Annotated in this window: 62 protein-coding genes and 4 pseudogenes (1 of these 66 only partly in view); 40 read left to right on the forward strand and 26 right to left on the reverse strand. The window is 70.4% G+C overall.

Going from position 1 to position 54,105, the window contains the following annotated elements:
- Window positions 1-85 precede the first annotated feature (85 nt).
- A pseudogene (locus tag AB0J69_RS46650) lies at window positions 86-303 on the forward strand (integrase core domain-containing protein); the annotation flags it as partial.
- Window positions 304-363: 60 nt separating this feature from the next.
- Here the strand turns inward: AB0J69_RS46650 and AB0J69_RS46655 are convergent.
- The 5 genes from AB0J69_RS46655 to AB0J69_RS46675 all read right to left on the reverse strand — a co-directional run bounded on the left by AB0J69_RS46655 (window position 364) and on the right by AB0J69_RS46675 (window position 3,701).
- Window positions 364-1,095 carry a hypothetical protein gene (locus AB0J69_RS46655; protein ID WP_364132082.1) on the reverse strand — a complete coding sequence of 244 codons (732 nt, stop codon included), beginning with the start codon at window positions 1,093-1,095 and terminating at the stop codon, window positions 364-366.
- A 121-nt stretch (window positions 1,096-1,216) separates the two neighbouring features.
- Entirely contained in the window at window positions 1,217-1,435 is a 219-nt protein-coding gene (locus AB0J69_RS46660) for a hypothetical protein (RefSeq protein WP_364132083.1), read from the reverse strand.
- A gap of 393 nt (window positions 1,436-1,828) precedes the next feature.
- Window positions 1,829-2,203 carry a hypothetical protein gene (locus AB0J69_RS46665; protein ID WP_364132085.1) on the reverse strand — a complete coding sequence of 125 codons (375 nt, stop codon included), beginning with the start codon at window positions 2,201-2,203 and terminating at the stop codon, window positions 1,829-1,831.
- A gap of 79 nt (window positions 2,204-2,282) precedes the next feature.
- Window positions 2,283-2,537, reverse strand: a complete 255-nt coding sequence (locus tag AB0J69_RS46670) for a site-specific integrase (RefSeq protein WP_364132086.1) — start codon at window positions 2,535-2,537, stop codon at window positions 2,283-2,285.
- Window positions 2,538-2,552: 15 nt separating this feature from the next.
- Window positions 2,553-3,701, reverse strand: a complete 1,149-nt coding sequence (locus AB0J69_RS46675) for an amidohydrolase family protein (RefSeq protein WP_364132087.1) — start codon at window positions 3,699-3,701, stop codon at window positions 2,553-2,555.
- 169 nt (window positions 3,702-3,870) lie between these two features.
- Between AB0J69_RS46675 and AB0J69_RS46680 the strand changes: the two genes are divergently transcribed.
- Window positions 3,871-4,338, forward strand: coding sequence for a MarR family winged helix-turn-helix transcriptional regulator (locus AB0J69_RS46680; RefSeq protein WP_364132088.1), 468 nt, complete (start codon window positions 3,871-3,873; stop codon window positions 4,336-4,338).
- Window positions 4,339-4,792: 454 nt separating this feature from the next.
- Window positions 4,793-5,791, forward strand: coding sequence for a hydroxymethylbilane synthase (gene hemC, locus AB0J69_RS46685; protein WP_364132089.1), 999 nt, complete (start codon window positions 4,793-4,795; stop codon window positions 5,789-5,791).
- 497 nt (window positions 5,792-6,288) lie between these two features.
- On the opposite strand, the gene AB0J69_RS46690 is transcribed toward hemC, so the two are convergent.
- Entirely contained in the window at window positions 6,289-6,738 is a 450-nt protein-coding gene (locus AB0J69_RS46690) for an ester cyclase (RefSeq protein ID WP_364132090.1), read from the reverse strand.
- 440 nt (window positions 6,739-7,178) lie between these two features.
- On the opposite strand from AB0J69_RS46690, the gene AB0J69_RS46695 reads away from it, so the two are divergent.
- From AB0J69_RS46695 to AB0J69_RS46710, 4 genes are all read left to right on the forward strand, one after another.
- On the forward strand, window positions 7,179-8,240 hold the full coding sequence (locus tag AB0J69_RS46695) for a glycoside hydrolase family 19 protein (protein ID WP_364132092.1): 1,062 nt from the start codon (window positions 7,179-7,181) through the stop codon (window positions 8,238-8,240).
- 156 nt (window positions 8,241-8,396) lie between these two features.
- Complete coding sequence (gene asnB, locus AB0J69_RS46700) at window positions 8,397-10,235, forward strand: asparagine synthase (glutamine-hydrolyzing) (RefSeq protein ID WP_364132093.1); 1,839 nt, start codon at window positions 8,397-8,399, stop codon at window positions 10,233-10,235.
- 52 nt (window positions 10,236-10,287) lie between these two features.
- Window positions 10,288-10,914 carry a PAS domain-containing protein gene (locus tag AB0J69_RS46705; RefSeq protein ID WP_364132094.1) on the forward strand — a complete coding sequence of 209 codons (627 nt, stop codon included), beginning with the start codon at window positions 10,288-10,290 and terminating at the stop codon, window positions 10,912-10,914.
- Window positions 10,911-12,044 (forward strand): aminotransferase class I/II-fold pyridoxal phosphate-dependent enzyme, encoded by a 1,134-nt coding sequence (locus AB0J69_RS46710; RefSeq protein ID WP_364132096.1) that lies wholly within the window; start codon window positions 10,911-10,913, stop codon window positions 12,042-12,044. Before AB0J69_RS46705 ends, AB0J69_RS46710 begins: the two co-directional genes overlap by 4 nt.
- A gap of 29 nt (window positions 12,045-12,073) precedes the next feature.
- Here AB0J69_RS46710 and AB0J69_RS46715 read toward each other — a convergent pair whose 3' ends face one another.
- The 9 genes from AB0J69_RS46715 to AB0J69_RS46755 form a co-directional block, all read right to left on the reverse strand.
- Entirely contained in the window at window positions 12,074-12,919 is an 846-nt protein-coding gene (locus AB0J69_RS46715) for a metallophosphoesterase (protein ID WP_364132097.1), read from the reverse strand.
- A gap of 45 nt (window positions 12,920-12,964) precedes the next feature.
- Complete coding sequence (locus AB0J69_RS46720) at window positions 12,965-14,461, reverse strand: helix-turn-helix domain-containing protein (protein ID WP_364132098.1); 1,497 nt, start codon at window positions 14,459-14,461, stop codon at window positions 12,965-12,967.
- A gap of 56 nt (window positions 14,462-14,517) precedes the next feature.
- Entirely contained in the window at window positions 14,518-15,552 is a 1,035-nt protein-coding gene (locus AB0J69_RS46725) for a DUF917 domain-containing protein (protein WP_364132100.1), read from the reverse strand.
- Window positions 15,540-16,469 (reverse strand): hypothetical protein, encoded by a 930-nt coding sequence (locus tag AB0J69_RS46730; protein ID WP_364132101.1) that lies wholly within the window; start codon window positions 16,467-16,469, stop codon window positions 15,540-15,542. Before AB0J69_RS46730 ends, AB0J69_RS46725 begins: the two co-directional genes overlap by 13 nt.
- Window positions 16,466-17,773, reverse strand: a complete 1,308-nt coding sequence (locus AB0J69_RS46735) for an MFS transporter (RefSeq protein WP_364132103.1) — start codon at window positions 17,771-17,773, stop codon at window positions 16,466-16,468. Before AB0J69_RS46735 ends, AB0J69_RS46730 begins: the two co-directional genes overlap by 4 nt.
- A 259-nt stretch (window positions 17,774-18,032) precedes the next feature.
- On the reverse strand, window positions 18,033-19,013 hold the full coding sequence (locus AB0J69_RS46740; RefSeq protein ID WP_364132105.1) for an alpha/beta hydrolase: 981 nt from the start codon (window positions 19,011-19,013) through the stop codon (window positions 18,033-18,035).
- Between the two features lie 101 nt (window positions 19,014-19,114).
- Window positions 19,115-19,870 carry an ATP-binding cassette domain-containing protein gene (locus tag AB0J69_RS46745; protein WP_364132107.1) on the reverse strand — a complete coding sequence of 252 codons (756 nt, stop codon included), beginning with the start codon at window positions 19,868-19,870 and terminating at the stop codon, window positions 19,115-19,117.
- Window positions 19,867-20,898 (reverse strand): ABC transporter permease, encoded by a 1,032-nt coding sequence (locus tag AB0J69_RS46750; protein ID WP_364132108.1) that lies wholly within the window; start codon window positions 20,896-20,898, stop codon window positions 19,867-19,869. Before AB0J69_RS46750 ends, AB0J69_RS46745 begins: the two co-directional genes overlap by 4 nt.
- Window positions 20,895-21,884, reverse strand: a complete 990-nt coding sequence (locus AB0J69_RS46755; protein ID WP_364132109.1) for a sugar ABC transporter substrate-binding protein — start codon at window positions 21,882-21,884, stop codon at window positions 20,895-20,897. Before AB0J69_RS46755 ends, AB0J69_RS46750 begins: the two co-directional genes overlap by 4 nt.
- A gap of 130 nt (window positions 21,885-22,014) precedes the next feature.
- On the opposite strand from AB0J69_RS46755, the gene AB0J69_RS46760 reads away from it, so the two are divergent.
- Complete coding sequence (locus AB0J69_RS46760) at window positions 22,015-23,274, forward strand: phytase (protein ID WP_364132110.1); 1,260 nt, start codon at window positions 22,015-22,017, stop codon at window positions 23,272-23,274.
- A 180-nt stretch (window positions 23,275-23,454) separates the two neighbouring features.
- Here the strand turns inward: AB0J69_RS46760 and AB0J69_RS46765 are convergent, their stop codons facing one another.
- On the reverse strand, window positions 23,455-24,114 hold the full coding sequence (locus tag AB0J69_RS46765) for a hypothetical protein (protein ID WP_364132112.1): 660 nt from the start codon (window positions 24,112-24,114) through the stop codon (window positions 23,455-23,457).
- A 134-nt stretch (window positions 24,115-24,248) separates the two neighbouring features.
- Here AB0J69_RS46765 and AB0J69_RS46770 point away from each other — a divergent pair, with 134 nt between their 5' ends.
- Both AB0J69_RS46770 and AB0J69_RS46775 read left to right on the forward strand, forming a co-directional pair.
- Complete coding sequence (locus tag AB0J69_RS46770; protein ID WP_364132113.1) at window positions 24,249-24,458, forward strand: helix-turn-helix transcriptional regulator; 210 nt, start codon at window positions 24,249-24,251, stop codon at window positions 24,456-24,458.
- Between the two features lie 189 nt (window positions 24,459-24,647).
- Window positions 24,648-25,514 (forward strand): hypothetical protein, encoded by an 867-nt coding sequence (locus AB0J69_RS46775; RefSeq protein WP_364132115.1) that lies wholly within the window; start codon window positions 24,648-24,650, stop codon window positions 25,512-25,514.
- 414 nt (window positions 25,515-25,928) lie between these two features.
- Here AB0J69_RS46775 and AB0J69_RS46780 read toward each other — a convergent pair whose 3' ends face one another.
- The 3 genes from AB0J69_RS46780 to AB0J69_RS46790 form a co-directional block, all read right to left on the reverse strand.
- Window positions 25,929-28,166 carry an NACHT domain-containing protein gene (locus AB0J69_RS46780; protein WP_364132116.1) on the reverse strand — a complete coding sequence of 746 codons (2,238 nt, stop codon included), beginning with the start codon at window positions 28,164-28,166 and terminating at the stop codon, window positions 25,929-25,931.
- Between the two features lie 102 nt (window positions 28,167-28,268).
- On the reverse strand, window positions 28,269-28,460 hold the full coding sequence (locus AB0J69_RS46785) for a hypothetical protein (protein WP_364132118.1): 192 nt from the start codon (window positions 28,458-28,460) through the stop codon (window positions 28,269-28,271).
- A 37-nt stretch (window positions 28,461-28,497) separates the two neighbouring features.
- Entirely contained in the window at window positions 28,498-29,625 is a 1,128-nt protein-coding gene (locus tag AB0J69_RS46790) for an FAD-dependent monooxygenase (RefSeq protein WP_364132119.1), read from the reverse strand.
- Between the two features lie 100 nt (window positions 29,626-29,725).
- On the opposite strand from AB0J69_RS46790, the gene AB0J69_RS46795 reads away from it, so the two are divergent.
- Complete coding sequence (locus AB0J69_RS46795) at window positions 29,726-30,217, forward strand: TetR family transcriptional regulator (protein WP_364132120.1); 492 nt, start codon at window positions 29,726-29,728, stop codon at window positions 30,215-30,217.
- Between the two features lie 507 nt (window positions 30,218-30,724).
- On the opposite strand, the gene AB0J69_RS46800 is transcribed toward AB0J69_RS46795, so the two are convergent.
- The 3 genes from AB0J69_RS46800 to AB0J69_RS46810 all read right to left on the reverse strand — a co-directional run bounded on the left by AB0J69_RS46800 (window position 30,725) and on the right by AB0J69_RS46810 (window position 33,110).
- A complete protein-coding gene (locus tag AB0J69_RS46800; RefSeq protein WP_364132122.1) occupies window positions 30,725-31,276 on the reverse strand; it encodes a hypothetical protein in 552 nt (183 codons plus the stop codon).
- A gap of 219 nt (window positions 31,277-31,495) precedes the next feature.
- Window positions 31,496-31,618 (reverse strand): hypothetical protein, encoded by a 123-nt coding sequence (locus AB0J69_RS46805; RefSeq protein WP_364132123.1) that lies wholly within the window; start codon window positions 31,616-31,618, stop codon window positions 31,496-31,498.
- Between the two features lie 334 nt (window positions 31,619-31,952).
- The gene (locus tag AB0J69_RS46810; RefSeq protein ID WP_364132124.1) at window positions 31,953-33,110 is read right to left on the reverse strand and encodes an alpha/beta hydrolase; all 1,158 of its coding nucleotides are present in this window, start codon (window positions 33,108-33,110) and stop codon (window positions 31,953-31,955) included.
- Window positions 33,111-33,697: 587 nt separating this feature from the next.
- Here AB0J69_RS46810 and AB0J69_RS46815 point away from each other — a divergent pair.
- The 3 genes from AB0J69_RS46815 (at window position 33,698) to AB0J69_RS46825 (ending at window position 34,570) form a co-directional block, all read left to right on the forward strand.
- The gene (locus AB0J69_RS46815) at window positions 33,698-33,889 is read left to right on the forward strand and encodes a hypothetical protein (RefSeq protein ID WP_364132126.1); all 192 of its coding nucleotides are present in this window, start codon (window positions 33,698-33,700) and stop codon (window positions 33,887-33,889) included.
- Window positions 33,850-34,308: a hypothetical protein gene (locus tag AB0J69_RS46820; protein ID WP_364132127.1), complete on the forward strand. Its 459-nt coding sequence runs from the start codon at window positions 33,850-33,852 to the stop codon at window positions 34,306-34,308. Before AB0J69_RS46815 ends, AB0J69_RS46820 begins: the two co-directional genes overlap by 40 nt.
- Before the next feature lie 124 nt (window positions 34,309-34,432).
- Entirely contained in the window at window positions 34,433-34,570 is a 138-nt protein-coding gene (locus AB0J69_RS46825) for a hypothetical protein (protein ID WP_364132128.1), read from the forward strand.
- Window positions 34,571-34,602: 32 nt separating this feature from the next.
- Here the strand turns inward: AB0J69_RS46825 and AB0J69_RS46830 are convergent, their stop codons facing one another.
- A complete protein-coding gene (locus AB0J69_RS46830) occupies window positions 34,603-34,782 on the reverse strand; it encodes a hypothetical protein (protein WP_364132130.1) in 180 nt (59 codons plus the stop codon).
- Window positions 34,783-35,417: 635 nt separating this feature from the next.
- On the opposite strand from AB0J69_RS46830, the gene AB0J69_RS46835 reads away from it, so the two are divergent.
- The 13 genes and pseudogenes from AB0J69_RS46835 (at window position 35,418) to AB0J69_RS46895 (ending at window position 43,013) form a co-directional block, all read left to right on the forward strand.
- Entirely contained in the window at window positions 35,418-35,738 is a 321-nt protein-coding gene (locus tag AB0J69_RS46835) for a hypothetical protein (protein WP_364132131.1), read from the forward strand.
- Window positions 35,731-36,189: a hypothetical protein gene (locus tag AB0J69_RS46840; protein ID WP_364132133.1), complete on the forward strand. Its 459-nt coding sequence runs from the start codon at window positions 35,731-35,733 to the stop codon at window positions 36,187-36,189. Before AB0J69_RS46835 ends, AB0J69_RS46840 begins: the two co-directional genes overlap by 8 nt.
- An 86-nt stretch (window positions 36,190-36,275) precedes the next feature.
- Window positions 36,276-36,971 (forward strand): DUF6545 domain-containing protein, encoded by a 696-nt coding sequence (locus AB0J69_RS46845; protein ID WP_364132135.1) that lies wholly within the window; start codon window positions 36,276-36,278, stop codon window positions 36,969-36,971.
- Window positions 36,887-37,528 (forward strand): hypothetical protein, encoded by a 642-nt coding sequence (locus AB0J69_RS46850; protein ID WP_364132137.1) that lies wholly within the window; start codon window positions 36,887-36,889, stop codon window positions 37,526-37,528. Before AB0J69_RS46845 ends, AB0J69_RS46850 begins: the two co-directional genes overlap by 85 nt.
- Before the next feature lie 359 nt (window positions 37,529-37,887).
- Window positions 37,888-38,319 (forward strand): annotated as a pseudogene (locus tag AB0J69_RS46855) (cytochrome P450); the annotation flags it as partial.
- Window positions 38,320-38,429: 110 nt separating this feature from the next.
- Window positions 38,430-38,816, forward strand: a complete 387-nt coding sequence (locus AB0J69_RS46860; RefSeq protein ID WP_364132191.1) for a cytochrome P450 — start codon at window positions 38,430-38,432, stop codon at window positions 38,814-38,816.
- A 115-nt stretch (window positions 38,817-38,931) separates the two neighbouring features.
- Window positions 38,932-39,042: pseudogene (locus tag AB0J69_RS46865) on the forward strand (IS5/IS1182 family transposase); the annotation flags it as partial.
- A 121-nt stretch (window positions 39,043-39,163) separates the two neighbouring features.
- Window positions 39,164-39,430: a hypothetical protein gene (locus AB0J69_RS46870; protein WP_364132194.1), complete on the forward strand. Its 267-nt coding sequence runs from the start codon at window positions 39,164-39,166 to the stop codon at window positions 39,428-39,430.
- 269 nt (window positions 39,431-39,699) lie between these two features.
- Window positions 39,700-39,909, forward strand: a complete 210-nt coding sequence (locus tag AB0J69_RS46875; RefSeq protein ID WP_364132139.1) for a hypothetical protein — start codon at window positions 39,700-39,702, stop codon at window positions 39,907-39,909.
- A 510-nt stretch (window positions 39,910-40,419) separates the two neighbouring features.
- A complete protein-coding gene (locus AB0J69_RS46880; protein ID WP_364132141.1) occupies window positions 40,420-40,776 on the forward strand; it encodes a hypothetical protein in 357 nt (118 codons plus the stop codon).
- 461 nt (window positions 40,777-41,237) lie between these two features.
- Window positions 41,238-41,480 (forward strand): hypothetical protein, encoded by a 243-nt coding sequence (locus AB0J69_RS46885; protein WP_364132143.1) that lies wholly within the window; start codon window positions 41,238-41,240, stop codon window positions 41,478-41,480.
- A gap of 341 nt (window positions 41,481-41,821) precedes the next feature.
- The gene (locus AB0J69_RS46890; RefSeq protein ID WP_364132145.1) at window positions 41,822-42,124 is read left to right on the forward strand and encodes a hypothetical protein; all 303 of its coding nucleotides are present in this window, start codon (window positions 41,822-41,824) and stop codon (window positions 42,122-42,124) included.
- Window positions 42,125-42,266: 142 nt separating this feature from the next.
- On the forward strand, window positions 42,267-43,013 hold the full coding sequence (locus tag AB0J69_RS46895) for a hypothetical protein (RefSeq protein WP_364132147.1): 747 nt from the start codon (window positions 42,267-42,269) through the stop codon (window positions 43,011-43,013).
- 87 nt (window positions 43,014-43,100) lie between these two features.
- Here the strand turns inward: AB0J69_RS46895 and AB0J69_RS46900 are convergent, their stop codons facing one another.
- From AB0J69_RS46900 to AB0J69_RS46910, 3 genes are read right to left on the reverse strand one after another with little or no spacing between them, the layout of a single operon-like run.
- Window positions 43,101-43,562, reverse strand: coding sequence for a VOC family protein (locus AB0J69_RS46900; RefSeq protein ID WP_364132149.1), 462 nt, complete (start codon window positions 43,560-43,562; stop codon window positions 43,101-43,103).
- Window positions 43,559-44,077: an SRPBCC family protein gene (locus AB0J69_RS46905; RefSeq protein WP_364132151.1), complete on the reverse strand. Its 519-nt coding sequence runs from the start codon at window positions 44,075-44,077 to the stop codon at window positions 43,559-43,561. Before AB0J69_RS46905 ends, AB0J69_RS46900 begins: the two co-directional genes overlap by 4 nt.
- Complete coding sequence (locus AB0J69_RS46910) at window positions 44,074-44,409, reverse strand: metalloregulator ArsR/SmtB family transcription factor (RefSeq protein ID WP_364132153.1); 336 nt, start codon at window positions 44,407-44,409, stop codon at window positions 44,074-44,076. The genes AB0J69_RS46905 and AB0J69_RS46910 overlap by 4 nt, the downstream gene beginning before the upstream one ends.
- Window positions 44,410-44,497: 88 nt before the next feature.
- Here AB0J69_RS46910 and AB0J69_RS46915 point away from each other — a divergent pair, with 88 nt between their 5' ends.
- From AB0J69_RS46915 to AB0J69_RS46975, 13 genes and pseudogenes are all read left to right on the forward strand, one after another.
- Window positions 44,498-45,109 carry a dihydrofolate reductase family protein gene (locus AB0J69_RS46915; protein ID WP_364132155.1) on the forward strand — a complete coding sequence of 204 codons (612 nt, stop codon included), beginning with the start codon at window positions 44,498-44,500 and terminating at the stop codon, window positions 45,107-45,109.
- A gap of 205 nt (window positions 45,110-45,314) precedes the next feature.
- On the forward strand, window positions 45,315-46,586 hold the full coding sequence (locus tag AB0J69_RS46920; RefSeq protein ID WP_364132157.1) for a pentapeptide repeat-containing protein: 1,272 nt from the start codon (window positions 45,315-45,317) through the stop codon (window positions 46,584-46,586).
- Window positions 46,587-47,198: 612 nt separating this feature from the next.
- A complete protein-coding gene (locus AB0J69_RS46925; protein ID WP_364132159.1) occupies window positions 47,199-47,843 on the forward strand; it encodes a hypothetical protein in 645 nt (214 codons plus the stop codon).
- 134 nt (window positions 47,844-47,977) lie between these two features.
- Window positions 47,978-49,423 carry an MFS transporter gene (locus AB0J69_RS46930; RefSeq protein WP_364132161.1) on the forward strand — a complete coding sequence of 482 codons (1,446 nt, stop codon included), beginning with the start codon at window positions 47,978-47,980 and terminating at the stop codon, window positions 49,421-49,423.
- The gene (locus tag AB0J69_RS46935; RefSeq protein ID WP_364132163.1) at window positions 49,411-49,641 is read left to right on the forward strand and encodes a hypothetical protein; all 231 of its coding nucleotides are present in this window, start codon (window positions 49,411-49,413) and stop codon (window positions 49,639-49,641) included. The genes AB0J69_RS46930 and AB0J69_RS46935 overlap by 13 nt, the downstream gene beginning before the upstream one ends.
- Window positions 49,642-49,655: 14 nt before the next feature.
- Window positions 49,656-49,919, forward strand: coding sequence for a hypothetical protein (locus tag AB0J69_RS46940; RefSeq protein WP_364132165.1), 264 nt, complete (start codon window positions 49,656-49,658; stop codon window positions 49,917-49,919).
- 76 nt (window positions 49,920-49,995) lie between these two features.
- Entirely contained in the window at window positions 49,996-50,193 is a 198-nt protein-coding gene (locus AB0J69_RS46945; protein WP_364132167.1) for a hypothetical protein, read from the forward strand.
- Window positions 50,178-50,549 (forward strand): hypothetical protein, encoded by a 372-nt coding sequence (locus AB0J69_RS46950; protein ID WP_364132169.1) that lies wholly within the window; start codon window positions 50,178-50,180, stop codon window positions 50,547-50,549. Before AB0J69_RS46945 ends, AB0J69_RS46950 begins: the two co-directional genes overlap by 16 nt.
- The gene (locus AB0J69_RS46955; RefSeq protein WP_364132171.1) at window positions 50,546-51,313 is read left to right on the forward strand and encodes a hypothetical protein; all 768 of its coding nucleotides are present in this window, start codon (window positions 50,546-50,548) and stop codon (window positions 51,311-51,313) included. The genes AB0J69_RS46950 and AB0J69_RS46955 overlap by 4 nt, the downstream gene beginning before the upstream one ends.
- Window positions 51,310-52,584: an NAD(P)/FAD-dependent oxidoreductase gene (locus AB0J69_RS46960; RefSeq protein WP_364132173.1), complete on the forward strand. Its 1,275-nt coding sequence runs from the start codon at window positions 51,310-51,312 to the stop codon at window positions 52,582-52,584. Before AB0J69_RS46955 ends, AB0J69_RS46960 begins: the two co-directional genes overlap by 4 nt.
- A 1-nt stretch (window position 52,585) precedes the next feature.
- A complete protein-coding gene (locus tag AB0J69_RS46965) occupies window positions 52,586-53,392 on the forward strand; it encodes an aspartate/glutamate racemase family protein (protein WP_364132175.1) in 807 nt (268 codons plus the stop codon).
- Window positions 53,393-53,448: 56 nt separating this feature from the next.
- A pseudogene (locus AB0J69_RS46970) lies at window positions 53,449-53,631 on the forward strand (hypothetical protein); the annotation flags it as partial.
- Window positions 53,592-54,105: the 5' portion of a hypothetical protein gene (locus tag AB0J69_RS46975; RefSeq protein WP_364132177.1), read on the forward strand. It continues 17 nt past the right edge of the window; 514 of the gene's 531 nt are visible here — the first part of the coding sequence; the start codon lies at window positions 53,592-53,594; the stop codon falls past the right edge of the window. The pseudogene AB0J69_RS46970 and the gene AB0J69_RS46975, both read left to right, overlap by 40 nt.

Below are 54,105 nucleotides of genomic sequence, written 5' to 3' on the forward strand. Positions count from 1 at the left end.
GCCACGAAGAGCAACTCCGCCGACTTACTACCCGGGTCAGCTGAAAGCGTTAACCGGCCAACGCCCAGAACCAGCGTCATTAGCCGGATAATGCTGGGACAACGCAATGGCCGAATCGTTCTTCATCGCGCTCAAGAACGAGTGGCTGCACCGATTCGTCCTCACCACCCGAGCCAAGGCCAAACGGCAGGTCATCCGCTACATCGAAGGTTCCACAATCGCAGACGCCTGCACTCGGCGCTCGGCTACCGGCCGCCCATGGAAGTACTCAACGAGTCCCTTACAACCCAAACAGCCGCATAGGCTGCGACCACAAGACGGCTGTCCGGAATCTCCGTGGCCCCTCACCCTCAAACAGTCCGACTATCGGTAGTCGTTGAGCCAGTCGCCTGGAATCAGGTCGCGAATGTGGTCGAGGGCCTCCCCGGTGCGAGCGCGGGCCAGGAGGGCCACCCGTTCGTCGTCACGCAGAAGGACATCTGGACCGAAGAACCAGCGGATGCCGGGCTCCTCCCCGCCCATCGGATAGGCGGGGAAAGGCAGACGCGTGCAATTCTGCTCCAGCACTTCGATGCCGTCATCGCCGAAGTCGCTCAAAAAGTCGCAGAGCTCTTCGGGAACGTGCAGGGATTCCGAAAGGACGATCTCGACGAAGGCCAGGGAGAGCCGCTCCAGCCAGCCCTCCCACACCTCGGCATCCTTGTCGGCCAAGTCTGCCCGGATCACCACGGCAGGATCTTCGTGGGCGAGCTCCGTGAGGAGGATGCCCCAGGAGGCGGCACCCTGGTTCTCGTGCCGGAAGACCAGCGCTTCCTTGGCGGCGTCCAGATACAGCTCAGGCGGGCTGAGCAGGTCATCGTGGTTGCTGGTCAGATCCCGGCGGCGACCGAACAGAAGGTATGCCTCGCGCAGCGCCAGTGGCAGCGGGACGCCCAGCCTCTCCTCGGCTGCGGCAAGATCCGCCTCACCCCAGCCGTCGTCATCACCCAGACCATCTGTCCAGTTTGCGGCGAATCCCCGGATGAACTGCCAGGCACCGCCGCGGTCTTCAACACCTGCGGAGAGCGACTGGACCATATCGAACTCGTGCGTCATGCAGGAACGATATCGACTCCACGCGAGCGGGAGCCGAGGCCGTGACCCGGCACAAACGATGCCCGCCTCGCGGCCACTCCGCCGAGCAGCAGGCGCGGGCCGGGGCGAGCGCGTCCCCGATCTACGCCGCCGTCCACCGGCAGGAGAACCACCGGCTGCGCTGGGGCGACGCGAGCACCGCGAGGTCCTGCTCGGCGGCGCCGTGTCCGGAATCGAACCGCTCACGGTCCAGCTGGTCACCCGAGGAGATCCCGGGCCGTTGGACTTCGCCCGGGCCCTGCCCATAGACCTTCCCCTGACCTGAGGGACCCGAGATGAGCGTGACAGTCGCCGACGTCATGACCTTCATCAGCAAGGCCGACGAAGGCACCCTTGACCAACTCGTCCGCAATTCAACAGCGCCACGACGTCGTCGCGGCCGCACTCGAGGAGGGCGATGTCGTGGAGAGTCACGGCATCGAGTCCGCCTACCTAGCCCTCCGCTCCCGAACATCTCCCCAGCCGCCAGGTAGTGCGGTTCGTGATCGTTTCGGGGACGGTCAGGTGGAGGGTGGGTTCGGGTGCGCCGGGAGTGGGAGCCGGAAGGCGATCGCGGCGTGGACCCTGCTGGACAGCGGCTGGGAGCTGGTGGGGAACAAGACGAGTGCTGAAGTTCTTCAAGCAGGAGGGCCGGTTCCCGCGGCACGTGGGTGATCTGATGCCGTACGTGCAAAACGTCCTAACGTGATCGGGGTCAGCAAGTGATCTTCCTGCTGCTATTGGTGAAGCCACCAGCTTTCTCTGCGTATACCCAGACACGCCAGTCGTAGGTGCCGTCACCACATTTCGCCGGGAGTCCGACCTTCTTGTCGGGGTCCTTGGTCCACGTGTCCGAATTCATGGTCTGCCAGCCGTACCACCGCTTGCGCTGCACCTTCAGAGTCATCTGCCCGCAGTCGCCGACCCACGCGACCGTGCCTCTGACGTGAGCGCCGTCCTTGTAAGGAATGCCTGGGCTGACGCTGCACGCTGCTGCTTGCGTCGTGGCGGCGCCCGCCGGCTGGACTCCCGCGAGCAGTCCGGCGACTGTTAGGGCGGTGATTCCGACCGACATCCGCATGATCCTCATGTCCCTTTCGTTCCTTGGGCCGACGTGGAGGAACGATACGGACGAGCGGTATGTCCGCGGTATGTCAGGCGTGCTCGATTCAACGACCTCCGGCGGCCGGGGGGAGGCTGTCAACACACGATAATGCCTTGAGGTGCCGCGTCATTTGGCCGAGGTGTCGGCGGGCGGCGCGGATCTCGGCATCGGCGACCATGTCGTCCAGCAACGCGTACAGCTGGGTGGTTTCGGTGGAGGCGTGGCCCAGGCGGCGGCGTACGGCCTCGATGGAGACGCCGGCGTTGACGGGTTCGGTGGCGTGGGCGTGGCGCAGCTGGTGGATGTCGATCTCGGCCAAGGGGTGGTGCTGCGGTCATGCCGCCAGGCGGGTGCCCCGGCGCCAGACGGCACGGGTGTTGAGGGTGTCGCTGATGTTGCTGACCGGGTCGCCGTCGACCAGCAGAAGGTCGGCGCGGAGGCCCTCGGCGATGCGGCCCCGGTCGCTGAGGCGGAAGCGGCGGGCTGTGGTCGCTGTGGCCGCCCGCAGGGCCCGTGGGGGCGTGAGGCCGGCTGCCACAAGGTGTTGCAGTTCGTGGTGCAGGCTCGCTCCGTGGGCCAGGCCCCCGAAGAACGTCTCGGGCATGGAGACGTCGGTGCCGGCCAGCACGTCGATACCGGCGGCATCCAGGGCGCGCACGGTGTCGTACACGTCGTCGAGCTTGCCCTGCGGGTAACGGTTGTAGCTGGAGCGCAGGGTCTGGTCCCACTTGCTGTCGAGGCGTGCGGCGACCCGGGGGTCGTCGGCGAGCTCGCCGCCGGTGTTTCCCATCATCGAGGCATTGAGAGTGATGCAGGGAATGACGAACATGCCCGCATCCTTGATGAGGCTGATGATCTCGTCGGTGTGCGGCTGGTCCATGAACACGTGGGTGACGCCGTCGACGCCGGCTTCGGCGGCCATCCTGGTGGCCTCCACGGTCAGCGCGTGGGCCACGGTAAGGGCGCCGTACTTCTTGGCTTCGGCCACACCGGCGTTCACGGTGGCCTGGTCGAGCGTGGGCAGCCCGGGGTGTCCCTCCACGCTGCCATCGTCGATCATGAACTTGATGAAGTCGGATCCCCGGGCGAGGAGCTGGGGCACAAAGGCGGCCGCCTCCTCGGGAGTGGTGGAGAACGGCATCAGGGGCATCACCGGCGGGAGATCCCACTTCGGCCGGAAGCCTTCGGGCATCAGCTCGCTCGGGTGACCACCGGGCGGTGTGATGGCAAAGCCGGAAGAGCGCACGTCGGCCAGGGTGTCGTCGTCGGTGATGAGCCCCCGGTTCTCCCGGGTGTTCATCCCCTGCATCTCCAGTTCGGTCGTCACCCCGAACCGTAGGGCGAGCGCCAGCGAACCCGGGGCGGAGTGAACATGGGCGTCGATGAGTCCCGGCAGCAGTGTGGCGCCGGTGCCGTCGACGATCTCGCTGTCTTGAGGAGCGTCGCCACCGATGCGGGCGATCCTCCCGCCGTCGATGACCACGGTCCGCACGCCGACCGTCTTCTCTCCGTCGAAGATCTGCGCGTTGGTGATCGCGGTGAGCGCCATAGCAGTCCGCCTCGTTTCCTCGCTCGCTCAAGATTTACATACCTGATGCTATGCACTTGTCTAATGCTATGCAAATGCGCGAACCCGGTCTAGACTCGGTCACATGAGCAGCGCGTCCTTCTCTGAGCAGCCCTCCGACGACCTGGCGCTGGACCAGATCGGCCCGGCGCTGTCACGTCTGCGACGACGCGCACCGGCATCGAGCAAGGATCTCTCCCGCAACCTTGTCCTCAATGTGATCGCCGATGCGCCGGGCGAGACAACCGTCGGTGGCCTCGCTGCCGAGATGGGCGTCGCCCAGCCGGTGGCCAGCCGGACCGTCGCTGCCTGCATAGAGGACGGGCTGCTGCGCCGGACGGCCTCCCAGTCCGACGGACGCCGCACCGTGCTCGAACTCACCGAGCACGGCGAGGCTGAACGCAACCGCTTCGCCGCTGAACAGCGCAAAGCGTTCGAAGAGATCACTGCCGCCTGGTCGCCGGAGGAGCGGATCCAGTTCGCACGTCTGTTGGCTCGATACGGAGCCGACGCCACCGCATGGTCCAGGAAACAGGCCACAAGCCGTGGCTGAACGAGCGGCGCGCCGACACCGAGTCATGGCCAGGAGCCCAGGCATCGATCACACCAGCCGTTCGACCTGCGAGTTCAGGTTGGCGGCAACTCACTGGTCGTCTACGTTCCGAGCCTGCGCGAGCAGGTGGGCCACCACGTCGTCGGTGCCATCCTGGGCTTGGCGGGCCAGGTCCGCCCGCGTAGCGGTCCATGTGGTGTCAGGCATTTGAACGTGACCAGCTCGACGCCGTCGCCGCTGAATCGAACGCCAGGCCACGGAACGCGCTCAACTGGGACACCCGGGCCAAGCGCCTCGCGGAGCTCTCGGCAGCATGCGGCTGACCTGCATGTAGGCCCGGCGCCCGGGTCGGCATGTTCTCCCGATGCGCCCCGTCATCGCCCCAAGCACTACAGCTTGTAGTTTCTAAGCTCACCTCCGACACGGCTGAAACCATGACCAGGAAGCGCCCCACGTGAACCCTCTGACCGAAGTCGTCCTCACCCGATTCGGCGACGCCCCGCTACGGATCGGTACCCGTACCTCCACCATGGCCAGGATTCAGAGCGGCCATGTTGCTGAACTGATCACAAAGCTCGTTCCCGGCGTCTCCATCGAGATCGTGCCGACGCAGGTCAGCGCCGACCTGTGGCCTGGCGACCTGGCGGAGATCGGCGGCAAGGGCGCCTTCAGCAAGGAAATCGACCGCGCCTTGACCAGCGCACGGATCGACATCGCCGTTCATTGCATGAAAGACGTTCCCGGTGACGTCCCCCTCGCCGAAGGAACCGCGTTCGGCGCCTACCTGCCGCGCGACGACGTCCACGACGTCGTGGTCACCCGCGGCGATGTCCCCTTCGCGGATCTCCCGCCCGGGTCGCTCATCGGCACCAGCTCCGTACGCCGCCACGCCCAGCTCAGCATCCACCGGCCCGACCTCAGGGCCGAACGCATCCGGGGCAATGTCGACACGCGCCTGAACCACCTGGACAAAGAGGACGGCAAGTATGCCGCCCTCATCCTGGCTCGCACCAGCCTGATCCGCCTCGGCCTGCTCGACCGGCACCACGAGATACTGCCCCTGGAGTTCCACAGCGCCGAGGACGGCATCGTCTCCATGGTGCCGCCCGTGGGCGCAGGCGTCATCGGCCTACAGGCCCGCAACTCCGACACCCCCGTCTTGCGGCTCCTGGACCAGCTCAACCACCCGCTGACCGCGCGCCACATCCTGGCCGAGCGCACCATGCTGCACATGCTGTCCGGCCACTGCAACAGCCCCATCGCAGGGCACGCCTCCACCACCCCAGACGGACAGATGGGCCTGTTCGGGATGGTGTTCACCAGTGACGGCAGCGCCTTCGTCCGCTCCCACGCCTGGGGAGAGCACTCCGACCCGGCCGCTCTGGGAGCGTCCGTCGCCGCCGACCTGCTCCGCCAGGGCGCGCGTGACTTGATCACCGCCACCCGGAAATGACCTGCGGGGCTGACGTACGGCCCGATCTCGCGGGCAGCTCGCACAGCTGTGCTATCACCTCCCATCTCCTCGTGCTCGACGAGGTGGGCGCGCCGCCTACGACGGCCGAGGCACCGGCCACCATCCCGGGCTCCGCAGCGACCAGTGCATGTCGCGCATTCCGCCAAGACGACAGCGCCGCCCAGGTGGCCGCTCGTGCAGCCCGAGCAGCAGGCGGCGATGCCGGCTCGCCCGCACCATCAGGGACGGACTGCCCGAGCCCGACGCCGAGGTGGATGAGGGCCGCGATCGTGTCCCCCGCTGTGGCCAACCGGCCGGGACGCCGAGTGGCGGGTGTGACGGGCGTCCTGTCCAGGGCGGACCGGCCGGCCTCGGAAGGACGCTCAGCGGTGACCACCTCGCTTTCCCGGCTGTCGCCGGCAATCGATCACCTGTGTTACGACGACACCTCGAATGCGCCGACAAGGGCCGGACGAACACATCCGGTCGACGGGCCACTAGCGAGTTGAATCGCATACGTCGGGCAATCCGTACCCGAGCTGGCAGTACAGCTCCAGTTGGTCGAAGTACTCCCGATGTGTGGCGATCTTCCCGTGGGCGACGTGGGCCATGCAGGAACCGCGAATGGCGATGCGGCGGCCGGTCGCCTCCAGCTCGCTCCCGTTCGGCAGGAGGAAGGGTCCCTGATGCGTGCCGGTGAGCGTCCACTCGGTGACGGCAGGATCGTCACAGGGGATCTCCAACCAGGGCGTCTGCTGAAGGTCGGGGAAAGCCTTGAAGAGCTGCTCCCAGAACCAGGCGATCTGGTCATGTCCCTCCAGCACGCCGGAAGGCGCCACGAACACGGCCTCAGGCAGGTAATTGTCGAGGACGGCGGACACATCATGAGCGTTGATCGCCCGATACAGCCGATGCTTGATCTCCCAGCCAGTAACCATCCCAGCCATCCCTTCCCCCTAGGGCGACCTCCCTTCTACCCGCCCAGGAGCCGACAAGTACGGGTTGTTCTCGTTTTGACCTGGAGTTTTTGACCTGGAGTGCCTCGCCATTCAAGCCTGCGGTGCAGCTGGGCCCGCGTCGGCTGGATGGAGGCCGTCGCATCCGCCGCCGGCCTGGACCGGGGCCTGATCGCCGGCCAGGCCGCCCTCGCCGCCTCGCGCCCGGCATCCCGGACCGCCTGCCGAACGCTCCTCCCCCGGCCGGCGCCCCGGTCGGACGATCCGGCTCGCCACGAAACGACGGCAGCGCTCTCCCGACCCAACTGCGCGCACTGCCGGACCGGCACCCGGCCGGCGCCCCGAATCTGACTTTGGGCCTTGCGCGGTGGCAGCCGATCCGTTAATCCTTAGGAAACTTTCTTAAGCATTATGCGTCGAGGAGTGGTCACGTGCTGCGAAGAATCCTGGCCCCGCTGGTCGCGCTGTTACTCGCCACGGGGGTGCTCGCGGTGCTCCTGCCGGCCGCGGCGAACGCGGCCGCCTGCGCGACCGCGTGGAGCACCTCCGCCGTCTACACCGGCGGAGCGGTCGTGTCGCACAACGGGCACAACTGGTCCGCCCGGTGGTGGACCCAGAACGAGGCCCCCGGCAGCGCCGACGTCTGGGCCGATCAGGGGTCCTGCACCGGCGGCAGCGGCGGCGGGGGAACGGCCTGCTCCTACCCGAACTGGGTGGCCGGCCAGTGGTACGGCGTGGGCAGCATCGTCCGCTACACCGACGGCAACCACTACATCGCCGTACACGAGAACCCCGGGTACGACCCGGTCATCAGCCACTGGTACTGGGACCCGCACACCTGCTCCGGCGGTCCCACCGACCCGCCGGACCCGTCGGGGTTCGTCGTGACCCAGGCCCAGTTCAACCAGATGTTCCCGAGCCGGAACTCCTTCTACACCTACAGTGGCCTGGTCGCGGCCATGAGCGCCTACCCCGCCTTCGCCAGGACGGGCAGTGACACGATCAGGAAGCAGGAGGCCGCCGCCTTCCTCGCCAACGCCAACCACGAGACGGGCGGCCTGGTCCACATCGTCGAGCAGAACACCGCGAACTATCCCCACTACTGCGACCCGAACCAGCCCTACGGGTGCCCGGCCGGGCAGGCCGCCTACTACGGCCGCGGCCCCATCCAGCTGAGCTGGAACTTCAACTACAAGGCCGCCGGCGACGCGCTCGGCCTGCCCCTCCTGACGAACCCCTGGCTGGTGCAGCAGGACGCGGCCGTGGCCTGGAAGACCGCCCTGTGGTACTGGATGACCCAGAACGGCCCCGGCACCATGACGGCCCACAACGCGATGGTCAACAGCCGCGGCTTCGGCGAGACCATCCGCAGCATCAACGGCAGCCTGGAGTGCGGCGGTCGCAACCCCGCCCAGGTGCAGAGCCGGGTCAACGCCTACCAGCGCTTCACCCAGATCCTCGGGGTCTCCCCCGGCGGCAACCTCACCTGCTGACGGCCGGACACCCGGAACCCGCGCGCCCGCCCCTCTACGCCGGCGGGCGCGCGGCGTTCCGACCAGGAAAATCCCATCCCCCACGTTGAACGGGACATTATTCACTATCTACCCCAAACCGGGCACGTATACGAGCCTTGGGAATGGGGGCTTTACATGTGCGGCATCTGCGGATGGGTGGACTTCGAGCACGACCTGCGGCAGGAGCGGCGGATCGCGCAGGACATGACCGACACGATGGCGTGCCGTGGTCCCGACGACGAGGGGCTCTGGACGGCTCCCCACGCCGCCATCGGGCACCGCAGGCTCGCCATCATCGACCTCGAGGGCGGACGCCAGCCGATGGTGGCCGACGACGAGGGGCGCGAGCCCGCCGTCCTCACCTACAGCGGGGAGGTGTACAACTTCGGCGAGCTGCGCGCGGAACTCACCGCCCGTGGCCACCGCTTCCGCACCCGCAGCGACACCGAGGTCGTGCTGCGCGCCTACCTCGAATGGGGCGCGGACCTGGCCGAGCACCTCAACGGCATGTACGCCTTCGCCGTCTGGGACGCCCGGTCCGAGCAGCTGCTCCTCGTCCGCGACCGCATGGGCATCAAACCCCTGTACTACTACCCCACCCCCCACGGCGTGCTGTTCGGCTCGGAGCCCAAGGCCATCCTCGCCAACCCGCAGGCCCGCCGCGAGCTCGACGCCGACGGGCTGCGCGAGCTGATGTCGTTCATCAAGACGCCGGAGCACGCCATCTTCACCGGCATGTACGAGGTGCGCCCCGGCCAGGTCGTCACCGTCAGCCGCGACGGGATCCGCAAGCGCCGTTACTGGCAGCTGGACTCGCACGAGCACTCCGACGACGTCGGCGAGACCGTCAAGACCGTGCGCACGCTGCTCGACGACATCGTCGCCCGCCAGCTCATCAGCGACGTGCCCCTTTGTGCCCTGCTGTCCGGCGGCCTGGACTCCAGCGCGATCACCGCCCTGGCCGCCAGGCACCTGCGCGAGCAGCACCTGGGCACCGTACGCTCGTTCTCCGTCGACTTCGCCGGCTACACCGAGAACTTCAAGCCCGACCTCACCCGCTCGACGCCCGACACCCCCTACGTCCACGAGCTGGTCCGCCACGCCCGCACCGACCACACTGACATCGTGCTCGACTCGGGCGAGCTGATGAACCCCGGCGTGCGCTCGGCGGTGCTGCGGGCGCGCGACCTGCCGACCGGCATCGGCGATATGGACAGCTCGCTGTACCTGCTGTTCAAGGCCATCCGCGGCCACTCCACGGTGGCGCTGTCGGGAGAGTCGGCCGACGAGGTGTTCGGCGGCTACCGGTGGTTCCACGAGCGCGAGGCGGTCGAGGCCGACACCTTCCCGTGGCTCGCCATCCCCGGCGCCGCCCCGCACACCGGCGTGGAACGGCTGCTCAGGGACGACCTGGCGGACGAGCTGGACCTGCCGGGCTACAGCGAGGAGCGCTACCGCCAGGCCCTCGCCGAGGTGCCCCGGCTCCCGGGCGAGACGGGCCACGAGCGGCGCATGCGCGAGATCTCCTACCTGCACCTGACCCGCTTCGTCCAGCTCCTGCTCGACCGCAAGGACCGGATGAGCATGGCCGTGGGCCTGGAGGTACGGGTGCCGTTCTGCGACCACCGCCTGGTGGAGTACGTCTTCAACGTGCCCTGGGCGCTCAAGACGTTCGACGGCCGCGAGAAGAGCCTGCTCCGCGCGGCCGCGTCGGACCTGCTGCCCGCGGGCATCCTCCAGCGCGTCAAGAGCCCGTACCCGACCACCCAGGATCCCTCCTACGACCAGGCCCTGCACGAACAGGCCCGCGTCCTGCTCCAGCGGGAGGACTCACCCGCGGCCCGGCTGATCGACTGGGACAAGGCCCGCGCGACTGTCGACCAGCCACCCGCCCCGGGGAACCGGGCGGCTCTGGAGCGGTTCCTGCAGCTCGACGAGTGGATGCGGAACTACGGGGTCGAGCTCGCGCTCTGAACCGCACGCTCCGACTGGAGAAAATGTCCAACCTGGACATATCATCCGACGTGTGACGCAGACAGATCCACGCGTGCGGATGTGGTCGCCGGTGTGCGAGGCGATCGCGGCGCTGCTGGCGCCGCACGCCGAAGTGGTGCTGCACGACGCCGGGAACGACCGGGTGCTGGCCGTGTGGAACCCCATGTCCAGGCGCGGCGCCGGTGACCCGTCGCTGCTCGGCGAGCTGGAGCGGCTCGACCCGGCGGGCAACGACGTCTACGGCCCGTACGAGAGGCTGCTGTCCGACGGGCGGCGGCTGTCCTCGGTCAGCGCCGTGCTGCGCGACGACGGCGGCGAGCCGTCGGCCGTGCTCTGCGTGAACCTCGACCGCACCCCGATGGAGCAGGCGGCGGCGCTGCTGGCCGCGTTCGCCGCGCCGACCGCGCCGCGCCCCGAGGCGCTGTTCGAGCAGGACTGGACCGAGCGCGTCCACCAGATCGTCGGCGCCTACGTCCGCGAGCACGGGCGCGGGGTCGAGCGCCTGACCCGCGCCGACCGCCTCGCCGTGCTGGCCGAGCTCGACCAGGCCGGCGTCTTCGCCGTCCGCCGCGCCGTCCCCGTCGTCGCCGGCGCGCTGAAGACCTCCCGATCCACCCTGTACGCGCTGCTCGCCGAACTCAGAAGGAGCCGCCCATGAGCCGACTGCCCGACTTCCGGCTGGAGGTCTACTTCTCCCGCTGGGAGTTCACCGCCCGGCACCACCTGACCGCGTCCGACGCCCAGACCATGACCATGACCGAGCTGCTCTCCCTCGCCGCCCCCGAGGACATCCACGCCTGGGAGACCCTCTCCCTCGGCTACACCGAGACCTTCGGCGCCCTCGAGCTGCGCCAGGCCGTCGCCGACACCTACGACACGGTCGGCGCGGACGACGTGATCTGCTTCGCCGGCGCCGAAGAGGCCCTCTACCTGGCCATGCAGGTGCTGCTCGGCCCGGACGACCACGCCGTGGTGATCACCCCCAACTACCAGGCCGCCGAGACCGTGCCCCTGTCGCTGTGCGAGGTCACCGGCGTGGCCCTGGACCCCGAGCACGACTGGGCGCTCGACCTGGACGCCGTCGCCGCGGCCATCCGCCCGAACACCCGCGTGGTGTCGGTCAACTTCCCCAACAACCCCACCGGCACGCTCATCCCCGCCGCCGACCTCGCCCGCCTGGCCGCGATGTGCGACGAACGCGGCATCCACCTGTTCAGCGACGAGGTCTACCGCGGCCTCGAGCTCGACCCGGCCCGCACGCTCCCGCAGGCCGCCGACCTGTCACCCACCGCACTGTCGCTGAACGTCACCTCCAAGTCGCTCGGCCTGCCCGGACTGCGGGTCGGGTGGATCGCCTGCCGCGACCGCGAGCTGCGCTCCCGGCTCGAACGCGCCAAGCACTACACCACGATCTGCAACTCCGCGCCCAGCGAGGTGCTCGCCCGGATCGCGATCAAGGCCAGGGACCGGATCCTGGAGCGCAACCGGGGCATCATCGCCACGAACCTGCCGCTGTTCGAGGAGTTCTTCACCCGCTACGGCGACCTGTTCGAGTGGCGGGCACCCGACGGGGGCTGCGTGGCCTTCCCCCGCTACCTGGGGCGCGACGGCGTGGAGTCGTTCTGCACCGAGCTGGTCGAGAAGGCCGGCGTGCTGCTGCTGCCCGCCGGCATCTACCGCTCGGAGCTGACGGCCACGCCCGGCGACCGGTTCCGGGTCGGGGTCGGCCGCAACGATCCCGGGCCCGCCCTGGACGCCCTCGCCTCGTTCCTGGAAGGGCGCCGATGAGCCTGCCGGGCAGAGACCGGTAGGCGCCCTTACGCCTCGGGCAGGACGTCGCGCAGCAGGCGGCGCGGCCCGGGGCGGCGCTTCCACTCGCGGGGGTAGCCGAGGGAGACCTCCTCGAAGCGGACCCCGTCGTACCAGGTGACGCGGGGGATGTGCAGGTGCCCGTAGATCATGGCCGCGGTGGGGTGGCGGCGGTGCCAGCCCCCGGTGGCGGTGGTGCCGCACCACTGGGCGAACTCGGGATAGCGCAGCACGTCGGTCGGCTCGCGTACGAGCGGGTAGTGGTTGACGAACACCAGTGGCACGTCGTCGTCCAGCTCCGCCAGCCGCCGCTCGGTGAGCTCGACCCGCGCCCGGCACCAGGCCTCGCGGCTCGGATAGGGGTCGGGGTGCAGCATGTACTCGTCGGTGCAGACCACGCCGGTGCTGTGCGCGTAGGCCAGCGCGCTGTCCTTGGTGTGGTGACCCTCGGGCAGGAACGTGTAGTCGTACAGGAGGAAGAGCGGCACGATCCGGACCGGCCCGCCCGGCCCCTCCCACAGCGGATAGGCGTCCTCCGGGGTGAGGACGCCCAGATCCCGGCACAAACCCACCAGGTGCTCGTAGCGGGCGACCCCCCGCAGGTCCGGCGGCTCGTCGGGCATGGTCCACAGCTCGTGGTTGCCCGGCACCCACACGACCCGCTCGAAACGGCCCGCCAGCAGCTCCAGCGCCCACCTGATGTCGGCCGGCCGCTCCGCGACGTCCCCGGCCACCAGCAACCAGTCGCCGGGCGTGACCGGTTTCAGGTCCTCCACGATGGCTCTGTTCTCGGGGTAGGCGATGTGCAGGTCGCTGACCGCCAGCAACCTGCCCTCGGATTCGGGAGCGGGCAAGGGGAGTCTCCTTCCGGGATGCCCTTCGAGCATGCCATGGGGAGCTCAGCGGAGCATCACGTGACAGGCGAGTTGCAGGGCCAGGCGGGTGGCGGCGTCGTCGAGATCGAAACCCGCGGCCTTGATGCGGTCCAGGCGGGTGGTGATCGTGTTGCGGTGCACGCCCAGCCGCTCCGCCGCCTTCAGCGCGCCGCCCTCGTCCAGGACCGCGGCCAGGGTCTCCAGCAGCGTGCCGTCCCTGTCGATTCCCAGCAGCGGGCGCAGCACGACCACGGCCGGCGCCCGCAGCACGCCGGTGGGCAGCGCGCCGAGCAGCTCCGCCGGGCCCATCCGGTCCGCGCGCAGCACCGTACCCTCGGCCGCCACGAACGCCGCCGCCTGCGCCCCCAGCAACGACTCCGCCACCGGCTCCAGGCCGTCGACCTGCGCGCCCACCCCTCCCGCGCACGGCCACGGCATCGTCCCGAGGCAGTGCTCGACGCGTCCGGCCAGCTCGGCGGGCCCCAGCGCCGACCAGCCCGCCCAGCCTTCACCCCGGACGAGCACCGGGACCTGGCCGAGGCCGGCGGTGATGAGCGTCTGCGCCAGCGGGGCGTCGTCCGTCTCCGCCGGCGGGCGCACGTGGTAGGCGGTGAGGGGCCCGCGCACCGGCCAGCCCAGCGCGATCGCCGCGGTCCCCGCGTCCTCACCGGCCGCCGCCTCACCGGCAGCCCCGGGGTCCGGCGGCGCACCGAGGGCGGGGGTGGCGGATCCGGTGAGAAGGCGCTCGGCGAGGGAGGCCTGGAGGGCGAAGTCGGTCGCGGCGCGCAGCCGCTCCTGCGCCGCCCAGGCGGTGATCGGCGCCACCGCCAGCCCCAGCACCGTACGCACCACCGACGGCCACCCCGGCGAGCGCGACGAGCCGCCCGCCACCAGCGTGCCCAGCACCAGCTCCTCCTGCCCGGGCACCGTCACCTCGGCCGACCACCGCCCGGACCGCGCCCCGGGCGAGTCGCCGGCCGCGTCCCGGCGGCCCGCCAGGTAGCGGCCGTACCGGTCGAGGAAGGCCACCGACGTGCCCGGCAACTCCGCGTTCAGCACGCCCAGCACCCGCCGCGCCGACGCGCCCGCCTCGGCCAGCCGGGTGGCGCAGCGGGCCACGAGCTGCGTACGGGCCGCGTCCGGCCGGGAGGCGGCCGAGGCGACCCGGACCGCGACGATCAGCGGATCCTCGTCCACGAAGATCAACGTCACGCCGAGCCGCTCCGCCAGCACCTCCCCCGAGCCCTCGCTCAGCCCGCCCGACGGCGCGATCACGCATGCCGCCGCCTGCTCCCAGGCCCGGCGCATGGCCATCTCCACCGCCCAGCCGCCGCTGGCCGCCGCCCCGATCAGCACCACCGCCGTGTGCGGCGCGACCGTCCCGAACACCGACAGCTCGTCCACGATCCGCACGCCGCGCACGGCGTTCTCACCCGTGCCGTACATGCGCGCCCCGGCCAGCGGCCCCGCGTTCACCAGCTCGGCCACCGTGACCGGCGCCTCCCACCCAGGCGCCCGCATCCCACCGTTCACCGCAACCCCCAGCTCACCCGCAACCCCCGACTCAAGCCCCCGGCTCACAGCGGGATCCCGAACGCGCGCGGCCCGCCCAGAGCCAGCCCCCGATCCGTGTGCCACACCGGCGCCGCCCGCACCACCATGATGTCCAGCTCCAGACCAGGCTCCGCCTTGTCCACGTCCACCACCATCCCGTCGGCCGTGGAGATCATGCAGATCTGGTCCGGCACCGTCGCCACCACCGCCCCGTCGGCCAGCGCCAGCACGATCTCGTTGTGCGCCTCCAGCCGCACCAGCCGCCGCAACCCCTCCGACTCCCGCAGCACGATGCTCGACGGCAACGACGGCAACGCCAGGTCGGAACCGTGCCCCGTGCTCCCCTCCACGGCCAGGATCCGCCCCCGGCACAACGTCCGCACCCCGTACGGCGCCGCCGCCGACCGCGGCACCCCGGGCTCCCCCGCCCGCATGAGCAGGCTCACCGTCCCCGGCACCAGCACCCGCGCCAGATCGCCCGCCGCCATCGGATAGCACGCCGCCACCGCCCATCCCCCCACCGACAGCACCACGGGACGCAGCAGCTCCTCCACCCGGCCGGCCCCCGTCTCCAGCAGCACCAGCTCCCCCGACCCGCCCGCCAGCGCCAGCGGCACCGGGCTCATCCCGCCCAGCGCGTACGTCGTCTGCTCCACCAGCGGGAACACCCGCCCCGTACCGTCGCCGTCCACCAGCGGCACCCCCAGCGCGGCCGCCCCGATCAGCGGCACCAGCGCGTTCTCCGCCGCCAGGTTCAGCGCCACCACCGCCCCGGCCCGCTCCCCCAGCCTGCGCTCCAGCGCCCGCACGGCCCGCTCCGGCTCGTCCCCGGCCGGGAGCTGCTCCCCCAGCGCCGTCGTGGAGCCCACCAGGCTGATCGCCACACACAACGTGTCCGGCGCCAGCTCCCCGGCCGCCACCAGCTCCACGCCCCGTCCGACCACCGACCGGGCCCAGTCGAGAGCCAGGTTGTACGACGAGTCCGCCGCCCCGGTCGCGAACAACCGCGACCCCTCCGAGAACCGGCCCAGCCCGTCGCGATCGATCAGCCGGCCCACGGCAGCCCACCCGCCGTCACGCGCACCCGGTAAAGCCCGTCCGGCAGGTACGACAGCGGGTTCACCGTGGTCTCCTCGATCCTGGCCGACCCCGGCGCCGCCCCCGCGCTGACCACCCGGGCCAGCGCCTCGTCCCTGACGTCATGGAGCACCCGGTCCAGCTCCGCCCGCCCGCGCGCCTGCACGATCCGCTCCACCTGCGCCTCCGGTCGGCCCAGCGAGGCGCCGTACGCCGCCGCCACCCCGTCGGAGACCTCCCCGCCCAGCACCGGCCGGCCCCGCGCCAGGCTCGCCGCCGCGCCCAGGTCGCAGGCCAGCGGATAGCGCCGGAAGTAGTGCGCCGCCACCAGCCCGCTCCCCGACCTGGCGAAATACGCCGGCACCCCGGGCAACTCCCGGGCCACCTCGTCGGCGATCCGCCCCGCCTCCGGGCCGAGCGCCGCGTTCCGGATCGCCTCCGCCTCCCGCTCCCGCAGCCCGGGGTGCCCGAACTCGTACGACAGCGTGATCCGCGCCTCCGGCACCTCCGCCGCGATGATCGCCGCCACCGCCAGCTCGTGGTCGGTCAGCATCGGCGAGCCCGTCGCCGTCACAGCGAAGTCCGTCAGCCCGCACGTGGCCGCGAACCGCCGCACGGCCTCGGTGTCCAGCGGCGCCAGCGGCCTGCCGGTCACGCTGTGGCCGCCCCGCACGATCGTCGCCACCCCCGAGCCGACCACCGGGCGCAGCGCCTCCGGGCACGGCCCGCCGACCCGGACGGCCGCCACGGGAGCCGTACGCACGCCGCCCAGGTCCACGGCCACGCAGGCCCGCTCGGCCGAACGCGCGACCGCCCGCGCCACCGGCCAGCTGGCCGCGCCGTCCCTGACCGCCACCACCACCGGCGCGGCCTCACCGAGCGCGACGCCGACGATCACTCCAGCTCGCGCCCCTCGGTCTCCGGCAGCGGCAGCGCCAGCAGCGCCGTCGCCACCATGAACGCGTTGATGATCAGCATGGTCGTGGTGAAGCCGGTCGCGTTCGCCAGCAGCGCGCCCACCGCCGACGGAGCCACCGTGGTGGCCACGAGCTGCGCGGCCGTGGCCCACGAGTAGCCGGTGCCGCGCAGGGCGGTCGGATAGAACTCGCCGTTCCAGGTGTTCCAGACGCCCCACGCACCCATGCTGAAGAACGCCAGCACGAAGTTGCCCAGGTACAGCCCGACCATGGACTCGGCGGTGGCGAACCAGAGCCCGCCCAGCACCGCCGCCACCACGTAGACCAGGAAGACCTTCCGGCGGCCGAAGCGGCCGGTCAGCAGCGAGGCGCTCACGTACCCGGGGATCATCAGCAGCGCGCTCAGCGCGGCGAAGCCCAGCGACGCCGACAGCGTCAGACCCCTGTCCTGCAGCAGCGTGGGCAACCACGTCTGCAGCCCCCAGTAACCCCAGTTGAAGACGAAGTTCAGCAGCAGCATGACCACGGTGATCCGGGCCAGCCCGCCCCTGAAGAGGTCCAGCGGCCGACCCACCCGGTGGCTCGCCACCGTGAACGTGGCCTCGGCGTCCGGGCTGCCCAGCGAGCGCAGCACCGCCTGGGCCTCCTCCTGCCGGCCGCGCGCGGCCAGCCAGTACGGCGACTCCGGCACCCACGCCCTGATCGCGAACGCCCACAGCCCCGCCGCCGCGCTGGCGATCACCACCACGTGCCAGCCCAGGTCGCCCAGCGACACCGACGCGCCGATCGCGGCCAGCATGCCGATCGGCCACCCGATCGACAGGTAGACGGCCGCCCGGCCACGGTGCCGGGTCGGCAGCAGCTCCAGGAAGAAGGGGAACGTGATCGTGTACACGCCGGCCAGCGCCAGGCCCGAGGCCACCCGCAACGCCACCAGTACCTCCATGTTCGGGGCGAACGCCGAGGCCAGCGCGATCACCCCGTACGCCACCAACGACCAGAACGCCGTCGGCTTGCGCCCGATCCGGTCGGCCACCGGCCCCCACACCAGCACGCCCGGGATCATGCCGAACGCGACCGCCGACAGCACCACCCCGACGCCCGCCTCGTCGATCCCGAGCTTCGTGCCCAGATCGCCGGAGACGTAGACCAGGGCGAGCTGTTCCCACGACTCGATGACGAACGCGATGAACAGGGCGAGCGCGATGAGCACGTGCCGTCGGGTGAACGGCATGCGGTCGAACGCCGCGCCGATGGGCAGCGTCCGGGAGTCGGTGGCGGTCATGCAAGCTCCTCGGAGGGGGGCGGAATCTGGCCGCACCCTACGGCGGCCCCGCGCCGGCTCACCTGTGCGCATCGCCCTGACCGGCCCCCTCACTTTGTGCGGCCCGCCCTGGCCGCCCGCGGTGACACCGCACGCCCGCCTGTCCGCGGGCCGCGGGCACGGCCGGGGCGGACCGCCCTCGCGGGCGGTCCGCGATCTGGCCTGCGGGGTAATAACGGTCCCGGGGGCTTCCCGGGCCACAGTTTCACGCCGGGCGCCTTTACTTTGTAGATTCCGAATACAGCCAGTGGCGCAGCTTGGTCGTGGCCAGCTCCATGGCCGTGCGGTTGGCGTTGGTGTCGCGCAGCAGGTCCACCATGGCGAAGTCGTGCACCATCCCGGCCAGCCGCACCGCCGTCACGTCGCAGCCGGCCTCGCGCATCCGCCCGGCGAACGCCTCGCCCTCGTCGCGCAGGACGTCCGCCTCGCCGTTCACGACCAGCGCCGGCGGCAGGCCGCGCAGATCCTCGGTGCGCGCCCGCAGCGGCGAGGCGTGCGGCTCGGCCCGCTGGGCGGGGTCGGTGGTGTACTGGTCCCAGAACCATTTCATGCCGTCGCGGTTGAGGTAGTAGCCGGTGGCGAACTGCCTGTACGACTCGGTGTCGAAGTTCGCGTCCGTGACCGGGTAGAACAGCACCTGGCCGCACAGCCGCACGTCACCGTGCTCCCTGGCCATCATCGCCAGCACGATCGCCATGTTGCCGCCCACGGAGTCCCCGGCCACCGCCATCCGGGACGAGTCGAGCCCCTTCTCCGGGCCGTGCCGCATCGCCCACTGGGCGGCGGCGTAGTTCTGCTCGATCTGGGTGGGGTATCTGGCCTCGGGCGCGCGGTCGTACTCGGGGAAGACCACGGCGGCGTCGCAGCGCACGGCCAGCTCGCGCACCAGCCGGTCGTGCGTGCGGGCCGAGCCGAACACCCAGCCGGCGCCGTGGATGTAGAAGATCACCGGCAGCGTGCTGGTGGCGCCCTTGGGCTTGACGATCCGCACCGGGATCACGCCGGTCGGGCCGCCCTGCACCTGGATCCACTCCTCGTCGATCTCCGGCTTGGGCACGTCCGGGTCGGACTGGAGCTTCTCCAGCACCTCGCGGCCCTGCTCCGGCGGGAGCTCGTAGATGAAGGGAGGCTTGGCGTTGGCGTCCGCGAACTGCTGTGCCGCCTTCTCCAGCACGACGTTCCTGCTGATCATCGTGGTCATAGGTGGTCTCCCGGCGCCTATCGGTGTTTCGACATGCCGAGGTGTTTCTGCCTGGCGTTCCGTCCAGGTGACCGCCCTGATGGGTCAAATGTCAGCCAAGTTCACTGCCGTTTGAGCTCGTGCTCCAGCTCCTCCAGCTCCGCCCCGCCCGCCATGAGCGCGGTCAGCTCCTGCGGGGTGATGTCCGCCTTGGCGTATTCGCCCATGCTCGTGCCCCGGTTGAGCAACAGGAACCGGTCCCCCACCGGGTAGGCGTGGTGCGGGTTGTGGGTGATGAAGACCACGCCGAGCCCCCGGTCGCGGGCGCGGGCGATGTAGCGCAGCACCACCCCGGCCTGCTTGACGCCGAGCGCCGAGGTGGGCTCGTCGAGGATGAGGACCCGGGCGCCGAAGTGGACGGCCCGGGCGATGGCCACCGACTGCCGCTCGCCGCCGGACAGCGTGCCGACCGGCTGGTCCACGTCGCGGATGTCGATGCCCATGGCGCGCAGCTCCTCGCGGGCCACCCGCCGGGCCTTGGCCACGTCGAACGCCAGGCCCTTGCGGGGCTCGGAGCCGAGGAAGAAGTTCCGCCAGACGGACATGAGCGGGATCATCGCCAGGTCCTGGTAGACGGTGGCGATGCCGCGGTCGAGCGCGTCGCGCGGGCTGGCCAGGCGCACCTCCTGCCCGTCCACCAGGTACGAGCCCGCGTCGTGCTGGTGGATCCCCGAAAGGATCTTGATGAGCGTGGACTTGCCCGCGCCGTTGTCGCCGAGCACGCAGATGACCTGCCCGGCCGCCACGCCCATCGACACGTCGCGCAGCGCCAGCACCGAGCCGAACGCCTTGCCGATGCCCCTGGTCTCCAGGATCAATGCTTCACCTCCTCCGCGTACCGCCTGACCAGGCGGTTGGCCAGCGTCGCCAGCAGCAGCATCGCACCGAGGAAGAACTTGAACCAGTCGGCGTCCCAGCCCAGGAAGACGATGCCCTTGTCGGCCATGCCGAAGATCACCGCGCCGATGGCGGCCCCGATGGCGGAGCCGTACCCGCCGGTGAGCAGGCAGCCGCCGATCACGGCGGCGATGATGTAGATGAACTCCTGCCCGATGCCGATGTTGGCCTGCACGGACGTGTAGCGCAGCGCCAGGATCGAGCCGACCAGCCAGGCGGCGAACGCGGTCGTCATGAACAGCGCGATCTTCGTACGGGCGGCGGGCACGCCCACCGCGCGGGCGGCCTGCTCGTTGCCGCCCACCGCGAAGATCCAGTTGCCGACCCGGGAACGCATCAGCACCCACGTGGCCACCACCGTCACCAGGATCCACCACAGGATGGCCACCCGGAACGAGGTGCCGCCGATGTCGATGGTCCCGGCGAAGATCGCGTTCGCGCCCTCGAACCCCTCGGCCCGGCGCAGCCCGCTGACCTGCACGGTCCCGGTGAGGGCCTTCGTCACCCCGAGGTTGACGCCCTGCAGCATGAGGAACGTGCCCAGCGTCACGATGAAGCTGGGCAGCCGCGTCCTGGTGACGACCATCCCGTTGGCGAACCCGACGGCCAGCGCGACCACCAGCCCGGCGAGCATCGCCAGCCACACGTTGAACCCGAAGCGGGTGGCCAGCGTGACCAGGATCAGCCCGCTGGTGCCGGTCAGCACGCCCGCCGACAGGTCGAACTCCCCGCCGATCATCAGCAGCGCCACCGCGACCGCCATGATGCCGAGCGTGGCGGCCGGGTCGAGCCAGTTGGCGATGCCGTCCGGCGACCGGAACACCGGCGACTGGGAAGCGAAGAAGACGAACACCACGACGAGCCCGACCACCGCCCCGAGCTCGGGCCGGATGAGCAGGCGGCGGGCCAGGCCGACGTGGCCGACCCGCTCGTCCGCCGCAATGGTCATCGCGTCCCCGCCTCGGCCAGCTTGGCGACCTGGTCGGCGGTGTCCTTGGTGACGAACCCGGGCCCGGTGTTGACCGGCAGGCCGCCGCCGACGGTGTTGAGGTTGGCCTTGTACAGGTTGAGGAACGTGATCGGCAGGTAGCCCTGCAGGTACTGCTGCTGGTCCACGGCGAACAGGACCTCGCCGTCCTTGATCGCGGTCACCACGTCGGCCGACAGGTCGAACGTGGCCAGCTTCGCCTGCGACCCCGCGTCCTTGATCGCGTCCCTGGCGGCGACCGCGACGGCCGGGTTGAGCGACAGCACGCCGTTGACCTGCTGGTCGGACTGCAGCTTGGCGGCGACCTTGGAGGTGACGTCGGCCAGGTTGCTCACGTCCACCTGCAGCCGCTCGACCGTGCCGCCCAGCGTCTCCTCGGCGCCCTTGCAGCGCTGGTCGAGCCCGACGTTTCCGGCCTCGTGGATCACGCACAGCAGCTTGGTGACGCCGGCGGCCTTGAGCTGCTCCCCCGCCCCGCGCCCGGCCACGTCCTCGGACTGGCCGACGTGGGTGATCGCGCCGAACGCCTTGGAGGAGTCGGCGCCCGAGTTGATCGTCACGACGGGGATCTTCGCCGCGACGGCCTTGCCGATGGCCTCCTTCAGCGCGTCGGGGTTGGCCATGGAGACCACGATGCCGTCGACCTTCTCCGAGATGGCCTGGTCGATGAGCTGCGACTGCTTGGCCGGGTCGCCGTCGCCCTGGTAGGTGACCTGCGCGCCGTACTGCTTGCCCGCGGCCTCCGCGCCGTTCTTGACCACGTCCCAGAAGGAGTCACCGGGCGCTCCATGGGTGATGACGGCGAACTTGCCGCCGCTCCCGCTCCCGGCCGGGGCGGGCGCGGAGGAGGCCGGCGGGGCGCTCTGCGCGGTCTGACCTCCCGAGGAGGAACAGCCGGTGACGGCCAGCGCACCCAGCAGTGCCAGCACGATCGGGGTTCGTCTCATAGGACACCTCCAAGACCAACGGGCTAGCCCTGGTTCTACCCCAATGTCATCTGTTTGTATAGACATGCGGACTTATGCCCGGCACGTTCACCCGTAGTTCAGAGTGATCAACGATCATGAGGAGATGCCTGTGCGTGCCTTCTTATCCACGATCCTCCTGCTTGTCACCCCCCTTCCGCTCGCCGCCGTGCCCGCGGCCGCCTCCGGGGTCGCCACCGTCACCGCGACCGCCGAGACGCCGTCGCTGTACGACGACGAGGCGGGCGGCTTCGCCAACGGCGACGACCCGGCGATCTGGGTGCACCCCACCCGTCCGGGCAGGAGCGTCGTGGTCACCACCGCCAAGGAGGGCGGCCTGTACGCGTACGCGCTGACCGGCGCCCAGCTCCAGCACGTACCCGCCCAGCCGCCGCCCGGCCCCGACCACGAGCCGGGACGGCTCAACAACGTCGACCTCGTCCACGGCTTCCGCCTGTCCACCGGCGCCACGGTGGACCTCGCGGTGGCCTCCGACCGGGGCCGCGACCAGCTGCGCGTCTACGCCATCGACCCGGCCGCGGCCGCCGCCGGCCGGCCGCCGCTGACCGACATCACCGACCCGTCCGTGCCGTTCGTCTTCAACACCACCCAGGAGGAGGTGGACGAGGCGGAGACCGCGTACGGGCTGGCCGTCAGCGGCACCCGCGTGGTCGTCAGCCGCCGCCACCAGACCAGGCTCGGCCTCCTCCAGCTCACCGCCGCCCCCGGCGGCAAGGTCACCTACCACTCCGTCCGCACGCTCGACCTGCCCGCCACCTTCCCCCTGCCCGACGGCACCACCTGGGTCCCGTGCGGCGAACCGGGCGAGCTGGCGCAGGTCGAGGGCATGGTCGTGGACCGCGCCCACGGGGTGCTGTACGCGGCGCAGGAGGACGTCGGCATCTGGCGCCTGCGCGCGGACCTGACCGGCCGTCCGGTGCTGATGGACAAGGTCAGGGAGTACGGCCGCCAGGACACCTTCGACCCGGAGACCGAGGAGTGCGTCCCCGGCCAGGACCGCGGCTACGGCGGCGACCACCTGTCGGCCGACGCCGAGGGCCTGACGATCTTCGAGGACGGGGACGACGGGGAAGGCTACCTGCTGGCCTCCAGCCAGGGCGACGACACCTTCGCCGTCTACGACCGCGAGGACAACGACCACCTGGCCCAGTTCCGCGTGGCCGCCGGCACCCGCACGGACGGCGCCGAGGTCAGCGACGGGGCCATGGTCACCAGCGCCTCGCTCGGCAGCGCGTTCCCGGAGGGACTGCTGGTGGTGCACGACGGCGCCGACACGCCGGGGGACGGCGACCGCGAGGTCACGAACTTCAAGTTCGTCGACTGGCGGAAGGTCGACAAGGCGATCGACTAGGGCCGTCAAGCCCTACGTTCACCGCCCGCCTAGGGCTTGACCTGCGCATTCACGAACAGACGCGAGACACGTGCAGCGGGAATGAGAACATGTCGCCTTGATGACGCGTGACATCTTTTCACACCGTTACACCTCGCTTGACCTGCGGATATTCAGCGGCCCGACCCAAGCGAACCCCTCTCAAAAGGGAGGGGAGACCGAAGGGAGACCGCGAGTCCCGGACTGGCCAGCCGACCGGCACATTCGGCCGGCAGGCCAGTCCGGAACAGGCCGCTTCACGGCGCCCCGCCCCGGTTGACCCCCCGGGGCACCATGGCCGCACTGGCTTCGGCCGCCGCCCGCGCCACCTCCGGCAGAACCGCCGTATAAAGATCCGCGGTAATCGACAAGCTCGCGTGCCGCAGCCTTGGCGACCAGGTCGGCGGGCCGTTCGGCATCGATGTCGGCGCCGGCGAGCACGGCCACGCCATGGGCGGCCACCATCGTCTTGGCCGCCGTCTTGTGCATCGCCAGCGCGCTGGCCAGCACGCCGGACCCGGTGTAGGGGATGCCGAGGTGCTCCAGCAGCCCCTGCAGCTTGCCGTCCTCGGCGTACTGGCCGGCGATGGCGAGCAGGGCCACATCGATCTCGCTCAGCTGGTCGAGCAGGCCGGGCTGGGCAGTGTCGATCAGGACGGCGGACAGACCGAGGCGCTGCAGCGCGGCGAGCGCGGTGTTACCGGACAGCAGCGCGCGGGCGCGCTCGCGGGAGCGGCCGCCAGTCAGTACGCCGGTCCGGCCCCGGCCGGGCAGCGGGAGCTGGTGGGCGTCGATGAGCAGCGGGTTGTTGATCAGGGACACGAGAGCCTCCGAAGATCGGGGGGCGGTACGGTCGCCTGCCAGCAGACCCTGGACGCGGCCCCTGAGGTCAGGTGAACACGGGCTCATTCACGCTTCACTCACGCATGCGCGCCTCGCCGGGGAAGATAAGGGACATGGAGGTCAGCCCCGTTCAGGAACGGCGCTCGTTCGGCGACGCTCTGGCGCTCTGGCGCAGCCGCCGCGGGATGACGAAGAAGGCTCTCGCCGAGGCGATGGGCTACGACCCGTCCTATATCAGCCACATCGAGTCCGGCCGGTACCCGGCCGGCGACGACTTCGCCCACCGGGCGGAGGCGACTCTGTCGGCTGGGGGCGAGCTGTGAGAATCCTGGCAGGACTGCCAGACCGGCCGACCCCGTTCAGGAGGTGATCGTACGAAACGCCGTGACGCGCTGCGGCTGGGCGCCACCGCCCTGGTTGCCGGCGGGTTGCTGCCCCGCGCTGAGGCTGAGGCGTGGGAGCTGACCCGCCGAAGCGAACAAACCGATCTCGGCAAGGCCAGTGTGGCGCAGGTGCGCCAGGCCATCAGCGGATACGGGCGGAACTACGCGCGCTACAGCGCCGGTGAGCTATGGCGGCAAGCCCGTCCCGATCGCTTGCACGTGGCACAGATGCTCGATCTGCGCATGACGCTGCGCCAGCGCCGGGAGCTGTACGTCGCCGCCGCGTGGCTGTCCCTGGTGCTCGCCTGGGCCTTACATGATCAGGGGGAGGTGCGGGCGGCGCTCGCCTACGCGGCCGATGCCCGTCACCACGCGGATCAGGCCGATCACGCTGAGGCTGTGGCGTGGGGCTGGGATGTGGAAGCCACGACGTGGCTGTACGACGACCAGCCGGAGCACGCGTTGCGCGCCGCGCAGCAGGGCCTTGGCGTGGCACCGACCGGCAGCGCCGCCCAGGTGCGGCTGACCGGCCAGCTGGCCCGTGCCCATGCCAGGCTGGGCCATCGTGCTCCCGCCGACGACGCTCTTGTACGGCTGCGCCGCCAGGCCGAACGGTACCCGCCGCACGCCGCCGGATTGTTCACGGCGGACGCGGTACGCGCGATGTCCACCGTGGCGACCTCCAGCTTGTGGCTGGGCCACAACCAGCAGGTGCAGACGTTCGCGGCCGAGGCGATGGAGATCTACGAGCACGATCCCCTGGCTTCCCCGACCCGGCGAGCCATTACGGCGATGGACCTCGGCATCGCCTGCGCCCGGGTGGGCGATCCCGAGCAGGCCGTCGCCCATGGGCTCGTGGCGCTCACCTCGCCCCGGCCTGCCGTGGCCATCGCGACCCGCAGCAGGGCTCTGTGCTCCACCCTCGAACGCGCCTACCCCAACGCCGCGGTGATTGCGCCGCTACGGCAGAGCATGGCGGAGTCGAGGCGCACGTGACAGCACCGAGACCTCCACGGCACATCCAGCAGCGCCCCCCGGGAGGATGACCGTGCTCAATCAGTCGGCCCCGCTCCGCTCGGCCGCCCCCGGTCGAAACCGCTAGGGATGGCCGGTGCGGGTTCATGCCACGGTGTCGCGCTGCGCGACCACGTGCGCGGGATCAAGATCGGTTCGCGGCCGAAGGTAACGGCACTGGTGCCGAGGTCTCCCTGCGTCGGTAGCCGTGTCTACCAGGACTTCCACGACCAGATCGGGTTGGACCTGTGTGTAGGCGATGGGGTCGCGCTGGCCGTACGGTTCCCCGTCAAGTCTGCGTGTTGAACTTCTTGAGCTGTCTCGACGACGCCCTTATGCCCAACGGTGTAGTCCGCAGCACCGGCCGACTACGGATGCGGAACCGGTCTCTCAGCGTCACGGAATAGGAGCCTCACCAAAGGCGCCGGCGGCGAGGTGGTCGTGCAAGGCCGCGTGGCGGAACTGATAGACCGGCCCGACCGTGCGCAGCAGCCCGAGCCGGTGGGCGTCATCGAGAAAGTCCATGAGCCGCAAGGGGAGCCGTCGTGTGAGGGCCAGCCGGGGGATCGCGATGATGCATGCGAGCCAGGCATGGTGGTTCCCGCCCACGAGCCCGGCCACGAGCCCGGCCACGGGCCCGCCCGGGAGCCCGGCCCCGAGCCCGTCCAAAAAGTCGAACACGAGCCCGGCCACGAGCCCGAACGCCAGCCCGGCCACGAGCATTCGAAGGAGGGTGAGCGCTCTGTCGGATCGCCAGGTGGAGTGGGGGGTGCTGGTTGAGGTGAGGGTGGGCTGTTCTGCCCACTTGATCAGCCCGGCCACGATCCCGCCCACGAACCCGATCACGGACCCGCCCATGGACCCGAACACGAGCCCGCTCACGAGCCCGGCCAGGAGCCCGTCCACGAGCCCGTCCACGAGCCTGACCACGGGCCCGATCATGAGCACGCCCGCGAGCCCGACCACGAGCCCGATCATGAGCACGCCCGCGAGCCCGACCACGAGCCCGATCATGAGCACGCCCGCGAGCCCGACCACGAGCCCGATTGGGAGCCCGGTTACGAGCCCGGTTATGAGTCCGCTCTTAATGGTGTGGAGAAGGGGGAGTCGTCCACGGAAGCTGGCGTAGCCGGGTGTTTCGTCGACCCATGACCTGCCCCTGAGCCCGAACACGAGCCCGCCCGCGAGCCCGCCCGCGAGCCCGCCCCTGAGCCCGAACACGAGCCCGCCCGCGAGCCCGCCCACGAGCCCGACCATGAGCCAGGTCAGGCGCCTGCTGTGAGATGTGGTGAATGCGATCCGCCACCAGGTGATGTCGCGGGTGGTGTCCGGAGGAAAGGCGTGGGCGAGATACGTCAGGTAACGGCGGGTGGCGTCCGGATCGAGGCGACGCCGGGGCCGGAAGTGGTCGGCGGGGTCACTGCTGGGCGGGCGAGCGCCGATGACGGCAGGGATGATCCGATCCAGCAGATGAGAGCGCAGGGCTGCGGAGTCACCGGCCAGAGGGTCGGCCAGCGGGGTGGGATCGGTTCCGGGGGCGACATAGACGGTGCGGACCAGCCACAACCCGAGCGGGGTGGCGGCCAACTGGGTTAACGCGGGAATGGCGCCGGATCGTAGTTCGGTCAGTACCTTGTGCCAGGCATCGGAGGGGGAGTCTGCGAGGCAAGCTGTCAGGTAGTTGGCGGCGGCTTGCGGGGTGATGGGTTTGGGGACGATGACCGCGGCGGCGTTCAGGGGGCGGCCGGTGCCGTGGATGGCGGTGGTGAACTCGGCGCGGCGGCTGGTGAGGATGAGCTGGTCGCGGGCGGTCAAGGAGGCGTTGAGCGCGGCGATCACGGTGGCGCGGGCGGGGGCGGGGATCTCGTCGAGACCGTCCAGGACGGGCAGGATGTGTCCGCCTTCGGCCAGGGCAGCGGCGGCGCCCTGGCCGAGCTGGGGGGCTTTCAGCGCCGGGTAGTCCTGTTCCAGGCGGTCGGCCAGCCACTTGTGCAGCGTGTCGTGGGTGCCGGTGTCCCAGCCGGAGACCGGTAGCAGCACCGGCACCGGCACGATCTCCCCTTCGCGAGCACCGGCCTGGTCGGTCTGGCGGGTGGCCAGCAACTGCAGCAGCAGCTGGACCGCCAGCGTGGTCTTGCCCATGCCCGCTCCGCCGGTGATGACCAGCCGCCGCCGTTTCAGGCCGCGAAAGGACTCCGCCAAGGCCGCGATGTCGTCGCTGCGGCCGGTGAAGGTCAGTTCAGCTTGGGCGGTGATCAGGCGGGGCTGGCTCATCACCGTCTCGTCGGCGATGAGCTTCCAGTGGACTGGGATCGGTTCGGGGTCGTCCAGCAGCCGGTGGCGGGCTTCGGTGCGCCACTGCTGCTCCACCAGTCCGGCCAGCACGTGCGCGGCGGTGTCCACGACGCTGCGCGCCTCGGTCCCGGTGTCGGCGCGCGCGGTTGCGGAGCGGCGGGCCCAAACCGCCACCCCGGCCGCCGCCACGATGAGGGCGGTCATCAAGGAGGTGAGCTCGGCGCGGTTGATCTTGTCGTCCGGATCAAAGACGGGCCAGACCACAGCCACCACCGCGCCAGCCGCCAGGAAGGCCAGCACGGCGAGGAGGACCCGCCAGCCGATCTTGCGTCTGTTCACGCCGCTATCGTCACCTTTAGTAGGCGATCCGGCAGCGGTTGCATGCGAATCGTGATCAGAAGGTCGTTGTCGTCAGAGACTGCCGCCCCGGTTTGACGGCTCTCAGCTTCGACGGCGCAGCGGGGTGATGTTCGGTTCAGGCAGCTCCAGCTGCTTGCGCAGTTCCTGGTTCTCCAGGGTGAGCTGGTGAACGGCCCGGACCAGCGCGGGAACGTCTTCCCTGATCTGGGCGAGTTCCTTGTTCTTGTTCGCGATCGTCTTCTTCAGCTTCTTGATCGTCTCCCGCAGGCGCACTTCGACGTCGGGGGTGGCTCCGCGCGCTTTGACGCGCTCATAGAACTCGTTGCGCAGGTCGCTGTGGCGCTGCGTGAGCGTGTTGCGGGGGACGTCGGCTTCCTGGGCCAGAGTTGGCCAGGTCGGCGTGGCCGCCGAACATCGTTGCGGCCTGGCGGCCCGCGGCCTGGTTCCCGGTGACGTAGGGCCGTAGCTCTTGTTCGTAGGCGGTGAAGGCGGCCAGGTGGTCTCCGTCCGCCGAGGCCAATTCTCGGGCGAGGGTTCGGGCGCCGATCAGCGCTTGTGAGGTGCCCATGCCGCTGGTCGGGGCGGCGCAGTAGCCTGCGTCGCCGACCAGGGCGATCCGGCCGCACGACCAGTGGTCCAGGTGGACCTGGCAGGTCGAGGAGAAGTAGAAGTCGTCCGCTTCGCTCATCGCCTCCAGCAGCCGGGGGGCCTCCCCGCCGAAGCCAGCGAAAGCCGCACGCACTGCGTTCTCCTGCTCGTCTCGGCTGCGTCGGTCCAGTGCGGGTGAGGCGGTGGCGAAGGAGAAGCTGACGGTAAGGCGGTCCGGTGCGCCGGAGCTGAACAGATAGAGCGCCGCGCCGGAGCCTTGCTGCAGCAGGCCGCTACGCTCCAGACCGAGGTGGTTGGGGGCGCTGAAGCCGGCTCCGGACAGGCCCAGGTGGCGCAACGCATCGGCGTGCGGGCCGAAGGCCAGTTGCCGCACCTTGGAATAGACGCCATCGGCTCCGATCACCAAGTCGAACCCGCGGGCGGTGCCGCGCTCGAACTCGACCGCGACGCCCGGCTCGTGCTGGGTCAGCGCGCTGATCGAATCGTCGAACACGTAGGTCACGTCGTCGGCGGTGATGCGGTGAAGGATCCGGGTCAGTTCCTGCTTCGGCACCTCCAGTTCGCCGGCGAACACCTCGGCGGGCAGCCGTCCGGTCTCCACGCCCTTGTCGTCCAGCAAGGTGATGCCGCGCATCTTGGTGTCGTGCCCGCGCATCTCGGCGAGGACGCCCAGTTCCTCCAGCACGTCGAACGCCTCGCCGCGGAAGTCCACCGCGTAGCCGCTGTCGCGCAACTCGGGCGCGCGCTCGACCACGCTCACCTCGTACCCGTCGCGGTTCAGGAAGAAGGCGAGGGCGGGGCCGGCCACGCTCGCGCCGGAGATCAGCACTTTCGTCTTGGTCATGGGGCATGACAGTAAGCCGATTTGCCCATTTGGTCAATCCATTTGGATAGACCGGATGGGCAATTTATCGGCTATGCTGCACTGCATGGGAAACCGAGAGGATCTGCTGGCCGGAGCCAAGCGGTGCTTGATCGAGCGAGGCTGGGCTCGCACGACCGTCCGGGACATCGCCTCGGCCGCCGGAGTCAGCCATGCCGCCATCGGCTACCACTTCGGCTCCAAGGACGCGCTGCTCACCCAGGCCCTGGTGGAGGCGGTCGACGAACTCAGCGACGAACTCGCCCGCCGCACCCCCTCGGACGAGCCGGACCAGCGCTGGCAGGCCCTGATCGACAGCTTCACCACCCATCGGGCGTTGTGGGTGGCGCAGCTGGAGGCCGCGGTGCAGGCGGAGCGGTCGCCAGAGGTACGCGAACACCTCGCCAGAGGGCAGCGCGAGGGACGGGAGGGACTCGGCGGCTCAGTACCGCTCGCCCTGCTGACCGGCCTGATGATGCAGTGGCTGCTGGACCCGGATCACGCGCCCACCGGCACGGACGTGATCAAGCAACTCCGATCGCTCGCCGCCCAACTCTGACATCACCGACTCGTGGCAAGCCGGATGCTGATCAGCTCGGCCCCCGATTCCCAAGGTGCCCCCCGGCCCCGAAGCGGTCGTGTTCGCGCCGCGGCACCTACACGAGGATGTCGGGATTAGAAGATTTAACGACACCCTCTGATTGGGCCCGCAAGCCCTCTCGAAAACCGGACATCGAGCGACGAACCGTGACGTCGGATGGCCGGTTCCGCACACGAATTGACGACAGGATTTTTCGACAGAAGATCGGGCTCCAACCCTTCCCGAGGAGAGCCCCGGCCCTCCTGCTCGAAGAACTTCAGCATCAGGCCGAACCCCAGACGGGTCGCCCCCCGTCTTGTTCCCCACCAGCTCCCAGTCGCCGTCCAGCAGCGTCCACGCCGCGATCGGCTCTTCCGGCTCCCACTCCCGACGCACCCGAACCCGCCCTCCACCCGACCGTCTCCGACACGAACACGATCAAGCAGAAACCCCACCCAACCAGCCACATGTTCGGGAGCGGAGGGTCTACTTCCCGAGATCGACGTCGCACAGGCCGTGGTCAACGCTCTGGAACCCCTCGACCCGGCCGCCCGCCGCCGCGTGCTCACCTGGCTCGCCGCCCGGTACAACGTGGACCTGTCCGACGTCGACCTGGCGATGGCCGTCGAGGCAGCCCAGGCGGCGGGTCTGATGGACGACGCGTGAGGTTCCCTGCCCCGCGTTCGGCGGCAGCCCGTCTCGGCCTGGCCTGCGCCCCTGGCCTCCCACGCACCGCCGCCACGCCCCCGGCGGCACGTCACCCCTTCTGCGTGCCGCCCGGCGCAGCGCCAGCTCGGCCTTGACCCGGTTCTCCACCGTCTCCCACCACGGCAGGCGCTCTAGCTCGGCGAGCGCCTCATGCCGGCGCGCCTGAGCCTGCGCAAGCGCCGCGTACGGCTCGTCAGAGAGCGGCGCCTTCCCGGAGGCGATGTCGCATTCCCTCGGCAGCAGCTCGGCCCGTCGTACCACTTCGGCGGTGGCCGTGGCGTACGCCCGCCACGCGGCCAGGACGTCGGCGGGAAACTCAAGATCGGCCATCAGCGCCTACGCCTCCCCAGGTGGTACGGGTGTGCGTGCCGAGCCTAATGACCCCCAGACGGCCCGGAACTCCCAAAGCTCCGGGAAGCCGCCACGACTCCATATGCCGCCGGTGTTCCTGGGGAGAGGGTTACGGCTCGAACAGGGCGGGATAAGTCCGGCGCGATAACGCGATCCTTCCGTTATCGCAGCTCGCGCTGCGTGATAGGAGGCCTTATGTCAACCACCGCCCGCCGCGGCCGGCCCCGGCCCGCCCTCCTCCTCAGCGTCGCCGGCCGCCGCCGCCAGGCACAGCGTCTGCCCCCGTCCGCCGCCGCCTCCACCCGCCAGCACGGCGGCCACATCCGCTGCACTCCCTTCCTGGCCGGTGCCACCCGCACGCCGTCCAGCTCCGCATGCTCCAGCCCGGTCGCCCCGCCGAAGCCGACGTCGCCGGTGAAGGCCGCCCCGCCGAACCAGGCATCTCCGACGAAGGTCGCCGCGCCGAATCCGGCGCCGCCTCCTGTCCGACCCCGGCGCGGAAGAGGACCTGGTCGCGGCCGCCGACCAGCTGATGGCGCTGGCCGGAGGATTGCCCCTCGGCGCGGTCATCGAGATCCGCGGCGACGTCGTCAGGACCCGCCGGGTCCTCACCGGCCCGTTGTGACATTCACTCCGGTACGTAGCAGCCGACGGCTCATTCGCGCGGCGCGTGTTGCCGCAGGAATGTCCGCACCACGGCTTGTGACTGGTCCGCCCTGGGGCTGAGCCAGAAGCCCAGGTGATCCTCATTCTCCATCCAGTGATGTTGCGCGCCGGGTATCCGCTCGGCCGCGTATTCTCCATGGCCGAAGGACACATCGCCGTCCTGCCTTCCGTGGACCACCAACGTCGGAGCCGTGATCCGCTCCAGAGGCGAACCGCCGCGCCGGGCTTGCGCCGCGTCGTTGTCGGTGCCCGGCCAGCGCTCCTCGTAGGGAAATGTCGTTTCGAACATCGCCTCGAAGAGCGTCCGCACGCGTGGCGTGTTCATGATGTACGAGAGCCGCCCGGCCCGCTGTTCCTCGTTGAAGGTGCTGGTCTCGTCCAACGTCGCCGAGACCACGGTCTCGAACGAGAGCATCGCCGTCAGCCGGGTGAGCTTCTGCCCGACGGTGTTCAGGAACGTTCTCCGCAGCGACGAGCTCGGCTTACCGGGGGGCTGCTGTTTGCTCACTCCGCCGATGGAGACCATCCCCCAGATCCGATCCGGATGGCGTGCGGCGAAGGTGTAGCCCACTGGGCTCCCGGCCGAGACCGCGAGGACTCCGACCCGGTCGATGCCGAGCTCATCCAGCAGCGCGGCGAGCAGGTCGGCCTGCTCCTCGTCGGTCCGGCCGCTCTCCAAGGGCGTGCCGAGGTAACCGGGCCGCGAAGGACTCAGGATGCGGAACCCGTCCTGCTGCAGCCAGCCGGCGAACAGTCGTCCCTGGTCGGCTCCGCCGAGCCCGGCGTGAACAGACAGCAGCACCGGACCTTCCGTACCGTACAGGTCGTACTCGATCGGGCCACGCCGTGTCTGGGCCGTCCGCAGGTCGATCTGGACACTGGGGAAGAGCTCCCGGCGCGGGCCGGTGTCGATGCCGCCGTCCCAAAGAAGCAGCCCGGCGACTACCGCGGCCGGGATCCCGACCAGGACAGCGAGCACCACTCTGAAGATCTTGACGACTCTTCGCTTGCGCACCGCTGCGACACCCTTCGGTATCTGGCCTGAAGTCACGGCAGCGTCTCGATGGCGGCCTGGCGCGTTGCCTGGACGAACCTCACTGGGGTCCTCATAACCCGCAATGGTCGTCCAGCCGCTGGTGCGGGTCATCCCACAGGCGTAGTCTTCTGCCACTACCACACCGGGATCAACGACTGACCGAGCTACAACGCTGGGAGCAGCCCACCAGTACGGTGGCGAGAGCACTGACCACCCCATGACCGGCTCTGCGAATTCAACCTGTGTAGCCGCGCGCGATGAGCCTCAAGCTGCAGCGATGGCACCCGAGATGGGAGATGGCATCGGCCCGGTGATCTTCCTCTTTCGCGGTCGAATGTGAGGAACCCACTCGTCGAGTGGAGCGTCTCACCGCCTGTCACTCATGCTCGCTGACCGGGCGCCATGATCCGTCGCGGCCGGGCGGGCCGCCATACCAAACATCCCTCAGATCATCGGGAAAGACCTTCGGGGAACCCCCTCGGGTGGCGCGCCGCACTGCGTGCCTGCGGCCCGCTGGACTCACCGCAGATCTCCATCAGGGAGCCGGCGCGTGAATGCCGCTCCGCCCGGTACGGAGTGCCGGTCCGGATATTCCGCGCCCAGGGCGCTCGCTGCGCTCGCGTCCGGTGGATCGGCCTTCGGCCGACCCTGGGCGCGGCGCTCGCGCTGAATGGGGGCCTGCGACACGTGGTCACGGGGTGCCAGCTGGGGTCTGGTACGGGGTGGCTTGGGGGCTGCGCAACGTGCTCGACCACGTCGAAGGTCCCGAGATCCTGGTCGAGCACTCCTACGACGGCTTGGCCATCAGCGTGGCCGGCGCGGACGACCCCAGGTCAAGGCGCTGGTGTACGTGGCCGCCTTCCTGCCTGCCCCGGGTGAGACCGCCCTGAAGCCGACGAACAAGTACCCCGGCTCGACGCTCCCCGACGCCCTCGACCCCACCCCGTTCACCCTGCCCAGCGGCGGCAAGGGAACCGACCTCTACATCAAGGCCGACAAGTTCCGCCACCAGTTCGCCGCCGACGTGCCGGCCGGCACGGGCGCCACCCGGAGACCCATCGCCCAGTCGGCCCTTGAGGAGAAGACCGAGGTGGCCGCGTGGTGGGACAAGCCGAGCTGGGACGTCATCACGACCCAGGACCTCAACATTCCGGCCAACGTCCAGCGCTTCATGGCCAAGCGTGCCGGCGCGCACGGCACCGAGGTGCGCGCCTCCCACTCCGTGGCCGTCTCCCACCCTGGGACTGATTTGTGCGTGAGAGTTGGCCGCGGTGGTTCGTCAGCAGTGGCCGCGGTCCCGTTCCGGTGAAGTCGTTGTTCGTGAGTTTGACCGCATGGCATGGCTTACGGTGAGGCGCTGGGATGCGCTTCGTGATGAAGGAGCGTCCTCATGCCCTCGCCCAAGGTCGATCTGTACGCTGCGATCCGCCGAGGTGGCTCACCTGAGGAGGTCGGGCTGGACGATCGAGAAGAAGTGCCGGGTCGGCCGGCGGGCGATCGTCAAGGCCCTGGCCTCGGCGTGGCCCGAGCCCCGCCTGACCAAGAGAATGACGGACGACCCGGCGATATGACTACCAGGGACGTGAGCCGCGATCTCCTCAGATCAAACGTCCTGTCGAAGCGCTCCGGCGCGGGTCAGGGTGCCGGCGATCAATGCGGACAGCATGTCCTGCAAGGTAGGGGCGAAGTTCATGCGCAACACCTTCAGGGAGGGGTCGGCGTCGTAGGCCACGAGCATGGCCGCGGACGGGCGCGCGTGGGTCCAGGCCGCGGCAGCGACCATGATGGCCTGCCGGGGCGAGCACGGCGGCTGCCGCCCTTCCCGACCGCACCCGCTCCATCATCGCCAGCGCCTTCTTCGACGCCTTCCAGGCGGCCAGACCGGATCCGCCCGCCGACGAGGACTCCTCAGCAGGCCAGCGTCCGATCTCGTCGGGCCATGAGTGAGCGCATCACGAGGCATGTGCGGAGCCCGGTCATGTGGTCCCGCCGTGCTCCCACCGTGACGATGAGGTCGCAGATCGGGGCGCACTTACAAGGAGGGGCGCGTGGTTGGCTGGCGTAAAGGCCCGCGGGGAGGCCGCACGGGTGTCCCGGCGTCGTCCAAGCGGCGACGGGCCCAGCTCAGCATCACCCAGCAGGTCAGCAAGGACCATGCGGAGATCCTGGATCTCGTCGATGGCCAGCCCGGGGCGTTCGACATGCGCGCCTTTTGCCGCGCCGTGGGCCGGCGCCTGGGCATCGATGTCGAGCTGAGGTACTTCGACCCGGCCGAGGTGGGCCTGCTCGGGCGGGGCAACGCCCCGCCCACCGACTGCGCCGATACGGGATTCTTCACCCTGATCGAGGATCCCCGCGAACCCCGGGGCCGTCCGCGCCGTCATCGGCTACGCCCGCAACGCCACCATCCCCCCGTGGATGCAGGAAGGGTTCATCGCTCACGAGCTGGGCAACCTGCTGGATGAGTACGCCGGCGGGTTCGACCGCCAGGCGGCGACCGATCGGCTGGTCCAGATCTTCGCGCCGACGTTGCTGGAGTTCGGCGGCGCCGAGGCCATCCGGCGCATCATGGGACGCACCGAGTACCAGTCCTTTGAGGAAGAACGCGCCGAAGGGTTCGCCGCACTGCTGCGCGCCCGCGTCGAGACCCGCACCCAGCGGCCACGGCCGCACCGCGGGCTGCTGGGCCGGATGGAAGAACCGCTGATCGATCCCTTCGGTGGGCGCCGAGGTGGTTGAAGGCCTGATCGCCCTCGCCCTGGTGATCATGGGGGTGCTCGCGGTCGTGCGGTTTCTCGGGGTCGGGCGCTCCCCGGACCGGTGGATGATCGTGCTGGGCCTGATCGCCGGGTTCATCTCCATGCTCTTCGAGGCGCTCCTGGTGGGCCCGGACCTGACCGCCCTCACCGGCAGCAGGTCGCTGCCGTTCGCGATCCAGACCGGTACGGCGGTCCACGCGATGGCGTGGATCCTGGCCTGGACCCTGTACGCCTGGCGTCAGCAGGGCAAAGCGGCCTGGTGGGCGCGCCCGCACACGCCCCTGGCGGCGGCCACCCTGGTCGCTGTCGTGCTCGGCGGCCTGGCCTTCAGCTACGACCTGGACTATCTCGGCACGTACGCGGCCGTGGGACACGGCCGCGTACGTGCGGGTCTCAGCTGGCCTTCCTGGCCCTGTACGAGAGCACCCTGATCACGCAGTACGTCACCCTGACGATCTTGTTCATCCGGCTGTCGCGGGTGTGTGAGTCGAGGTGGCTGCGAGCCAGCCTGCTGACGATGGCCGTGACCTCCGTCGCCGGCATGGCCCGCTCGATCTACACGATGGCGTATCTCCTTCCGCAGGTGATCGACATGCCGGCGCCGCCGATGACCTGGTCGATGGAGCTCACCCGGTACGTCAACTTTCCGGGCTACCTCGCCGGCTTCATCGGCATCAGCCTGCCGATGCTGGAAGGGGCACAGCGGTGGGCCACGCCCCGCTGGACCCTGCGCACGCTCACGCCGCTGTGGGAGGACATCACCAGCGCCTTCCCACGGCTGGTACGGGCTTCATCCGACCTTCCCGAGGTGGAGCTCCGCCTGCGCGACATGGTGATCCACGAAGGGTTGCTGTGGCTGCGCGAGTACAGCTCGCCGCAGGCCCTGGCCGATGCCCGGGCCTGGGCCTCGGCAGCCGGCACCGAGGCGGCCGACGCCCCGTCCCGGGAAGCGGCCGCCATCGCGCGGTGGGCGATCACCACGCTGCCCCGGGTGACCGCCCAGCCGCGCCACCAGATGGCGACCTGGGCGCTGAGTCCGCTGGCGGCCGAGCCCGACTGGCTGGTTGACGTCGCCCGCGAGTACACCCGTCTGCGGCGCCGGCCGCGTCTTGTGCAGGAGGTCGCCTCATGGCCGCAAAACTCCGCCACAGCCCCCCAGCCCTGCCCCACCCCTCCAGCAGACACACCCCGGCCCCCTCACACGGCGGGCTGAAGCTGATCGCCGTCTACCTGTCCAGGCTCTGCCATCCCTCCCTGCTCGCCACGGTCATGCCGCTGCTCGTCGGAGCGCACGCCGCAGGGTCGGCGGGAGCGGCCTGGGCGCTGATTCCCGCCATCACCGCCGGCGTGATCCCGTTCCTCGACGCCCGCCGGCGCACCGGCTCTGCCGGAGCCAAAAGCCGCCGTCAGATCGCGGCCGCCCTCGCCTCGATCGTGACCGGCCTGGCGATCACCGGCCTGGCCGTCGCCGCACACCTGGCACCGCTGCCCGTCCTGGCGGTCACCGCAGCACTGCTGGCCATTTCGATCACCATCACCGCATGGCGCAGGCACAACATCAGCATCCACGCCGCGACCGCCGCCGGCTGCGCCACGATCGGCATCGCGGAATTCGCCCCCCATCCCGTCCTGGGCGCGGGCCTGGGCCTGCTGGCCGCCGCCGTGGCGTGGTCGCGCATCGTCCAGGGCCACCACACGACCGCGCAGAGCATCGCCGGGCTGGCCGCCGGTGCTCTGACCGGCGGAGTCCTCTACATCGCGATCACCTGACCCCGGCCGACCGCCCGACCCCCTCCTCCCCCGCTGCCCGTCATCGTCGTCTACCGCCGATCACGCTGTCCTGATCACCCCTAGGAGGCAGGATGACTGTCGAACCCCGTACCTGGCCATGGCCCGACCTACCGGCCGGACCCGCCGGCACCCCCTCCCCGGCGGCGGCCCACCGCTACGACGCGGCGGCTGCGATGGCGCCGATGACGCTGCCCAGCGGCGACACGGCACCCATGCTGGTGCACTACGAGGACGTCCGGACCGCGCTGGCCTGCCCCGCCAGCAGCCGGCGCTTCCACGCCGGCGACCCGGTCATGGTCCGCGGCGGAGGCATGGACAACGTCGAGGCGCTGCCCAACATGGACGCCCCCGAGCACACCCGGCTCCGGCGGCTCGTGGCGCCGGCCTTCACCGGCCGCCAGGCCGAGCGCTGGCGCCCAGCCATCCGGCACATCGCCGGCGACCTGCTGGCCGGGCTCGGTCCGGCCTTCGACGTCGTCGACGACTTCGCCCTGGTCCTGTCCACCCGGGCGATCTGCCAGGTGCTCGGCGTGCCGGCCGAGGACTACGCGCGCTTCCACGCCTGGAGCGAGAACTTCCTGTCGACCAGCACGGCCGACGAGCAGACTCGCGGCGAGGCCTTTCTCGCGCTCCAGCAGTACGCGGTCACGCTGGTGGCCCAGCATCGCAGGCAGCCGCGGCACGACCTCATCGACCTGCTCATCGACGCCCGCGACCGGCAGGACCGGCTCAGCGAGGACGAGCTGGTCGCCATGGTGCTCATGCTGATCGTGGCCGGCCATGAAACCCTGGTCATGATGATCTCGCGGGCCGTCTTCCGGCTCCTGCACACCGGCTGCTACCCGCAACTGGTGGCCGATCCGGCGCTGGTCCCCCGGCCGTGGAAGAGGCGCTGCGCTTCGAGGGACCAGGCACCTACGGCCTGCTGCGCCGCGCGAGCGACGAGATCGCCCTGCCCTCGGGGCGCGTCACCCCCGCCGGCAGCGTCATCCTGCCGAGCCCCTATCTCGCCGACCACGATCCCCAGAAGTTCCCCGACCCCGGCCGATTCGACATGCACCGGCCCAACCTCCGTGACCACCTGGCCTTCGGCCACGGGCCGCACTACCGCCTGGGCGCCAACCTGGCCCGGATGGAGCTGCAGGAAGCCCTGCGCGCCCTGGCCGTCCACCGGCCCCGGCTGCGACCGGCAACCTCGCTGGATGAGGTGACCTGGACCGACAGCGCCCTCAGCTACCGGCCCCAGCACCTCCTCGTGACCACCTGACCCGCCCCCTGCACCGCGCGTTCGCTTCGCCGCGTCCGGAGACCGGCCGCCGGTCTCCGGACGCGGCAAGGGTGCCGCCCAGCCCTCGATGACGGACGCCAGGCGCCGGCGCACGCGAGACGTCAACCGCGCCCACGCCTGTATCCACGCCATAGGCGCATGTGCCGTCGCGACCCTGAAATCCTGGAAGGTACTGACCAAGCTGCGCTGTTGTCCGCATCGCGCGGCCGTTTGGCGCACGATGGCATGCAAGTTGGCGTTCTCGGTCAATGACACGGCCCCCATGCATCGCCAATACTCATGCGCAGAGCAATCAGAAAGAGAAACCCCTCTTGCTAAGGAGCATCATGCACATGCTCGCGAGACGTCTGGGCGCGGTTGCACTGGCCGCTGTGACCACCGTCACCGCTTTGGCGGCGGTTCCGGCGATCGCCACGACGACCTCGGGACATTGGGAGTACGTCGCGGCTTACCCTCTGACGTCCGCTGGCTTTGCGTCCTGCAGGTCCGCCGGCAAGTTGTGGGGAGGAACGTGGCAGTGCCGCGCGATCAACGGCCCGCACTGGTCGCATACCACGTCCCACTATCACCTGGAGATTTACTACACCAGCTAATCGTTGGGCCGCCCCCCTGTCGTGGGCACAGGAGGCGGCCCCTCCCGTTTTATCGCGACTGCGTAGTGCTACGTGACCGACAACGGCATTACGTGGGCTCTGCCGGCGGACTATCCGCCCTGGTCCACCTGTTACAAGTGGCCCGCCTAATGGGCCCGGACCGGGTGCTGGCCGCGCTGCGCGACGCGCTGGCCTGAACCGGAGCGCCTTGCACGCCGGCCACCGATCTGTGGGCGTTGGATGCCACGCTGTAGTACGCCGTCCAGGGCGTGTCCCCCTTCGACCGCGACACCGCGGCCGCCGCCATCGCCGCCGTCCTGACCGACGCGGTTCCCGCGCCGGACCGCGCCGGACCGCTTCTCAGCGACCTGCTCACCGCCCTGCTCGCCAGATCGCCGGCGGAGCGTCCGCCCGCTGAGGCGGCGCACGCGGCCCCGTTGCTGGCCAACCTCATCGACACCCCGCGGTGGCCGGGCTGACCGCACGTGACGCGCCGTATTCATCCGCCTGCAAGTAAGGAGCATGCGTGATGCAAACACCCTGACTGATGGTGTGAGCACACGATGACTGACTCCACGAGGGAAGCCATGAATCAGCTGGGCCGACTAACCGTTGCCGTCCCCGCCGTCGCGCTAGGGATCAGTGCGATGGTCGCCATCCCTGCCGCAGCCACCGCATCCTCCACGGCCGCTCACGCTTGTGCCAACAGCGAGATGGTCTATCGGCCCCAGTCTGCATTCCCTGACACGGCTCGGGGCCGCGTGGCCTACAGGGGGCAGAACAACGTTATCGAGCGGGCAGTGTTGTGCCTGGTCAACCAGGCTCGGGCACAGCAGCGACCGCCGCTCGCTCCGCTGCAGAGTGGACTGTCCCTCAAGGGGATGAAGCCCGGATTGGCGAACGTGGCATACCGTCACGCCAGCGATGCGGCAAGAATCCGCTGGTGGGGGACCGTTGCGGAGGTGAAGCAACGGTCGAAGGTGAACTGTGTGCCCATCAAGGACCCCAACAAGCCTGTTCAGGGCACTGACAAGTGCAATCCGCACATCAATCCCGTAGACGGATCCACCGAGAAGAGCCGCGTTGAGAGTGTCGGCTTCGGCCGAAACTGCCGCAACTATGGCTACGCAGAAAACACCTACACGTGGGCGGGTGCCGACGGGATAACCCCCAAGGCAGCCGTTGGTTGGTGGCTGCAGAGCAGGGAACACAGGGAGGCCATCCTCAAACCGGCGTTCACGGACATGCAGGTCGCAGTGGCCTGGGGGAGCGCGGATCCCGCCACCGGAGCGACGGTCCCGGCGCTGACATACGTCCAGCTACTTTCGTACTGCCATCGGAAGTGAGGGAGCCGGGTGGGCTCGGTTGGCCGGCCAAGACCTCGGGCAGGGGGCGCCGCGGGTGCTCGGGTTCGACGAGCAGGGGGCGAGGTGCTGACCTACCTGCACGGCCACACGATCGGCGAGCAGCATCCCTGGCCGAAACAGACGGGCCCCCTACCCGCTGGGGAAGATTCGCCAGCTTAGCGGGATATAGGCCTTCGATACTTACCCACGTCGGAACGCCGGATGGCGGTAATCCCGTTCGCCCTGACGCGCTGCTGCCACTGGCCGTTCGGTTGCTGCTCATGCCCCGCATCCAGCTCGGAGGAGCGAGGCTTTCAGACGCGGCGGGGGCCGCCGCTGGCGCGGCCGGCCCTTCTCGCAAGCCGTCAAACCCCGTGGCGGCCCGCCGTGGCCACGGGGGTTCCAGGCCGTTCCAGCATCACCCCGAAGAATTTGTCGCTCTTGGGAGTTACCGTCACGGCATGCCGAAGTCCAGAGGACGTAAGGGCAAGGCCGCACGCACTCCCAAACGTGCGGGCACCGCATCCGGCGCGGGAAGCAATCGGTTCACTCCCGGGCGGCTGCGATCCGACCACGGTCACCTCGGCCAGCTTCTGGTCGCTGACGGGATGCCGGCCGACACCCGGGTGGTGATGCTGCTGCCGATGCTATGGCTGAGCAAAGCCCACGGCTCCGCGGCAACATCTGCCTCGATGCCTGCCTGACCCTCCAGCAGGCCTACCGACAGCTCGGCATCACGGCGGAACTCCAGCCGGTGGAGCTGACCGTCACCGACGCCCGGGGCCGGGTCACGGTCCACGGGTCAGCCCAGCCCCCACTGGGAGAGCGACAACTTTGTCGCGCACGTAGTGCTCTACCTGCCGGGCGCGGAACGCGTCGTCGATGCCACCGTCGAGCAGTATCCGCAGATCGCCAAGCTGCGGGTGGGCCGGTCATTGGCCGGCTGGCGGCGGCCAGTCAACCGATCGACCCGCAACGAGATCGACTGCCGGCGAGAGCCCAGCTCGTGGTGCCGCGCGGGGATCTACTGCTCACCTACACGGCGGTGGCCGACGCATACGTGGATGCGGTCCGAAACGCCGATCGCCTCGAGGCCACCAAGCAAGCCCACTACGAGGCGGGAGTGCGTTTTGCCTCTTGGGCGCTGCTGGCCCTGCGCGAGCCCGGGATCATCGACCGCGTCAGGCAGGCACCGTTCCCGCGCCTGCAGGCGCTGCTCGACATCCTCGCCGACGCGCCGGAAATCATCGACGAGGCCATCGACGAGTACCGCTTCGCGCTGCCTGGCCCGGACGGGACTGTGGTGGAGCGGCGGTTGGATGAGATCGCATTGCCCGCTGGGCTCTGAGGGAACCGCCGACATCGTCACCGCTATCACCGGTCAGCCGCCCTTCGCCGCCCCCCGAGCGCCGGTCTGACCCGGCGGCTTGACCGGCACCCTTGACACGCCGTGCTTGCCTTGCTCCGTAGGGTGTGCGCATCATGCGGGGATGAGCACAGTGGGATCGTGGTTACGAAAGTGGTGGCGAGGCGGCGACGGGTCTTCACAGGACGAAACGGCGCATGGGCCGCTGGAGATGTTCGCGGTGCAGGTGCTGTACGAGCGGTACGGGCGGGAGATCTACGCGCGCGCGGCCGTCGATGCGGCCTTCAGCACGGCGGTCAGCGACCTCGCGGCGGAGATCCGGGAGGACCTGAAGCACGACGGGCCGCCGATGGCCAGGCTGCTCACCGACAAGACGGCCCTGACCTACTACCTGCTGGGCCACTCCCACGCCGTCCTGGCCGGCCTGCTGGAGGCCGCGCTCCGGCCGGACGCTTCGACGCCCGCCGCAGTCGACCCCGACTTCGCGGCCGTACGCCTGGGCGCCATGTTCCACCTGGCCTTCGACGGCGGCCTGCTGCAGCTGCCCGGCCCAGGAGACGCTCTGGCCAGGCGGCACCAGGTCGCTCCCAAGACCATCCGCCGTGTCCTGGACGCCGCCGGCGCCCGCAACCTGCCCGACCAGCTCGACGCGCCGCCGACCAACACCGGCGAGCAGCCACGGCTACTCGGTCCGCATCACGGCCCCGCTCACACTCCATCGCGCCGCGCTGGAGCAGAGCGCCGCCCTTGCCGAGGCCGGCCCGACCGAGCGCAAGGCGCACCGCGTGTACGCCGCCCGTGTCACAGCCGTTCAGGCCATCCGCCTGCATCTGTCATGACCTGCGAAAACCCTTCGGCGAGACGCATTTGAACGGAAAGTCACGGCAAGCCGCTCAACGCTGTTCTGGCTGACGGGACTTTCGTTCGGATGCTCGATCTGCCCAACCACACGCCCCCACTAGCGCCAGGGCATGTGCTGGAGGCACCAGGTATTGCCGTCCGGGTCGGCGAAGTACGCGTAGAGCACGCCGCCGGAGTCCTCGATCTCGCTGATCTCGACGCCACGCTCGACGAGTTGAGCGCGGGATGCCTCGATGTCGGCTACCACGAGGTGCAGACCGCGAAGGGTTCCTGGGGGCATGTCGAGTGTGGGTAGGCCTTCGGCGAGGGTGATCGAGCATGCCGAACCGGGCGGAGTGAGTTGGACGATGCGGATACCGGGCTTCGGGTTGACGTCGACGTCGAGGCGGAACCCGAGTTGGTCTTGGTAGAAGGCTTTGGCCCGTTCGATGTCGGTGGCCGGCACTGGCACGAGTTCCAGCAGCAGCGTGCCAGGTGGTACCGGCGGGTTGCCGGAGTCCTTGGGAAATTCCCCGAGGTCGGTTGGGATCTCGGTGACTGGGGCGGGTGCGTCGGTCATGGATGGTGCCTTTCGTTGGGGAGGTGTGGTGGCAGTGTGGCGAGTACAGCGGCGAGGCGGTCGTATCCTTCGCCGGCGCCGCGTTGCATGGAGCTGCGCACGACCATGTCGCGAATTTCGGGCGAGGAGTACTGCGCGGTGACGGTCATGGTGGTGTGTCCGTCTGTCTCGTCCAGAACGGTGGTGACCAGTGCCGCGCCGTCGGCCCAGTCACGGTGGATCTCGGTCTGTGTGAGGCGTACAGGCGGCACGACCTCACGGAACAGCCCGTGTTGTTCCATCTCGGAGCCACCCGGCCCTGTTGAGACGAACCGCCAGGCACCGCCTGGGCGTAGGTCGACCTCGCAAACGGTGAGCTGCCAGCCGCGGGCGCCGTGCCAGCGGCGGAGCAGTTCCGGCTCGGTGAGCGCGGCGAAGACCAGCGGCGCGGGAGCGGCGAAGGTCCGGGTGAGGACGAGGTCGGTGGCCCCGGACGCGACGACGTGCAGCCCGAGGCCGGGGTGCGGGGAGGTCACGTTTTGCCGTCCTGCATGTCGTCCAGCAGGGCATCCAGTCGCTGATAGCTCGCTTCCCAGTAGTTGCGGTAGTCGGCCAGCCAGTCTGTGGCCGTCTTGAGCGGCTCGGCCACCAGCCGGCATGGCCGGCGTTGTGCGTCGCGGCCGCGGCTGATCAGGCCTGCCCGTTCGAGCACGCGCAGGTGTTTGGAGACGGCGGGCTGGCTCATTGCGAACGGCGCGGCCAGCTCGGTGACCGTGGCGTCACCGGCCGCGAGCCGGGCCAGGATGGCCCGTCGGGTGGGGTCGGCGAGCGCCGCGAACGTCGCGTCCAGCCTGTCGCTTGCAACCATTTCCATAACCCTCCGGTTCCATAACCTGATGGTTTTATATGTGCTAGGGTCCGGCTTTGTCAAGATCGCGGATGCTCTGGGGGTAACCATGGGAAAGGTCTTCACACAGGCGTCGGTCTCGCTGGACGGGTACATCTCCGGCCCCGGCCAGTCAGGCTTCGACAAGCTGTTCGCCTGGTGCACGGCAGGCACCGTGGCCACGCCAACGGCCGATCCGGACCGGCTGACCTACCGCACCTCCGAGGCAACGGCCCGCTACCTGCGCGGACTCCAGGAGATGCTCGGAGCCTGTGTCGTCGGCCGGAACCTGTTCGACCTCACCGCGGGCTGGGACGGGCGACACCCGAGCGGCGTACCAGTGTTCGTTGTCAGCCACCGCCCACCGCCATCCGACTGGGCGGCGACGACGCCGTTCACGTTCGTCAGTGACGGCGTGGAGAACGCGATCGCGCGGGCCCGCGAGGTGGCCGGGCATCGCGACATCGGCGTCGGTCCCGGCGGCACCGTGGCCGACGCGTTGAGGGCCGGCCTGCTCGACGAGTTGCGGATGGACGTTGTGCCAGTGGTACTCGGCGGCGGCACGCCTGTGCTGGCCGGGCTCAACGCCACAGCACCGATCGGCTTCGAGCAGGTGGAGGTTATCGAGGGAATCGGTGTGACTCATATGATCTATCGCCGCGCGCCCCAGAGGCCGGTGTAATGCAAGAGATCCGCTTCTGTCGCTGACTGGCAACCGCCGTGCGCGAGTGACTGATCAAGTGTGAGAAATAACCCATGAGTTCGTCGACCGGTTGAGTGTGGCCATAGCCGCAAAGTAGCGGCGTTGTCGCAGGCCGGTGAAGGAGGGTTGAGCAATTTGAGCAATTCACCTCCGCGCCGGTGTGCCAGGTGAATGGAATGGGTGCATGGGCCTTATCCGGCGCTCTCCCCGCCCGTCCGCCCGTCCGCCCGAGCTGCGGCCGCCGCGGTCGATGTGGTGGTGGGCTCTTCCCGCCGCGCTGCTGGTCGGCACGGCAGTCTGGGGTGTCAGCGCCTGGCTGCTGCAGGACGTGGGCAGGCTGGACGTCGACAGGCAGGTGGCCACCCGGATCGAGGCCGTCCGGACCGCGCTGGCGGCCGGTGCCGGCGTCGGCGCCGCGGTGACGTTGCTGCTGGCCGTGCGGCGCCAGCGGCACCAAGAGCTGGCTACCGCGCACACCACGCACGACGCTGCCGAGCGCCGGGTCACCGAGCTCTACACGAAGGCGGTCGAACAGCTCGGCAACGACCAGGCCCCGGTCCGCCTCGGTGGCTTGCATGCCCTGGAACGCCTGGCCCAGGACACCCCGGCGCTACGACAGACCATCGTGGACGTCATCTGTGCGTATCTCCGCATGCCGTTCGCCCCACCACCGGACCTTGATGCCACCGACGAGCCCGCCGTGCCACGTGCCACCATCGCTGGCGTCTCCGCCTCCGCCGGCCGCGATCCCCACGAGGAGCGCCAAGTCCGCCTCACCGCTCAGCGCATCCTGGCCGCCCACCTGCGCTACCAGGACCCGCCCGCCCGCCGCTGGTGGAAGCGACGCGATACCGATTCCGACGCCCGCCACTGGCCCGACATGCGTCTCGACCTCACCGGCGCCACCCTGGAGCACTTCGACCTGCACGACTGCCGCGTGGGAGACGCCTGGTTCAGCAGGGCGACCTTCACCGGCGACGCTGCGTTCATCGGGACGACCTTCACCGGCGACGCCCGGTTCGGCGACGTGACCTTCACCGGCGACGCACGGTTCAACGCGACGACCTTCACCGGCGACGCCTGGTTCGACGCGACGATCTTTTCCGGCGACGCCTGGTTCGACGGGGCGACCTTTTCCGGCGACGCCATGTTCGGCGACGTGACCTTCACCGGCGACGCCGGGTTTGGCAGGGCGACTTTCGCCAGCCACGCCCACTTCCGCAATGCGACCTTCACCCGCGGCGCTAGGTTCGTCAAGGCGACGGGGCTGGAGCGGGCGCAGATGGACGGCGTGCGGGTGGCACCGGCGGGCGCGCGTATGACGCGGACATGGCCGCCGGGCTGGCGGGAGGAGCCAGCTGATGACTGGGGGACGCTGCGCCTGGCGACGCCGGATGAGGAGGGCGGCGGGGCGGCCGGGTCCGGGCCGGAACCAGCCCCGAGGCCCGAGGATTGACATAGCCGCCCCTGGGCCGGCCGTCCGGAGGCACGGCACATCCAATGAAGTAGCTCGGGTGACGGCCTTCCCGCCCGAGGATCGAGGCGCGAGCCTCGGCGCTGAAATGATCAAGCTATAGAACCTGGGTGCGGACCTCTCGCCTTCTATCGGTGAGACGGCCTCCAGTCACTCGCACATTAACCCTGAGCCGACGAAGCGCTGGACAGGGCGCACACCGGCTGCGCGGTGCTCCGATCCCCCGGCGAGAGGACGCTCGTTGTCGCGGCATGCACTCGCTGCCCCTTTGCGTTTGTGCAAAAACATTGTTACGTGATCACACTGACGGATCTGACTTGTGAAAAAAGTGGCAGTTGACACGGAAGAGGTCAATTGCGCAGTATCAATGGCCTGAGAACTGTTTGATCTCTGGTTCGGCACAGTGCGTACCCCTATCGCTCCTGGAAGGTATCTCCAGAGATGGGCTCCAATTGTTTGCTTTTATGGGAACCATGGGGTGAGCAGCCCTTCACGGAGCCGGAGTCAGCGGCGCTGGCTCGGCGGCACGTCATCGAGCGCCTCTGCGCGCGCCTGGCCCCGCCCGGCGTCCGGGTTCGGACCGGCCCTTGGCCGATGGGCGGCGTGCAGGTGTGGACGGAGACGGCGGAGACGGCGGAGACGGCGGAGGCGACGGCCGGTGCCGTCTCGGGGCAGGTGAGCCGGTGGATGGTGCATCACCGGCTGGCGCGCGGGCTGGCGCGCGTGGGCTGGCACACCGACCCTAGCGACGGCCACGTGCTGGTGCTGGGCTGGAGCCCGTCCGGGCTGAGATACCGGGCTCGGCTGCTGCAGGCGGCCTTGCGCGGACGGCTGGCCGACTATCAGGCGACGGCCGAAAGCGCCGTGACGTGCGCCGTCCGGCTGCAGGCCGGGGCGAGCACACCGCCGCAGGACGCCCCGCACGCCGGCTCACAGGCGGCGATCGTGGCCGCCACCGGCGCGCACGTGCGCACGCTGCTGCGCTGGCCCGCGGAACTGGCCGAGCTGACCTGCATCGAGCGCAGCTCGCAGGTGGAGCGGCTGCAGCTGCTGCTGGGCCAGGTAGCCGGCCTGGAGGTCAAGGTCGCTGCCGCCTGCCGGCAGCACGTGCGCATTGCCCGCGCGCTCGCCGGCTGGGTGTGCGATCAGCCCCGCCGGCGGCACTCCCGACGGCGGGCGGCGCGTGCTGGCCCAGGCCCGGCCATGGCTGCGGGCCTGCCGCCTGCTCGACCTGGCTGACGGGCCGCTGCCGCTCATCGACGGGGGACCACCGGCCGGAGTGACCGAGCGGCGCATCGCCGCCAGGGTCGTCAACCGTGAGCCGGGGCACCGCGTCCCGGACGCCGGCTGACCCGCCCTCGGGGAGCATGCCCATGACGCTGACCCCGCTGCGTGCCAGCGGCACCGAACACGCCGGGCGCGGCACCCCTCCCGCTGTTCGCGGTCGCGCCGCCGCGGATCCTGATCGTCACGCGGGCCGGGCGGCCCGGCACCGCGTCCGCGGTCACGCGCGGCTCCCGCGCCTGGTGGCCTGCGGCGTGATGACGGCGATCATGGCTGACAATGCCGCCACCGCGCTGGCCGTGCCCCTGCTGCGCGCCGATCGGCTCACGGCCGGCATGGCGCTCGGCGAGGTGGGCTGGGTGGCCACGCTCAACGCCGTCGCCCTGGCCGCCCTGGTGACCTGGGGCGGGCACCTGGCCGACCAGGTGGGGCGGCGCGGGGTGCTGGCGGTGGGCGCGGCATTGTGGGGGGTGGGCGCCGCCGGCGTCATCTGCGCGCCGACCTGGCCCCTGCTGCTGGCCGCCCGGCTGCTGCAAGGCGTCGGGGCGGCGCTGATGGTACCGGCGGGCCTCGCCCTGATGCTCGGCGAACTGCCCGCCGGGCGGCGCGGCGTGGCGCTGGCCTGGTGGAGCGCCTCCTCCGGGATCGGCATCGTGCTGGTGCAGGCGGCCGGCGGCACGCTGGCGCAGGCGCTGGGCTGGCGCGGGCTGTATCTGCCCAGCGCCGTGCTGGCGATCGCGGTGCTGGTGGCGATGCCGGCCCTGCCGACCTCCCGCGCGGCCGACCGGCGTGCCCCCGACCTGGCCGGGGCGGTGCTGCTGGCCGCCGCGCTGGCCGACGCGGTGCTGGCGTTGTCGCGCGGCTCGGCGTGGGGCTGGGGCTCGGCCCGCACGCTCGGTTGCGCGGCCGCCGCCGTGGTGCTGGCCGCCGTGGTGCTCGCCCTGTCCCGGCGGCATCCGGCGGGCGCGCTCAACCTGAGGCTGTGGCGCCGTCCCCTGCTGGTCTGGGGCGGGCTGGCGTCCGCCCTGTACGGGGCGGCGTCCTTCATCGTCTTGGCCATCGGCCCGCTCTACCTGCAACACCTCGGCATCGCCGCCGCCCGCGCCGGGGCCTGGATGGTGCCGATCTCGCTGGCGCTGATCGTGTGCAGCCCGCTGGCCGCGCTGGCCGCCCGCCGCCTGGGGCTGAACACCGTGCTGTGCAGCGGGGCCCTCATCCTGGGCGCCGGCTGCACCCTGCTGCTGGTCGATCACCACCTGTCGACCTGGACCCTGGCGACCGCGCTGCTGCTCGGCGCCGGATTCGGGACGCTGTCGGCGGCCAGCGCCAGCGTGGCCACCCACAACGTCCCGGCCGATGAGTGGGGCGCGGCAGCCGACGCCGTCACCACCGCCCTGATGCTCGGCGGCGCCCTGGGCGTGGCCGCCGCCACCGCGCTGCTGGAGCAACCCCTGCTGCCCGGCCCGCTACCCGGCAACGCCTCCGTGCTGGCCGGCTGCCTGCTGCTGGCCGCGCTGCTGCCATGGGCGCGCTGATCCAGCTGTGCCGCCGCGGCGGCCGCGACCTGGGGGTGAGCGACGCCTACCGCCCCCGCGACCTGGACGCGGAGGTGGTCGTGCTGCGCGGCCTGCTGCAGCAGGTCCGCGGCGCCCTGCTCGACGTCCAGCGGGAGACCGGCGCCGAGCTGGCCCGGCTGCACTCTGCCGATCATGCCCGCGCCCGCCAGGGCCGCGGCGTGTGGACCCACCTGTGAGGAAAGGAGCCGTGATGCGCCACCCACGCCACGACGACACCCCGGCCGGCCAGCCGCAGGAGGCGGCCAGGCCCGGCGGCGGACTGTACCGCCCGCCCTACCCCCGCTCCGTCCGCCCGCACGATCCGGGCCTGCCGCATCCCGACGAAACCCCGACCGCGGCCATTCCCGTCGTCTCCGCCGCCACCGCTCCCACGGTGCACCGGCTGCGCCAGGTCCACGACATCGCCGGCCAGGCCATCGCGCTGATCGACCAGGCGCTGGCCCGCGCCAGCTGACCGCCCGCCCGCTCCACCCCACCCCTTTTGTGTGTCGTGTCTGTCCGCCGTGTCTGTTCGCAGGGAGACCCCAGCCGTGCTCATCACCGTCGAGGCCCTCGCCGCCCCCACCGATCACCAGCGCGCGCGGATCCTGACCGCGCTCACCGAGACCGCCGCCACCGTCCTGGGCCCGGGCCGGTTCCGGGTGACGATCCGTCAGGACCCGTCCGGCCACAGCGCCGAAGCCGAGCGGCAGGCCGCCGTCGCCGCGGCGTCGTGGACGGGCTGCTGATTACCGCCCCGACCGTCCCCGCCCCCGTGACGGCCGCCCCGCCTGCTGTACCGGCGGCTGTCCCGGCTGCGCTCGAGGAGGCCGACGTGGTGGCGGCGCTGCGGCTCAAGGCCGCCGCGGTCATCGACGCCGAGCTGGCCCGGCTGCGGGCCCGGATCCGGCTGGACCCCGGCGTGTGCGCCCAGGTCGACTCGGCCGCGCACCAGGTGGTGGAGCTGCTGATCCGGCCCGCCTGCCAACGCCTGCTGGCGCAGGCCGGTTCCCCGGCCGGCGCCCGGCAGGCCGACGCGCTGGCCCGCCTGTTCGCCCTGGACACCAGCGAGCGCGCCGGCGGCCAAGCGGTGTGGAGCCGGTGACGACGCCGCCCGCGCAGATCAGCCGGCACCCGCTGGGCCACAGCCGGGTCGGGCTCATCGTGCCGCCAGCCAACGCCGTCGCCGAGCCGGAAGTGACGCACCTGCTCGCCCCGCACGCCACCACGCACACCACCCGGCTGCCGGTGCTGCACAAGCCGCTGGCCGACCGGCTCAGCGCCTACAACGAGGCGGTCCCGGACATGATCGCCTCCTTCGGGCAGCTCGGCCTGCTGCTGGACGCGGTGGTGCTGGCCTGCAGCGGCTCCCGCTACCCGCTCGGCCCCAACCAGGACGCCGACAGGTGCGAGCAGTGGAGCACGATCCACGGCGTGCCGGTGAGCACCGCCACGCTGGCCACCTGGCAGGTGCTGCAGCGGCTCGGCAGCAAGGACCTGGTCCTCATCAGCCCCTATGAGCCGTGGCTCACCGAGCAGGCCTGCGCCTATTGGGAACAGGCCGGGCTGCGGGTCGAGGTGGTCGGCATCCAGACCGCCGCGCACACCTACGCCCCCTACCAGGTGCAGCCCGCCGAGCTGGTCGACCAGATCGAGCGCGCCGACCTGCCGGACGACGCGGTGCTGCTGTGCACCGGCACCGGGATGGCCACGCTCGGCGTGCTGCCGCTGCTCGGCGCCGGCAACAAGCGCGTCCTGCTCACCTCGAACCTGTGCACCGCCTGGTGGGCGCTGCACCGGCTGGGCCCGATCCCCCGGCAGAGCCTGCCCTGGCCGCTGTACCGGCTGGCCGCCCAGGGGCTGCGATGAGCGGCCCGCAGGTGATCGTGGTCGGCGCCGGCCCGGTGGGCCTGACCGCGGCCCTCACCCTGGCCAACGCCGGCGTCACCGTCGTGGTGCACGAGGCCGAGGGCGGCCTGAGCGCGCACTCGCGGGCCTGCACGTTCCATCCCGCGACGCTGGACCTGCTGGCCGAGCTCGGCGTCGCCGGATCGCTGATCGCCGCCGGCATGCGGGTCGACGCGCTGCAGTGGCGCACCCGCGACGGAGACCTGCTGGCGCAGATGAACATGGGGGCGCTCGCCGGGACACCGGCACACCCGCACCGGCTAACGGCACATCCGTTCCGGTTGCACGTGGAGCAGCGCACCTTGACCGCGCTGCTGCTGCGCCGGCTGGGGCGCCACCCGCACGCCCAGGTCCGCTTCGGCGCGAAGGTGGAGGCGATCTCCGACACCGGGCCGGGGGTGCGGGTGCGCACCGGCCGCACCTGGGAATCGGCCCGGTACGTGATCGCCGCCGACGGCGCGCACAGCACCATCCGCGCCGCGCTCGGGCTGGCCTTCCCCGTGGTGCCGTATCCCACCCGGGCGGTGCGCATCATGACCGACACGCCGCTGACCGACGTGCTGCCCGGCCTGGCGCCGCTGACCTACGTGCGCGACAAGGTGTCCCGCAGCCTGCTGCAACTGCCCGATCACTGGCGGATCGTCGTCCGCGTCCCCGCCGAAACGTTCCTGACCCGCAAGGCCATGATCGCGCTCGCCCGGCGGGCCCTGCCGCCGCACCGGCGCCTGCACGTCCTGCACCTGCACACCTACCGGCTGGCCCGCGCCGTGCTGCCCTGCTTCCGGCGCGGCCGGGTGCTGTTCGCCGGGGACGCCGCGCATCTGGCCTCGACCGCCGGCGGGCTCAACATGAACGCCGGCCTGCACGACGCGGCCGAGGCCGGCCAGGTGCTCGCCGCGGTGCTGGCGGGCGCGGCCAGCACCGCGGCGCTCGAAGGCTGGGCCGCCCGGCGGCGCACGATCACCCTCGACAAGATCATCCCCCGGAGTGAGGCGCGGGTGGCCGGCGTGCAAGACGGCCGGCCGCACCACCTGCAGGCCGCCGTCACCCGGCTGCGCGCCATCGCCGACGACCCGGCCGCCACCCGCGCCTACCTAGCCGAAGCCTCCCTGCTGGACACCCTCCCGCTGAACGGCACGTCGCTGAACGGCACGTCGCTGAACGGCACCCCGCTGAACGGCAGCCCGCCGCACAGCACCGCCCATCCGATCCCCCACCCGATTGGTACCTGACATGCAGATCTGGCACGTCTGGCTGCAGAAACACGCCGTCATGGACCGCTCGCCGCTGCTGGATGAGATGTACGCCAAGCACGTGGCCGCTGTCGCGCGCACCAGCACCGTCGAGATCCACACCCTGCCGGCCCAGGCGTATGACGCCCAGCTGCCCGAGCAGCTCGTCCGCTACGGCGACAGCGGGCTGATGATCGCCAACTTCTTCGCCGACAGCGCGGTGGCCGCCGAGCATCAGCGCTACCACGCGTGGATCAGCGGCGCCGGTCAGGACCCCGGGCTGGCCGCCGCGCAGACCCGCTGTTCCATCCCGGTCGTCGGCTACGGCGATGTGGTCTGGCAGGCCGCCCGCGCCGAGCAGCACCGCCTGGGCGTGCTGGGCTTCCACCCGCACCTGGTCGAGCCCATCACCGCCAACATCACCGCGGCCGGCGCTCCGCTGGCCGCCTACCAGGTGATCCAGCACGGGCCCGAACTCGTCCAGCGGGCGCTGGCCGGGGACTTCGCCCCGCTCGTCAACGCCTACGGCCAGTCCGCCGCCGACGCCGCCGAGGCGGGCGCGCAGTGGCTGGTCCCGGCCGAGCGCATCGTCAACGAGATCCTGGTCCACCTGAGCATTCACGAGCTCGCCGGCCTGCCCGTGATCGACCCCGGCGGATGGGCGATCAAACAAGCCGAGTACCTGTGCGAGCTGCGCGCGCTGCGCATCGTCGCCCGCCCCACGACCGGGTACTGGCGCAGCCTGGCGCCCCGGCCGCTGCTGGAGCGTCTGCAGCAGGCCCTGCACGAGCAGGGAGCGCACCGATGACCCCGCCGCTGATCCCGCCGCTGATCCCACCCATGACGGGGACGTCGTCGGCGCCGATGATAGGGCCGGTGATAGGGCCGGTCACGCCCGTGCACCGGCCGCGCCGGCTGCGCCGCACCCCCGCGCTGCGCCGCCTGGTGGCCGAGACCCGGCTGCACCCGGCCGACCTGATCCTGCCGCTGTTCGTCAAGGAGGGCCTGTGCGAGCCGCGCCCGATCCGCTCGATGGCCGGGGTGTGGTAGCACACCCGCGACTCGCTGCGCAAGGCCGCGCCGTCGTCATCATCGACTGCCCACCGACACTCACCCTGGCAACGGATAAAGCCTTGGTCGCCTGCGCAGGCAAGAGCAACGCCAACGGCGCGGACAGGCAGTTCGGTGGCACGATCCTGTGCCCCGAATTGGTGAAAGCCAGCCTCGGCATCCAGGAGATGCTGTTCAGCCAGTGCAGGTCCCTGGAGACCGGCACTCAGTACGAGATCAGGCATCTTGGCTGGTTCGCCTCCGAGACCTCAGAAAGAAGCATCGTCAACCGCGAGGCCCGCGAAATCCTCGACGCTGCGGGCCTGCGCCGGCTCGGAGAAATGCCGCGCCGTACAGCCATCGAAAAGGCTCGTAACGAAGGAAAGACGGTACGCGAGTTCATCAGCCGCATGGATCAGGACAACCGGCTCGTGCTGGAGCGATGGTCCGAGCTCGGCGACATCGTTCGCA

Source organism: Nonomuraea sp. NPDC049709 (genome assembly GCF_040674815.1).
GTDB lineage: Bacteria > Actinomycetota > Actinomycetes > Streptosporangiales > Streptosporangiaceae > Nonomuraea.

What these genes read in the sequence shown, in the direction of transcription:
- AB0J69_RS46655 (WP_364132082.1), bottom strand. Translation starts at nt 1,095, where the DNA reads ATGACGCACGAGTTCGATATGGTCCAGTCGCTCTCCGCAGGTGTTGAA.
- AB0J69_RS46660 (WP_364132083.1), bottom strand. Translation starts at nt 1,435, where the DNA reads ATGACGTCGGCGACTGTCACGCTCATCTCGGGTCCCTCAGGTCAGGGG.
- AB0J69_RS46665 (WP_364132085.1), bottom strand. Translation starts at nt 2,203, where the DNA reads ATGAGGATCATGCGGATGTCGGTCGGAATCACCGCCCTAACAGTCGCC.
- AB0J69_RS46680 (WP_364132088.1), top strand. Translation starts at nt 3,871, where the DNA reads ATGAGCAGCGCGTCCTTCTCTGAGCAGCCCTCCGACGACCTGGCGCTG.
- AB0J69_RS46690 (WP_364132090.1), bottom strand. Translation starts at nt 6,738, where the DNA reads ATGGCTGGGATGGTTACTGGCTGGGAGATCAAGCATCGGCTGTATCGG.
- asnB (WP_364132093.1), top strand. Translation starts at nt 8,397, where the DNA reads ATGTGCGGCATCTGCGGATGGGTGGACTTCGAGCACGACCTGCGGCAG.
- AB0J69_RS46710 (WP_364132096.1), top strand. Translation starts at nt 10,911, where the DNA reads ATGAGCCGACTGCCCGACTTCCGGCTGGAGGTCTACTTCTCCCGCTGG.
- AB0J69_RS46720 (WP_364132098.1), bottom strand. Translation starts at nt 14,461, where the DNA reads ATGCGGGCGCCTGGGTGGGAGGCGCCGGTCACGGTGGCCGAGCTGGTG.
- AB0J69_RS46735 (WP_364132103.1), bottom strand. Translation starts at nt 17,773, where the DNA reads ATGACCGCCACCGACTCCCGGACGCTGCCCATCGGCGCGGCGTTCGAC.
- AB0J69_RS46740 (WP_364132105.1), bottom strand. Translation starts at nt 19,013, where the DNA reads ATGACCACGATGATCAGCAGGAACGTCGTGCTGGAGAAGGCGGCACAG.
- AB0J69_RS46750 (WP_364132108.1), bottom strand. Translation starts at nt 20,898, where the DNA reads ATGACCATTGCGGCGGACGAGCGGGTCGGCCACGTCGGCCTGGCCCGC.
- AB0J69_RS46755 (WP_364132109.1), bottom strand. Translation starts at nt 21,884, where the DNA reads ATGAGACGAACCCCGATCGTGCTGGCACTGCTGGGTGCGCTGGCCGTC.
- AB0J69_RS46770 (WP_364132113.1), top strand. Translation starts at nt 24,249, where the DNA reads ATGGAGGTCAGCCCCGTTCAGGAACGGCGCTCGTTCGGCGACGCTCTG.
- AB0J69_RS46795 (WP_364132120.1), top strand. Translation starts at nt 29,726, where the DNA reads ATGGGAAACCGAGAGGATCTGCTGGCCGGAGCCAAGCGGTGCTTGATC.
- AB0J69_RS46800 (WP_364132122.1), bottom strand. Translation starts at nt 31,276, where the DNA reads ATGGCCGATCTTGAGTTTCCCGCCGACGTCCTGGCCGCGTGGCGGGCG.
- AB0J69_RS46810 (WP_364132124.1), bottom strand. Translation starts at nt 33,110, where the DNA reads ATGACCCGCACCAGCGGCTGGACGACCATTGCGGGTTATGAGGACCCC.
- AB0J69_RS46830 (WP_364132130.1), bottom strand. Translation starts at nt 34,782, where the DNA reads ATGGTCGCTGCCGCGGCCTGGACCCACGCGCGCCCGTCCGCGGCCATG.
- AB0J69_RS46835 (WP_364132131.1), top strand. Translation starts at nt 35,418, where the DNA reads ATGCAGGAAGGGTTCATCGCTCACGAGCTGGGCAACCTGCTGGATGAG.
- AB0J69_RS46845 (WP_364132135.1), top strand. Translation starts at nt 36,276, where the DNA reads ATGGCCGTGACCTCCGTCGCCGGCATGGCCCGCTCGATCTACACGATG.
- AB0J69_RS46850 (WP_364132137.1), top strand. Translation starts at nt 36,887, where the DNA reads ATGGCCGCAAAACTCCGCCACAGCCCCCCAGCCCTGCCCCACCCCTCC.
- AB0J69_RS46870 (WP_364132194.1), top strand. Translation starts at nt 39,164, where the DNA reads ATGCACATGCTCGCGAGACGTCTGGGCGCGGTTGCACTGGCCGCTGTG.
- AB0J69_RS46885 (WP_364132143.1), top strand. Translation starts at nt 41,238, where the DNA reads ATGCCGAAGTCCAGAGGACGTAAGGGCAAGGCCGCACGCACTCCCAAA.
- AB0J69_RS46895 (WP_364132147.1), top strand. Translation starts at nt 42,267, where the DNA reads ATGAGCACAGTGGGATCGTGGTTACGAAAGTGGTGGCGAGGCGGCGAC.
- AB0J69_RS46900 (WP_364132149.1), bottom strand. Translation starts at nt 43,562, where the DNA reads ATGACCGACGCACCCGCCCCAGTCACCGAGATCCCAACCGACCTCGGG.
- AB0J69_RS46910 (WP_364132153.1), bottom strand. Translation starts at nt 44,409, where the DNA reads ATGGTTGCAAGCGACAGGCTGGACGCGACGTTCGCGGCGCTCGCCGAC.
- AB0J69_RS46915 (WP_364132155.1), top strand. Translation starts at nt 44,498, where the DNA reads ATGGGAAAGGTCTTCACACAGGCGTCGGTCTCGCTGGACGGGTACATC.
- AB0J69_RS46920 (WP_364132157.1), top strand. Translation starts at nt 45,315, where the DNA reads ATGGGCCTTATCCGGCGCTCTCCCCGCCCGTCCGCCCGTCCGCCCGAG.
- AB0J69_RS46925 (WP_364132159.1), top strand. Translation starts at nt 47,199, where the DNA reads ATGGGCGGCGTGCAGGTGTGGACGGAGACGGCGGAGACGGCGGAGACG.
- AB0J69_RS46930 (WP_364132161.1), top strand. Translation starts at nt 47,978, where the DNA reads ATGACGCTGACCCCGCTGCGTGCCAGCGGCACCGAACACGCCGGGCGC.
- AB0J69_RS46935 (WP_364132163.1), top strand. Translation starts at nt 49,411, where the DNA reads ATGGGCGCGCTGATCCAGCTGTGCCGCCGCGGCGGCCGCGACCTGGGG.
- AB0J69_RS46940 (WP_364132165.1), top strand. Translation starts at nt 49,656, where the DNA reads ATGCGCCACCCACGCCACGACGACACCCCGGCCGGCCAGCCGCAGGAG.
- AB0J69_RS46960 (WP_364132173.1), top strand. Translation starts at nt 51,310, where the DNA reads ATGAGCGGCCCGCAGGTGATCGTGGTCGGCGCCGGCCCGGTGGGCCTG.
- AB0J69_RS46965 (WP_364132175.1), top strand. Translation starts at nt 52,586, where the DNA reads ATGCAGATCTGGCACGTCTGGCTGCAGAAACACGCCGTCATGGACCGC.